We start from the raw sequence: 57,671 nt of genomic DNA, 5'->3' as shown, positions 1-57,671 counted from the left end.
TCTTACCGTTTTTATTTCTTCCTTATTTCTTTATTGAATTGGAAAAGCTGAAGCTTCTGTACTTAATAGACGCATTCTTTTGTTCAGGGATTTTTATATTATATACGGGTACAAGAAAAAAATATATTTTCGGCATATATCTGCTGTTTCCTTTGCTTTTAACAATACCAACAAATAAAGTTGAGAATTTCGTAAAGCAATCACAACTTGCAAAATTTGAGAATGCGGATAAAAAAACACAGGTTAAAGCTGTGCTGGATCAGGATTCTTCTCTTTATCGCTTTGATGACCTTCATTATGCTTTACGTACATGTAATCAGGTTCTGGATAGCAGAATGTATAAAACATCTCTGTATTCTTCAAACCGAAATCAGGACTATTCCTATTTTACGGATAAGGTGATGGGAATGCCGGGACCAAGCACGAATAATGCAACCATCACCGCAGAAAAAAATTCTTTCTTTCAGTCAATGATGTCTGTTAAGTATCTTTATGGAAAGGGTACTGTTCCATTGCATTACAACATCCTGTCCGGTGATAAAAACGGCTATGTAGCTGTTAATGAGAATGTATTGCCGATGGGATACGCAACATCAGAATTGTTATCCAAACAGCAATTTCAAGAACTGAAATATCCTTATTCTATGGAAGCCGTATATAACAATGCGGTTATTGAAAGAGCTGAAGTGAAAGAGTGGAAGAGCAGTCTACAGGAAGTGCAACTTTCATATAAGCTTTTGCACATGGATGATTCTGTTACTGTGAAGAAAGTTGAAAATGGCTATCAACTGACAGTAAGTAAAAAAAGCACGATAAACTTACGATTGGATCAAAGCATTGACGAGCAGTTGCTTATTTTGGATCTTCCGATTACTGAAATTCAAAAACCGTCGAGAACAGTTGTTGGTATCGAAATTAACGGCATTGTGAACAAGCGAGGTTCAAACAGTGATTTATATGGAAACAATAGAAATAATTTTCGTTATGTTCTGGATAGAAACAAGCCATGGAGAGATATCACTTTAAAATTGGAGAAAGGGGCTTACACAATTCAAAATCCCAAGGCATACCTTATGGATGACAATGTCTTAACAGAGCGAAATAAGAGCATAGATGCATTAAAAGGTGAGCGTATGTCAGGTAATAATGTATTAAAGGGAGAAATAGACGTTAGAGATGACGGTTATTTTGTAACCTCTATTCCATTTGATAAGGGATTTACTGTGCGTTTGGATAACAAAGAAATAGCATATGAAAAAGTAAATACAGCATTCGTTGGATTTCCGATAAAGAAAGGACATCATAGTGTAGAAATAACATATCAAATGCCAGGGAAAAGCGCTGGAATTATGATCAGCATACTCTCTTTGCTGATAGCTATAGCACTTTATCTGAAACGGAAAGTATCCATGCAGCGTTTGAAACATAAGAAATAGAAGAAGAAACAGGTCAGTGACAAAACACAGATCTGTTTTTCATATATAAAGAAATCTTAAAAAATCCTCGTCCTATTCGAAAAGTTCTGTATACTTATAGGTAAGAGGTGATACATATGGAACAGTCCCGTATTCTTGTTGTAGATGATGATAAGGAAATCCGTGAAATTATCCGTGTTCTGCTTACGCAGGAAGGGTATGATGTTTCAGAAGCGAGAAACGGTAGAGAAGCATTGGAGTATATGAACGAACATATTGATTTATACATTTTGGATATCATGATGCCCTACATGGATGGATATGAGCTGTGTGAAAAGATTCGTAAACAAAGTAATGCACCAATTTTGTTTCTAACAGCGAAAGGTACACAGAAAGATAAAGCGCAGGGCTTCTTTAAGGGGGCGGATGATTATCTTGCCAAACCGTTTTCCTATTCAGAATTATTGGTGCGTGTAAAAGCGATGCTGCGCCGCTTTATGGTCTATCAGGGAAAGCAGGCGGAAATAGAGAAGCGTTATCGTATCCTTCAAATCAGGGATATTCGCATTGAAGAACGCGATGAGGCAGTATATGTAAAAGGAGAGAAGATCGCAATGACAGATCTGGAATATCAGCTTTTACATTTCATGGCTACACACAGGAACCAGACATTTTCTGCAGAGGAATTATTCGTATCTGTATGGAACGAGCCTTATTTCACATCTGCAAATAATACCCTCATGGTGCATATCCGAAACGTCAGAAAGAAGATAGAAGAGGATGCCAAAAATCCGAAATATATTAAGACGATATGGGGAAAGGGGTATCGCTTTGAATAAGAGAAAAAATGGCTGGTTTTTAAAAACATATGTCCTATTGACCGTTGCGGCTATCACCTTTTTCACTGTGTATGCATTTCGTTATGATGTATTGGACTTTTTATATAAAAAAGGCTATGTAGAATTTGAAACCAAGGAAAGCATGGAAAAGAAGCTAAAGCCTGTTATAGAAGAGAAATATATTTATCCTGAAAATATAAATGATGTCACAAATAAGCTAAACGAATTGTTTCCGGACTATGATTATCATATATGGTCAACTATTTATGGCGAAAAAAAGAAAGTTCATGTATATGAGACAGGATATGATTATATCGAGGAAACACAGCATTACAGGGAAACAATAGATATAACGTTTGCTAGAGGGATTTTAAGTGTACAAATTCATCCAAAGATAACGAGCTATTTAAATGCTTATCGATTATTTTGTCTAGTTAATGCAATTATAATCTCTTTCATTATGATAATACTATACAGGTATGAACAAAAAAATAGTAAACTAAAAACGGTTTTATATCACTTATGGAACCAACCTAAGCTACAACGGTTGCATAAATTATCAACAGAACTTCTCCTCGTTAGTATAGGAACAATTCTATTTGTTTCCTTTATGCTTGTATTCTTATATATAGGTCGTGATGTTCCTATTGCATTTATGAGAGAACTACAATTATATGAACATGCACTGGATGAGCAAGCAGCTGTCATCCAGGAGAAATTACGTAATATAGATATAAGTAAGGGAAATAACACAGAAATTGAAAAAATATTAAAAAATAATCTCCCTGATACAACGTTTTCGTTCATTGAAGTTATTCCTAATAAAAAAGATAAAATATATGAATATTCATATATGAATGAGATGTATGAGAATAATGATTTATACATTTTAAACCATACGTATGCATTAATTGCTGATATTAACTATACTTATATAATGGAGAATGATCAGGGCTTTGTTCAATTAAGTATAAACTATTATCCCTATTTGAATTATACTTTTCCCTATTTGATAGTATCTGTCATTCTTTCGTTTTCTTACCTCCTAATATTTCTTCAACTGTTTATGAGAAACAAAATCAAAGCTATTCAACTAATACAAAAGGATACTTCTATTTTGGCAGGCGGAGATTGGAGCCATACCTTCCAGTATTATGGAAGTGATGAAATAGGTCAGCTGAGTGACGAATTGCGTAGTATGCAGAAGAGCTTTTATAACAACATGCAAAATGAAAAAATCGCGATGAAAGCAAATCAGGAATTGATTACAACACTATCTCATGATTTGCGTACACCTTTAACCTCTTTACTTGGCTATCTGGAACTGATACGTTATCGGGAAGGCAGTGTGGAAATGAAAAGAGAATATCTTGATCGCTCTCTGTTAAAGGTAGAACAGATTCGCAGTCTTTCCGATAAAATGTTTGAGTATTTTCTGGTGTTTGAAAAAGAAGAATCTCTGAATCTGGAAGTACAGCCGCTTTCCAATTTATTGAATTATATTAGAGAAAATATTGAATTTATGCAGCAGGATGATATGAATATCACCTATACACTGGAGGATGAACACTATCAGATTGCATGTAATATTGAAATGCTGCAAAGAGCAATGGACAATTTATTCTCCAATATGCATAAATATGCAGATCACAGTGCTACAGCCATTGTGCGTGGAATTTGCGAAGGCAATCAATACCAGTTATACATGAGTAATCAGATTCGCATAGATGATGAAAAAGTAGAAAGTAACAGAATTGGATTGAAAAGTGTAGAAAAAATAATAATGATGCATAATGGAACAGTGAATATTGATGTAAAAGAGAATACCTTTACCGTTGTATTAGAGCTGCCATTGGTTATTGCAGAATGAATCGCAGAATCATGGGAACAATGAAACTAATGCATAAGATATGCAGTTTTTAAGAAACCTTAAGATAAAGCTGATAGCAAACAAAAATCATGAATGTTAAAATAAAGAAGAAGTTTGGCTTTTTTTTGCTATAAATGTTCAGTTATATAATCAGTTCTGATTACTTTACTACTAAATGCTGATGAAAGACTGGAAAATAGAAGGGAAATGGCGTATTCTTATAAATAGCGTATATAAGCTAAGCAGGTATGAAAGAGGTATTTTATGGATGAGAAGAAGAAAAATATAATAGAACTGCTAAACTACGTTGTTGTTGGTGGTTTAACAACTCTTGTGAATTTTGTTGTGTATTTCTTTTGTACACATATACAGCTTCATTATTTGATAGCAAATGTTATAGCATGGATATTTGCAGTGCTGTTCGCCTATATAGCGAATAGAAAATATGTGTTCAAGAGTGAAGGAAATGATCAGAAAGCTGAATTTATACAATTTGTGTCTCTGCGTGCTGTAACACTTGTTGTGGAAAGTCTTCTGCTGTTTGTCTGTATTCAGTTAGCAGCAATGAATGAAAATATAGCGAAGATTTTTGTCAGCATTGTTACGGTTATAGGCAATTACGTATTTTGTAAATTTATGATTTTCAAACCAAAAACGCAGGAATAGTGAAACGAGGGATGTATTATGAAATTGTCGCTGGTAGTGCCTTGTTATAACGAGGCTGATAATGTAGAATTATTTTATGAAAAGGTCGAAAATACTTTTCGGGATGAAGCCTTTAATTATGAGTATATATTCATCAATGACGGTAGTCGTGATCAAACTTATGTTAAGCTAAAAGAGCTTGTAAAGACACATCCGGACGCTCATATTAACATCATAAACTTTTCACGTAACTTTGGAAAGGAAAGTGCAATGTATGCAGGGATGAAAGAGTCTGTTGGTGATTATACCGTTATTATAGATGCTGATCTTCAGCAGGATCCGGCCTATGTTCTTCGCATGATGCAGATCCTTGATGAGGATGACAATCTGGACAGTGTTGCAGCCTTCCAGGAGAAACGTAGGGAAGGAAAAATTTTACGAGGCTTCAAATCAGCATTTTATCATATGATAAATCGTGTTTCACAAGTGGAATTTGTTGATGGAGCTAGTGATTTTCGTTTACTGAGCCGTCCTATGGTTGATGCCATTTTGTCATTGCCTGAAAATAATCGTTTTTCAAAAGGTATTTTTTCCTGGGTCGGATTTCATACATATTATATGGCTTATGATGTTCAGGATCGTGTAAATGGACAGTCCAGCTGGTCCTTCTGGAAGCTGTTTAAATATGCAATCGAAGGCTTTGTATCATTTACGACGATGCCGCTGCGTATAGCGACGGTATTCGGTATCACTTTTTCAGGACTGGCATTTCTATATTTAATAGTGGTATTGATACAGAAATTGATTATGGGAATCACAATACCAGGCTATGCGACAACTATTTGTCTGATTTTGCTGATTGGTGGTATTCAACTGTTTTGTCTTGGAATCATGGGTGAGTATCTTGCCAGAACGTATATGGAGACAAAGCGAAGACCAATCTATGTACAGAGAAACAAAATTGATTATAAAGAACGAACAAAGTAGTATAGGCAGATATGCTTGTGCTACTTTTTTTGCTGTGTATATTTACTAATCGAGCAAATATAAAGAAATCTTAAGAAATAAGTGCTGCAACAAACCTTTATGATATTCTACAAGTATGAACAGGTGGTTTAAGAAAGGGAAAGAAAATGAAAAAGAAAAAGTGATTACAGCGGCTTTGAGCGCTATCGTCTTGGGGACAGTTCTTATGTCCTCCTCTGTATTTGCCAATGTAGATCGATGGGGTTATAAATTTGATATTCCTGCATATAAAAGCAACGGGAGAATAGATAAACCACGTTATAGAAGTACAACTAAACCAGATACACCTTGGGATGTTTGTTTAGAAGGCAGTGGGGAAGGAAATAAGACATATACTAATTTCTGGCTTGAAGTATATAATGGAGATAATGTTTCGACATGGCGATCAGTACAGCAAGGTGCTGGTGTTTACAGAACTGCAGCTTATAGTGATGCTAACCAGAAAAATGTTTATTTAACTGCTGAAAATAACAACAACAATGCTTCAATTTACACTGTTCAGGGATATTGGGATGAAGAAGAATAAGTAATTAAAAGATATGTTTTAATCGAATCACCTGTTCTATATGAAAGTGAGGAACTGATATGAAATACTATTTATATCGTTTAAAATATAATCGCAATTATAAAATCGTATTTATCCTTCTGTTTATTTTTATGACCTATGATGCAGTTTTATTACATAAGCAGATGCCAACTTTTGATCCGAATATGGGTACATTTCTTGCAGGTGCAGGGATGGGACATTATATGGAGAAATTGATTTTATGGCTGTTACCTGCTTATCTGATACTGGGGGCAGCTAGCTGGTTTTTAACGGATGAAAAAAACAGATATTCTACAATCTTAATGACGAGGTTTGAAAAGAAAAAGTATTTACAGAACTATTTACTGCATGTTTTCATTTCTGTATTTCTGTTATTCTTTCTGAATTTTGTTTTGAATTATATTGTTGTACATATTGTAAATTATGGTGGTACTTATAACGCATATATTGGTAGTGAGGACTTCGCAAAAGAAATGATGCGCTTGAGTACAGACCTTCGGATACAGATACAGAATCCAATTATATGTAACTTTATATATATGATAACGACCGCAACTTTATTTGGGATTTTTGCAGTATTCATGAGCTGCTTAAGCCTCTATTTCAATAAAATTGCTTATGTGTTCTTACTAAGCTTTGCGATATGGTTAATCTTTTGTATCGGAGGATATTCAATCTTACTGGCTTGTCAACCATTTAACGAATATCCTTTGATATTTCAGGCAAAGCTGTATGGAATAACTGTGCTTGGTCTGCTGTCAGTGAGTGTCATGTTGTATGTGTATAGGATGAAAAAAGATGAGATGTAAGAGAAAACATCTATTATTTGCAATCATACTAGTGATTGTATTTGGGCTTATTATGTATCATACGTTTATGCATATATCAGTTTGTAAGAATAATGAAGAGGTATTCAGACAGCAGGTTGGAAGTATACTTTCCTTTTATGAGTATCAGCTATATACAATGTTTTTGCTCCCTATGTATCTGGTATTCTTTATTTCTATGAGTGAACAGGTTTTACAACGTATTGTTCGTTCGAGAAATAAAAAAATAGTGGCATTGAAAGAAATAGGAGTTAACATCTTTTGTGCATTACTATTTGTTTCTATTATATATGCAATAGGAACGCTGTATCCCTTGCTTTATGGGGTTATGAGTGGAAGGTTCTTTATAGCTTACAGTATACAGACAATTTTCATGTTTCTGCTATTTGTGGTGATGGGAAACTTTGTACTCATTCTTAAAGTATTTACTTCTAATCAGATATTTCAGATTGGATTGCCATTTGTACTGGTTATGGTCAACCATATGTATCGTAAGCAGATATACAACGTGTTCAGAGAAATCAATATTGCTGTGAGTAATTATGCAGAAGATATAGCAATAAATTTAGGAATGGTGAGTGCTGTAGTGTTCACGTTATTGCTGGCAAGCGTTATCATAAAGCTTTATGTATGTTCAGAAGAGGAATATTGGCATGCGAACTAAAATAACAAGACCGCTCATTTATCTGGTGGTAATTATTATATTAGTATATCTGTATCAGGTAATTATATTTGATGATATAAGAGATACGTCCTTCTTTTATTATCTATATGGTTTAAACGAAGGTGTCTTTATTGACTTATTACTACGATGGTATTCCTGTATTTGTTTATTATTTGCATATATGTTTCATCACTACAAAAATTATGTATCTGTACAAAAGGCGAATTATATGATTCGTTATAAAAACAAAATAAGATATAATCTGATGATATTGTCACGAGGAATGCTGAAGTCTGCTGTATGCTGGATTACGATTGTTCTGCTTATGGGAGTGTTTAAGTTCTCGTTAACTGAAATCCATGTAGGTGAATATGATTTGCTTTTACTCTTACTCAGTACGCTTATCATTATGACATTAACTACACTTATGATATTGCTGGATGCCATTCTGGATTCAGTATATGCCTTTATCATTGTAAATGGTTTTCTACTTATCTGTATAGAAATATCGGGGATGCAGGAGCTTCCTGTCATGCAATATCTCGGATTTCCAGGGTTTTTGATGGGGATACGTTATGATCAGAACCAAATACTCATGGGTTTACTTGCAGTTTGTGTAATAGAAGTGATTCTGATTGCGATTTATATTCGCATAACAAAAAAGAAAGATATGATGAGGTGAGAAAGATGATTGAAATCAGCAGTGTAACAAAAACTTTAAAGAAACAAAAAGTCCTTGATAATGTTACGGTCACATTTGAAAAGGGAAAGATATACGGTCTTCGTGGGAAAAATGGAGCAGGAAAGACGATGCTACTTCGTGCAATCTCCGGATTGATTAACATTGATGAAGGACAGATTATAATAGATGGGAAGCGACTGCATAAGGATATGGATTTTCCGGATAGTCTGGGAATACTGATCGAAAACAGTAACTTACTGGAAGAGCTCACAGCTATGAAAAATCTAACACTGCTTTCAAAAATTAAGAAAAAAGTAGGGCCGATTGAAATTCGAAATGCAATCGATCGTGTAGGACTAAATCCGGATGATAAAAAAACAGTTCGCAAGTTTTCTTTAGGTATGAAGCAGAGGCTTGCAATCGCACAGGCTGTTTTTGAAGCTCCAGATATAGTATTACTTGATGAACCTACGAATGCAATTGATGAAGATGGAGTGGAAATTGTAAAAAAAATACTGCTGGAAGAAAAAGCGAGGGGAGCAGTCATTGTTATCGCAAGTCATGATTTAGAAGAATTGCAGGAAATTGCAGATGAAATCTATATGATGAAAAATGGTAGATTGTATGATGAAAAAAAATAAGCAATGGCTTGTATTTACTGTTTTGTTCATAGGACTGATTTTAATTGTGGGCTTTCGCTATTTCAAGACAACAGGAGACATATATGTAAAAAGGAATGGGAAGGACAATCCTGCAGTGAAGATTATCATGACAGGGGGAAATGACTATATTGCAGGACAAGGTGAATTTCATACAGGATTCTTCGATATAGAAGCAGTTAAGCCTGTTCATACAAATTCGTTTAAGCTTGGAGCTAATCAGAAAATACTGAATAAGGCATATCGCAACGGTAATGAAATTCATGTAGAAGAAGGGGATACCATTATGTTGACTCCATCTCAATTTAAACCTTTGCAGTTCAGGAATAAGATTGCTGTATTGGAGAATACAATTGGACAGTTTCATTGTGGGACAGAAATTGAAGCTGGAACCTATGAATTTACGATTGAGGTTGAAAACGATAATATGGAGTTCTTTTTTCAGGTTGAGAGTGAAGAAAAAAGGGAAATTAAAGATTCAGCCCAAATCAATCATAAGCAGCGTGCAAAGCTTATCATAGAAGAAGGTGATTATCTGTCGATCAGTGGTATTGATTATGATACAGGCGATTTCAAAGTGAAAATCAGGAAATTAGTATAGTGAAATTATGCATTATACAGAAGGGAGGAAATAGAGTGAAAAATAAAAGGGGACTCCTGTTTATTATTATATTTATAGGATTGACCGCAATACTAGCATCCCGTTATTTCAAAATAACAGAGGATATATACGAAAAAAGAAATAAAGAAGACAATCCTGCAGAGAAGATTATCATGACAGGGGGAAAAGAGTATGTTGCAGGACATGGTGATTTTCATACAGGGTTTTATGATATTCAGGTGGATAAGCCGACAGATACAAATGCCTTTAAACTTGGAAAGAATCAGTCTGAATTAAATAAATCAATTAGAAATGAGAATAGAATCTATGTGGAAGAAGGAGATACTGTCACTCTTACACCATCACGATTTGAACCTTTGATTTTTAAAAATAATATTGCAGTATTAGAAAACACAATAGGCGAATTTCAGTGTGGTACAGAAATTGAACCAGGCACTTATGAATTTACAATCGAGGTTGCAAATAAAAATATGGAGTTTTTCTTTCAGGTTACGAATGAGAAGACCAATAATAACAGTTCGGAGCAGATCAATTATCAGCAGAGCGCGAGGCTTACAATTGAAAAAGATGATTATTTATCAATAAGTGGACTAGATATCGACACCGGAAATTTCAAAATAATTATAAGGAAATTAACTGAATAGTCTAAAATTTATAACAGCTTAAAAAGGAGGACGTACCATGGAAAAGAAACACAAGCTAGTAGCTGTTGTGCTTGGCATAGCAGCAGTATGCACGATTGGAATTATCGCTATACAGTATAGCAACAAGGAAGAACATGTATCCTTGCAAGGGAGTGCATTATCCAGCCCGACAGACAGAGTTGTAATTGCAGGGGACAAAGAATATGTTGTCGGTGAGGCTGGCTTTGAACCTGGATATTATGATGTTTCTACAAAGGAGCCGGTTAAGACGAACGCATTTAAACTTGGGGTTAATCAAACAATTTTGAATACCAGATATTACAATCGCAACAAGATATCATTATCACAGGGTAGTTCTGTGATAATGACGCGCTCTAAATTCGAACCATTGATATTTCATGATGATATCGCTGTATTGAACAATACGACGGGAGCATTTCGGTGTGGAGAAGAATTTGAAGCGGGCACATACGAAGTTAGTGTCGAAGGCAAGCATAAAAACGCTGAGATATTTTTCCAGGTTGAGGTAAATAGTGTAAGATGGGAAGCTAGGGATAAGGCACAGGTAAAAAATAAAAAGAGTGCGATTCTCAAAATTCAGAAAAACGAGTATTTGAATATCGTAAATTTTTATCCTGAATATGGCGATTTTAAGATATATATCAAAAAAGTTGAATAAGTATTCTGATGTAATAGGTGTATATCTTTCACATCATTCCCTAATTAAATATGTAAAACCATGTATTCCTTACGCTTTCTTTGCAAAGAATCTTAGAATAAGAAAGAAGCTCAATGCTGCGTTGAGCTTCTTTATATGGTATGTTGCTGAGGAAACATCTCTTTTCGTTTTAGCTGATGCAGTATTGTGTGTACCTCATGTTCACATGATTGAGCATCTTCCCTATCGCAAATAAAATGATTTTCAAAAACATGAATCATTTCATGAATCACAGTTTCCTGCAGCTGTTCACAGGAGCAGCGGTTATTCAAAATGATGTAGTAATAAAATCCGTCATAATAACAGAAGCCTCTGATTTTTGATCCGAGGTTCTTTTCAATTCTTAAAATAATGTTATGTTCAGCACAGAAGTCTTCAAAATTAAAGCAGCTCCCCACGAAAATCCCTCCTTCATACCTTAATCCAATCCACGCTCCTTGCGTATTCCATTGATGATTGTTAACACCATTTCCAAATCATTGGGTGCAAGATCTCTGGTTTTATCAAACAGCAAAGCAAGCGTCTGATTATCATAAATCTCTTTATACAATTCCAGTAGCTCCTGGTCCTTTTGAAAATACAGCAGGTTCTGTGCGTGATTGCCATACATGCTGTTGTCCTTGCTGTCACTCCCCCAATCCATCAATTCTGCTGGTGTCGTATCAAGCGCATAAGCAATCTGTTCCAGCCGATCGACTGGAATTTTTTCTGTTTCACCAACTGCATATCGCTGCAGTGCCGACTTCGGTATCCCGGTACGACGAGACAATTCCCCATAGGACATGCTTTTTTCACTCAGTCGGGACAGGATTTTATCAGAGCATCTGGACATTGTATCACCTCTTTCTTTTATTATAACGCATTGTCCCAATTTTGCAACCATTTATGAAAAGCTATGTCCCAAAAATGGATTGACAGAATGCTGTCACGCGAGTAATATGAAAATATATCCCAGAAATGGGACGGCAAGGAGGATACTATGGGAAAAGCTGAAATGGAATTAAAAGAACGGTATGTAGTAAACAAATTTACGGAATACCCTTACCACCAATGGATGCTGGAAGAGATTCAAAAGGAGCTTACGGAGATCAATAGGGAGCTGTCTGAAAAGCAATATACGGATGTGACACCCTGGAAGAAAGAGCTGATCTATCGTGAAACAGAGCTGATTAAAGAATTGAACATACATATACAGCAGATGAATCAGGTCGAGCAATGGCTGGAGCAGCTGGGGGAGAATCAGCAGAATATTATGAGAATCTATGCGATGGAGTACGGCTGTAAGAATGGCTGCTATTGTGCCAGAGCAACAAACAATACGGAATCCAATGTGTATAAAACAGCAAAGCGCGTGATTCATAAAATCGCCTTGAAATTATGATTGTCCGTTCACGGACAGAGCGCTGCCGGTATGATATAGGTGTGGAAAGGAACACCGGTGATTTCATCCACTGAGGTTCTGCAGCATGCGGCAGGACTTCACAGAAGGGAGGGATAGCGATTGCTGCTAGGTGATATCAAACAGCATCTGCAGACGATTACGGAATGTCCGGACTGGAGCATTGGCTGTATCCACAGTGATCAGCCCAAAAGCATTGCGGTTCTTGGCAAACAGGGAGTACTGCAGGCTGCCCAGAGCTATGAACAGAGCTATGCCAGCAAAACGATTGAGCTTGTCATTCGATGGAATGAGGAAGCAGAGGCAGAACAGACTGCACAGCAGCTTTATGATTTCTTTCTTGCACAGCCGGATACGATCGGCACATGGAATATCGTGCAGTGTGCGCTTCCATATGACACCCCTGTCAATATGCAGCCGCTGCCTGACAATGGTATGGAATACCATATTGAAGTAATGATTACATACAGAAAAGGAGAATAACAACTATGGCAAACGTAACAACAGGAGTTTATCCGGTATATCAGATGGAATTTAAAATCGGAACAAAGGGACTGGCATCCGCAGAAGCAGATATGGTGCCAGTAAAGGATTTGGAATCCTTCTCCATCGCAATGGAGGGAGGAACAGAGAATTGGACATCCATGGATAGCAGCGGATGGGCACATTCCCTGATGACTGCAAAGAAAATGACAGTGAGTGTTAAGGGAAAACGTTCTATCGGTGATGCCGGCAACGATTATGTGGCAGCCTCTCTTTATAAGGATGCCGCTGAGTGCAAAACCAAGGCCTCTATTGCATTCCCTGATGGAGCAGCTTTAAGCTTTGACTGCGTACTGGATGTTAAAACCTTTGGCGGTGACAGCACGAACGTGACTCCACTGGAATTTGACATGATAGCAGATGGAAAACCGCTGTATACCCCGGCACCGGTACAGGAGTAATCCATGGCCAGAAAATATGATCTGGTAGAACGCCTGAAAGCGAAGAATGAACGCCCATTTCTGGTGCTGGATGAACAGCATGTGTACAGCATCAATACCAGTAAGACCAACGCACTTGCAATTATGGCCTTGATGGATAAAAGAAAAGCAGAGAATGCGACAGATCTTACTATGATTGACGATGTTATCCGTATGAGTCTGGGGGAGGATGCACTGCTGTATCTGAATACACAGGAAATCAGTATTGCGGCTCTTCAGGAAATCATGAAGACAATTATGGCTGCCATGGCGGACATGTCGCTTGAGGAAAGCGAACAACAGGCTAAAAAAAAGTAAATGACAGAGTCTGGTATGACCTGTTTGAAGACTGGGAGCTGATAGAAGCCTCCTTCGCAATGCAATATCCGGGAAAGGACCTGTATGATGATTCGATGGACTGGAAAGAGTTTATCACACTGCTTGCAGGACTGCGGAAAGAAACACCACTGGGGCAGATGATTGCCATACGCAGTGAGGAAGACCCGCAGATTTTGAAGCAATTTAGTGCTGAACAGAATCAGTTACGCACACAATGGCGGACATATTGCATGAAACAGCATCCGGAGAATGTATGCGAGGGAGACCAATTAGAAATGCTTTCAGAATTACAGGCCGTACTGGAAGCTGCATTTCAGTAACAGCACTCCTTCTACGAGTGCTGTTTTTAGAAAGGAGGTTCATGATGGGCAAAAAGGAAAAAAATGCCGCTGCGGTACAGGTAGATATTGATATCAGTGCCGTGATGAAAACATTGGAAGAAGGGCTGGCCAAGCTGACCTCTTCCATACAGATCAAGACAGCAGACATGCTGAATACCGTGTTCACGAATATGAAAAGCTCTATTTCAAAGAACATATCCAGTGTGCAGCAAAGCATCTCTGGATCTTTAAAGGATATGAACAGCGGTATACAAAGCTCGTTTGGAAAGGTGGGAGATACCCTACAGACAGTACAAGCAAAGGTAACTACTCAGATATCAGAAAGCATTTCCTCTTTGAAGGAAACGGCAGAGGGTGTAGTAAACAAAACCAAGGAGGCTATACAGTCTATCGGAAACAGCAAAAAGGGATTGACTTCCGGATCATCCGTTGAGGAAGGCGATGGAGAAGCGGGAGGAGAAGATGGCGCAGGCGGTATAAAGGAGCTGCTGCAAATACCGGACATCGTCTCATCAATAAACGATCAGTTTAACTCGCTGTCCTCTCTGGTGCTGGAAATGGCACCGCAGCTGGGACCGGTTTTACAGCCGTTTGTAGACACCATATCGGCAGGCTTACAGGGAGCAACTGATTTTCTTGAAAATATGAAGGGCTGGTATGATACCTTCATCCAGATTCAGGAGCTGGTACCGGGGCTGATGGAAAATATGGATAAGCTGTTTACCATTCTTTTGAATAATCCGTTTGGTATGTTTTTGCTTGCGGCAGCTGCCGTCGTGGCAGTGTTCGCCCTGCTATATCAGACAAATGAAGAATTTAGAAACAGCATCAATCAGCTGACAGGAGACTTCATTGATTCCCTGTCTCCCGGAATTGAATTGATTAAGGCAGCCTTTGACAATTTATGGAACAATGCACTGCTGCCGTTAAAGGATGCATTTCTTGAATTTTGCGATATGGTGATCAAGCCGCTTTCTGATGTTCTCTGTGATGTATTCGCAATTGCTGTCAAGACAGTGTACGATATTCTAACATCCCTGTGGAACAATGTGCTGGTACCACTTGCCACATTCCTGCTGGATACCTTCACCAAGGTGATCCAAAGCGCTATTGAAGTCTGGAATTCATGGAAGCCGTATATACAGATGATCATGGATATATTTATGAATCTTTGGAACAGTGTATTAAAGCCATTGGTCAGCTATCTGGCTGATGTATTTGCCAGCCGACTGAATAGTATCTTTACCAGCGTAAAATCCATTATCGGAAACATCCGTGGAATCTTATCAGGTTTGATTGATTTTGTGACCGGTGTTTTCACAGGAAACTGGAGAAAGGCATGGCAGGGCGTATGCGATATTTTCAAAAATGTATTTGGTGGATTGATGAACATATTGAAAACACCGTTGAATGCCGCAATTGATTTGATCAATAAGGGAATCGACGGAATCAATTCGATAGGATTCGATATTCCGGATATTTTAGGAGGCGGTCATGTCGGACTGAGTGTACCACATATTCCACGTCTTGCGACAGGTGGTATACTGCGGCAGCCGACACTTGCCCTGGTTGGAGAAGGCGGTGCGGAGGCAGTTATGCCATTGGAGCGCAATACCGGATGGATTACACAGCTTGCACAGCGGTTGCATACGGAGGCAAATGGCAATGGACAAAATGATGCCCTGCTAAAGGAAATCCTGTATGCAATTCGTTCGTTGAACCTGAACATTGATGGTAAAAAAGCGGTTGGCCTCTTCGCCGCTTCCAAAAAAGAACTGGCTATGTTGAAATGAGGTGATGGATATGAATATTGAATATATCGTTAAACTGGATGGGCGCATCCTTCCTCATGTGACCGCATGTACATCAGGAATAAATGATCTTGTCAGTGATAAATCCGGAAGAATAACTGCATCCGGGAAGATGGTTCGTTATATGATTGATCGGATTCCGTCTTTGAAGCTGGAGTTCGCAGTTATGCCGCAGGAGGAGATGCAGCCGCTGCTGGAATCCCTTGCAAAGCCGTCCTTCGAGGTAGAGTGGTTTGTCCCCGAGCTTGGTGTTTATAAGAAACAGCAATTCTATTGCGGCGAGCATGTGCCGAAGATTAAGAGTACCAGTCCGCTTCTTTATGATGCGATGAGTATTGAGCTGATCCCGTATGAGGGCAGCAAAGGATGGTGAGGATATGATTCAGGTTAGTGAGGCATTTCTGCAAGCCACCAGCGATGATGTGATACATCCGACATCTTATATCGTGCTTGGTGATGAATGTATTGTTCCTGTCTCTTATCAGCTGCAGGATGCTGTTTATGATGAGGATTCCCAGAGCTTTCTGGGGACCTTCATCTCCCGTTATGGTGAAATGGTTCTATTTGCAGAGCATGAGCTGTCATTACAGGATGAGAAATTCCAGCTGTATACCGGGTTTCAGCTGGCAGATGGCAGGGTGGAATACGCAGCACAGGGAACATTCTATATTTACGAGGTTCAGGAGGAGCTGCACGACATTCAGAAAACAATACGGTTTGCGGATGCAAGGATCCTCTTTAATAAACCACTGCAGCGGGAGATACCATATCCACTAAGTGTAAAGCAGCTGCTGGAGAAAATATGTGATCAGGTACAGATACCTTGTATGGACATCACTGGACTGCCGAATGCAGACTTCATCATTGATAAAGAGGTGTATTGGGGAGAGGAAGCAACCTGTGCCGATGTGGTTAAGGCGATTGCGCAGGCTACAGCCGGATTTGCACTCATCGATACGAATGGAACACTCTGTATAAAGTGGTTCTCGGATTCTGTATCTTCATGGAATGCAGATACCTATTTTACACTGGAAAGTCATGATGTATTTGGTCCAGTCAATTCTATTGTACTGGGGAGGCAGCCGCAGAATGATAATATTTTTCTTCGGGATGAGGAAAGTGTGGAAACGCATGGTTTATGTGAATTTCAAATCAATGACAATCCGATTCTTGATCTCGACCGCAAGACGACGATTCAGCCGATTTTCGAGCGTCTTAACGGCTTTACCTATGCACCAATCCATATGGAAGGGAAAGGGAATCCGGCTTTGGAAAGAGGTGACCGCCTGCAGGTTACGCTGCTTGACGGTACATGTCTGGAATCGTATGTCTTTCAGCATGAGCTGGTATTTGACGGTGCCTTGATATCTACGGTGGAAACACCGGCTCTTACGAAGACGCAAATCGATTATAGCGCAGCAGATTCTATCGAAAAGCGAATTCTGCAGACGGAGCTGAAGGTGGATAAGGTCAAGGGCGAAATCACTTCACAGATACAGGATACGGTGACGAAGGTGGAAAAAATCGAAGCCAGCCGACGGTATGAGGTAAAGGTGCACTCCACCAAGGGGACCGCCTTTCGCAACGGAGATATTGATACCGTGCTTTCCGTACAAATTCTTTCATGGGATGAAGATATCACAGCTGTGGTATCGGATGCGGCAGTCAGATGGAGCCGGATTTCCTCCGATACGCTGGGTGATGAATCCTGGTCACGTACAGGAAAAAGCATACAGCTAACAGCTTCTGATTTTACAGACTCTGCAATTTTTACTTGTGAATGGAACGGAATCCGTGTGCCGATTTCTCTTGTGAATGTTTATGACGGGCAAAACGGAGCACCGGGTAAGGATGGAAATGATGGAAGAACCACCTATTTTCATGTGAAGTATGCACCAGTTGAGCATCCAAGCGATGAGCAGCTGACAGAAACACCGTCTGCCTATATCGGTACCTATGTGGACTATCTGCCTGCCGATAGTACGATGGCAGGTGCATATACATGGGCCAGATTTCAAGGGACGGATGGTATTCCAGGAACCAATGGTGCAGATGGAAAAACCTCTTATCTACATATCCGCTATTCCGATGACGGAGGACGGACCTTTACGGCAGAGGATGGAAAAACACCGGGTGTCTACATAGGACAATATACGGACTTTACACAGGCTGACAGTTTGGATGTGACACTCTACAGCTGGGCAAAGGTCAAGGGAGACAATGATATCATTTCCTCTCCCACGTCACCAGAGCGGACCGACTGTATGTGGCTGGATACCTCTGCGATGCGGAGTGTGTTAAAAAAATATAATTCTGATACATCGCAATGGGAGGTTGTAAATGACTTTTCAGCGGAAATTTCTGCAGCGGAGGAAACGATTTTAAATATATCCAATACATCTCTTAGCGAGACCAAGAAAGAAATTAGAACGATGGTGGAAACTGGATATCTTACAAAAACTGAAGCAGGTGAATTGGAACAAAGCATTACGAAATCTATTATTGAACAGCAAAGTGATACTGTAACAATACGTTTTAATGAATCAAAGGAACTGGTAGAAAAATTAGAGGGAGTAGTACAGACAAACAAGGAAGAAATAGAAAAATTCATTCGCTTTATCAAGGGACGTATTGAAATCGGTGAAAGTGATTCTGCCTTTTCACTTGAAATTACGAATGAAAAGATAGCATTCCTTGACAGAGGATCTGAAATTGCATATATATCCAATTCACAGCTGGTTATAACCGACGCAAATATTCAAAACAGTTTATCCGTTGGCAAATTTCATTTCGTACCTCGCAGTAATGGAAACATGTCAATCAAATATATACCATAGGAGGTGTAAAAAATGTCATCATTAGTTTTAACTCTGACAGAGAGTAATGTAAGTGTCACGAATAACACGTCTGATGTTAGTGTTGCGGTTACTGTGAAATTCACAGATGGATGGTGGGCGGCCGCAGATGCGGGTAGCAGTATGACTGTTACCTGTAACGGTACCAGTAAGACCTTAAAATTTGGTGCCTATAATATCGGGGTCAATGGCTCAAAAAATCTGGGCTCCGTGAAATTTACAGGTATCAAGCATAACGCAGACGGAAGCAAGAGCGTCAGTGCCAGTGCGTCCTGGACCGTTCCGTTCTCCGGAGGCTACAAGGTCAGCGGGTCTGCCTCGAAGACACTTACCAAGATTCCAAGAGCTTCATCCATAAGCTCGATCAGCGGGAGTACGCTGGGCTCAGCGATTACCGTCAACATAACACGCCTTAGTAGTGATTTCACACATAAAGTAACTTATAAGCTAGGTTCGATTACACGCACCTACACAGGGCAGACAACATCCTGTACCTTTACACCACCGCTTAGTGATGCTGCTCAGATACCGAAAGCAACATCCGCCTCAGCAAGCATAAGTGTACAGACATACTCAGGAAGCACAGCAGTGGGCTCTGCTGTAACAAAATCCTTTTCATTAAATGTGCCTGCATCAGTTGTGCCAAGCATCAACATCCCAAGTATTAGCAGGGTAGATCATGAGGTTCCATCATCATGGGGAATTTATGTAAAAGGAATATCCGGAGCAAATATAAGTATTAGCGGTGCAGGGATCCATGGAAGTACCATATCAACCTATGAAATCAGTGGCAGCTATTCAGCAAAGAGCAGCAGCTTGTCGATTGAAAAATTGAATCAGCCGGGAACCAATACATTTACAGGTACAGTAACAGACAGCCGCGGTAGAAAGGCAAGTGCAACGACATCTATTACTGTTTTAGATTACACACCTCCTACCGTTTCACTGAAAGTAGAACGCTGTAACGCCGATGGTACCTCCAATACGGAAGGCGCCTATGTGAAAGCTATCGCAGTTTATTCAATTTCATCATTGAATGGTAAAAATAGCATTAAGAGTAAAAAAATACAAATTCAATCCTATACAAACACAGCGTTTACAAGCGGAAGTGCTGTTATTATGGGAGGTGCATTGTCACCGGATCTCTCTTATATAGCAACTATTACGATTGAAGATGCTTTAGGTAAAATAGCAGAAACACAGACTACAGTACCTACTGGGGCAGTTACTTTGGACTTCAAAAGCGGAGGGAAAGGGATTGCTTTTGGTAAGGTAGCAGAGTCTGAAAGTATAGTGGACAGTGCCTGGTCCATTCGTACAGCAGGTTCCTTATTCACAGCTGGAAAAACATCAGTCAGTGATAAAAAATCAGGTATTGTTTTATCGTCAGGTACTATGAGTCTTTGTGCTAATTCTCCCTATATTGATTTTTATTATCAGAATGCAACGTCAAAAACTTCTACCATAAAGGAAGCATCCAGCGGGCATTTATCTGTGAATGGTGCTGAGCTTTACTCTAATTCTATAAAATGTTCAAACTGGTTTCGCAGCAGCGGAACAACTGGCTGGTATAGCGAAACATATGGCGGTGGAATTTATATGAAAGATACAACATGGGTCAGAGTTTATAACGGAAAAGGCTTTTATTGCGAAGGAGCACTACAGGCTGCTGGTAAAATGACGGCGAATGGCGGGCTGTCGGTGGCAGGAACTATCAATGGATCTGCATTTAAATGCGGTTATGTATCAATTACTCCAGTAGCGAATACACCAACTAAAATACATATCAGTACGTCATTCAGTGGAACACCAAGAATTTGTGTTACTGCCAATTCTACCGTGATTGGTACAACTGTAAAGGGAGCATCTATAGCGAATCAGAACAGTACGGGATTTGACATTTATATCAATCGTTCAAATACAACGGCAACGAGTGTAAACTGGATTGCCGTAGTGGGATAAGGAGGCTTTATGGAAAAAACAATACAATCCTATATGCAGAGCATCGACGGAAGAAAAGGTTATATGTGTGTGGATAAAGATAAAAACTGCATTGCGTTTTCATATGATCCGATTGCGATGGAAGGGTATGAAACGGTCTGTGTAAATTGTCAGAATGAAATTGATGCAGACAGAGCTTATGGATATTTGATTGATAAAGGGAACCAGCTCATTTGGTCGGATGAGAAATGGGAACAATATATGCAGGATGTCATAGAGCCGAATTCAATACGCGAACGCAGAGAAGAGGAGTGCTTTGCAATTATCAATCGTGGAGATACATGGTATCGTCTGCATGTGAATACAGTGCAGCGAGAGGAAGAGCTTAGGCGCTGGTATCAGGCGTGGCTGGAAGCGCCACTTACGCGTTGTATACCAGAGAAGCCGGCATGGATCGAATGAACTGCAGCTTGATAGGAGGAAATGGGATGAACGATTTTTCTATAATGCTAGTTAAAGATTTACAGCTGGTGATACTGTGCTTTGCTGTTCTTATGCTGGCCATGGGAGCCAACATTGTATTAAGTCTTTATTACCATATCGAAATAACCAAAGAAGCTTTTGATAAACGAAAAATATGCTATACAGCAAAAAAAGCATTGATGTTAATGCTTGGCACGATTTTAATGGTTATTGCTATTGACAGTGCAGGGACTTTGTTAGCTCCCTATTTACCGGATGTATTCGGGAAAATGCAGGATACCGTAACGATGGCGATGATTATTTCTACGATTGGTGTTGCGGTATGCCGGTATATAAAGGATGCATATAGGTCATTCTTAGATATCCTAAAAGCAACGATACCGATGGAGGACAATGAAGTTGATGCAAAAGATAAGTAAGGCATATAGCTTATTATAAAAAGGAGAATCATATGACATTCAAGAAGAGAACCAGCCTGTCCAATCTGGCAGACAGCAGCTGGATGCAATGGGCAATACAAAGAACCGGCGTCCCAATGCCAAACTGCGTTACCTATGCGACTGCCAGAATCAGTGAAATTCTGAATCGAAAGGAATACCTCGATGATCCCCGTGTCAGTGGTGCGCAGGAGCTGTGGAATAACTATTCCAAAGGCTTTCGGCATGCGGACTATGCAGAGCCGGGAGCACTGATGATATGGAAATCGGGACAATACGGTCATGTGGCCGTATGTGAAGACCTGCTGGATATCCACACCATTGCCTGGAGCCAGTCCAACTACGGCGGGGCAATGTTTGAATATGTGAAAGGAAATCCGAACGGCTATAAGGGAATGCAGTTTCTTGGATACCTGCTTCATGAGAAGCTTACACCGCCATTACAGGAAAAGCCGGAAGCATCACAGACACAGATCCAGCCAGGGCAAAAGGTCAATGTGAAGGCAGCCGCAAAATATTATTCCAGCGGAGAGCGCATTCCTGAGTGGGTGAAGAAGCAGACCTATACGGTGCAGCAGATAAACGGAAACCGGGTATTGCTGAAAGAAATCCTTTCCTGGGTTTCATCCTCGGACCTACAGCCCTCCAACACCTCCGCTTTACGTGTACAGGTGGGAAGCAAGGTCCGCATCAAAAAGAACACAAAGAGGTATGCGAGCGGAGAACAGATTCCCGCCTGGGTTAAAAATCAAAAGTATACCATTCAGCAAATCAAGGACAGCCGTGTACTGCTGAAGGAAATACAGAGCTGGGTCTTTCTAAAGGACATTGAGTAGCCTTTTCCGTATGGGAATAAGGAATTGTATACATTTTTACAAATGATAAATCAATCGAAACACAACGTTTAAATAAAGAATAAATGGAAAGAATATCAGAGAAATGCTCGGATATTCTTTTCTTTTAAAATTTTCATAAATCGTGGAAGCGGTATCCTTTCCTCCTGTTTGTCACAAAAGAGAAGAAAGACCATAAAATAGCAGGAGAAGGGAGGCTTTGCGCACTTTACGTACAGTTTTTGTATTTGTAATTACGTGTAAAATAATGTAAAATAAAAGGCGAGCTGGAAGGAGTAGTTAAAGTTATGGCTAACGAATTTAAGAACAAAAATGAGTTCAAGGAAGAGTTTCAAAGAAGAATTATAGAGCGCTACGGTCGTTCGTTTGAACAGGCCCACATCACTGAAAAATATATGATTCTGGGGGAAATGGTTCGTGACTATGCAAGCATTCACTGGAACGCCAGTAAGAATGTCATAGCCGAAAAACAGGAAAAGCAGATGTATTATTTTTCCATGGAATTTCTTATGGGAAGACTGCTGACTAACAATCTGATGAATCTGGGAATCTATGAAATCGCTAAGGAGGGTCTTGCAGAGCTTGGGCTGGATATCAACGAGCTGGAGGATCTGGAAAGCGATGCAGGTCTGGGAAATGGAGGCTTGGGACGTCTGGCAGCCTGTTTCCTCGATTCACTTGCCAGCCTGAACCTGGCAGGACATGGAAACTGTATTCGCTATGAGTATGGTCTCTTTAAACAGAAAATCGTAAACAACGAACAGGTGGAGGTACCTGACCAGTGGCTGTCTTTAGGCAATGTCTGGGAAGTGCGGAAACCAAAGCATGCAGTCAATGTCAACTTTGGCGGACATGTGGACATGTGGATGGGAGAAGACGGCAAGGCAATCGTTAACCATGTGCCTTCCTTGATTGTACGTGCCGTGCCTTATGATATGCCGATTGTCGGACAGAACACCAACCTGACAAATACACTTCGTCTGTGGAGCGCAGAGGTGGCGGATGATGCCTGTGATGCGAGCAGTCTGAATGAATATGTGAATGAGGTGCGTGAGATTTGCCGTAACGTTTATCCGGATGATTCTACCGAGCATGGCAAGATTCTGCGTTTGAAGCAGCAGTATTTCTTCGTAGCTGCAGGATTGAATAATATTATTGAATCCCATATGTCTACCTACCATACACTGGATAACTTTTCAGAAAAGGTTGCGATTCAGCTGAACGATACCCATCCGGTACTTTGTATTCCGGAGCTGATGCGTATTCTGATGGATGATTACAAATACGACTGGGATCAGGCTTGGGATATCACAAAGAATACCATGGCATATACAAATCATACTGTCCTGAGCGAAGCTCTGGAAAAATGGCCGATTCAGTACGTACAGGATTTGCTGCCACGTGTGTTTATGATCATCGAGGAAATCGATCGTCGCTTTAAATATGAAGTAAGTCATGATATGAGCAGATCCGATCTGATGAATGAGTGCTGTGTGTTAAAGGATGGACAGGTTCACATGGCAAATCTGGCAATCATCGGTTCACACAGTGTCAACGGTGTGGCTGCACTGCATACGAAAATATTGAAGGAAGATGTTATGAAGAACTTCAATGACATCTATCCGAATAAATTCAACAACAAAACAAATGGTATCACGCACAGAAGATGGCTGCTGTACTCCAACCCGCAGCTGAGCAATCTGCTGGAAAAAACGATCGGCTCTGCATTCAAGACCAACCCGGAGCGACTGCAGGATCTGATGAAGTACGTAGATGATAAGGATCTGCAGAAGGAATTTATGGATGTGAAGATGGAGCGTAAGAAAATCCTTGCGGCTTATATTAAGGATACACTGCACATTGATATCGATGTCAATTCCATTTTCGATGTACAGGCAAAGCGTCTGCATGCCTATAAGCGTCAGCTGCTGAATGTCATGAACATTATCGATTTGTACTTCCGTATGAAGCAGGATCCATCCTTCCGTATTTATCCGAGAACCTTTATCTTTGCGGCAAAGGCGGCACCTAGCTATACGTTTGCCAAAGAGGTTATCAAGCTGATTCACTATGTAGCCGACAAGGTAAATAACGACTCGGATGTCTCTCCATATATGAAGGTTGTCTTCCTTCCGAACTATGGGGTAAGCATTGCGGAAATTCTGATGAATGCTGCTGATGTTTCCGAACAGATTTCCACAGCAGGTAAAGAGGCAAGCGGTACCGGAAACATGAAATTTATGATGAACGGCGCAATTACGCTGGGAACTATGGATGGTGCCAATGTGGAAATTGTGGAAAGAGTCGGCTATGACCATGCGGAAATCTTTGGATTACGCGCCGATGATGTCGCTCTTGTGAAGCATGAGAATTCCTATGATGTATGGCGAAAATACAATGAGAATGCCAACATTCAGAAGGTGGTAAACAGCTTTGTCGATTCTACCTTCTCCAATGATCCGAAGGACTTCAAACAGATTTATAACGAGCTGATGTTCAAAAATGATGAATATCTGCTGCTGGCGGATTTTGAAGCGTACTCTCACGCACAGAAAAATATCGAAGACCGTTATCGCGATAAAGAGGGATGGGCAAAAACCTGTCTGATCAATATCGCACAGTCCGGTTATTTCTCAAGTGATCGTACCATCAAACAGTACGCGGAGGAAATCTGGAATATTGAACCTGTAAATATGAAATAAACGGAAGCTTAGAAAGGACTGAATATTCAGTTCTTTTTTCCTTTCATGACTTCTAGACTTGAAAAATATCTGGTTCGCTTATACAATGAAGAATAGAAATGAGGGATGATATGAAGAAACAGCTGAAGCATTATCTACAGGAGCATATAGAGGAATATAAATATCTTGTACATGATTTATATGAACACCCGGAAATCGGAAATCAGGAATTTCGGTCCATGCGTGTCCTGTGTAAGCTGCTGCAAAAAGAGGGATTTGAAGTAACGGAGGAATACGTGGTACCTACCGGTTTTCTGGCAGTGTGGAAAAGCGAAAAGCCGGGGCCTGTCATAGCCTATATGTGTGAATATGATGCTTTGCCGGAGGTCGGACATGGCTGTGGTCACAATCTGATAGCGGGAATGTCGCTGGCAGCCGGCTGTGCATTAAAAAGCATACTGTCAGCGATTGGAGGAGAGGTGCGCGTTATTGGTACGCCGGCAGAAGAAAACTTCGGAGGGAAGGTTTCCATGGCTGCTGCACATGTGTTTGATGATGTGGATGCAGCGTTGATGCTGCACCCGGACACAAAGAATTCTCTGGGGGGAAGAACGCTTGCCATCTATCCGCTGCGTTTTGAATTTTTTGGGCAGAATGCGCATGCCTGTACACCGCAGAACGGGAAAAGTGCGCTGGATGCGGCAGTCATGAGCTATCTGTCGATCAATCTGCTGCGGCAGTTCGCAGAACCGAATACATTTATCCATGGTGTGATTGCGCATGGAGGGGAAGCCGCAAACGTCATACCTGCGTATGCGAGTCTGGAATATTATTTCCGCGGGGAAACGATGGAGTATGTAAAAGAGCTTTGTGAAAAAGCAAAAGCCTGTGTAGAAGGTGCCTGTACGATGAGCGGATGTACCAATCGTATCACCACCTATGAATGTCCGTATGATGATTGTGTTATCAACTATACCCTTGCGGATATGCTGCAGGATGAGTACGAGGATCTCGGCTATGTATGGGAAGGTGTGGATGAGGTTGCACAGGGGAGCAGTGACGTGGGGAGTGTCAGCTATTGCTGTCCAACACTGCAGGGCTATATCAAAATTGCAGACAGCTGTGTAAATGGACATTCCCGTGAAATGGCCGCTGCCACGATATCACAGGAGGGCAGCCGGGCTCTGCTCGACGGAGCATTTGCATTAGCTGATATCGGAAGACGTTTGATCATGGAGCCTGATACCCTAAAGAAGGCTTGGAAGGAATTTAACTCCACCGTGAAAGAATCCTGAAGGTTGACTTATCGCCAGCTAAAAGCTTAAAGGGCAAGAAACCGTGCTGCAGGGGGGGAAGGCCCTCATAAAAAAGCTGGGAGACGCTTCTCCCTCCTTTGCACGTACAAGGATAGGAAGCATACAAAATACAGCGTTTGGTTCATACGGAAAACAGTATCTGTACAAAGGGTGGTATACGAAGGTTACCATGCTGTGCATAGATGCTTTTTGCATTTATAATAACGGCAGGTTAAACCAGCTTGTTTTCTTTCAATAGAAAAGAATACCTTCTATTTTTACAACCATCTTACAGGAAATGAAGGCATCGTTTATTCTTTATTGTGCTGCCGATCGTCCTGCTTCCCTGAAAGCTGAAATTGTAATCCGAATGATTCCATAGCCATTAAAATCATATCCCCTAACCTGAACCGATGAGCAAAAGAACAGCACCTGTTTTACCTTTCTGGTGATAAACATGGAAAACTCTGGTATAATAATACATGGTGATAAGTATGCGACAGGAAAAGTATTACGAGGCGTATCTGGATGACTACGACAAGGTCATTGTATTTATGTCTAGAAACAGCTACGAGGGAGTCAGTAATAAATTCTATCTGAAGGATGATCAGGGACATCTCTTTGATCTGCACATTCAGTCTATTGAAACAACACAAAATAATTACAATAAATATACATTGGCATTATACGATCCGATTGAAATCGGTGTGGAATACCAGGTAATGCATCAGCACGCACGGGGTGTGGTGCTGGAATACAGTGGTATCGTCAAGACAGAGCGTTTTGATGAACAGTTTTTTTATGCCGGAAATGATCTTGGGTACACCTATGACAGAGATCAGACTGCATTTGCCTTATGGGCACCGACAGCCAGCAGAGTCAAATTGGAGGTCTGCAAGAACAACCGTCTGTATACGTATGAAATGAAACGGACAGACAAGGGGGTATACCGCTATACCATATTGGAAAATCTGGAGAATGCGACCTATGTTTACCTTGTCCGGGTAAACGGTGTCTGGCGGGAAAGCATTGATCCGTATGGAACCGCTTCGATTGAAAATTCACGCAGAAGTGCGGTTGTCGATTTGGATAAAATCCGCGTGCAGGACGTACCCCTGCCGAAAATGACCAGTGCCTGTGATGCCATTATCTATGAAACAAGCGTGCGCGATTTCACGATGCAGAAGGGAATCGGTGTCACAATGCCTGGAAAATTTCGTGGGTTTGTAGAGGAAAACGAAATGACAAAGCAGCAATGCAGCGGATTTTCTTATCTGAAGACATTGGGAATCACACACATTCAGCTGATGCCGATAACGGATTTTGGCTCTGTGGATGAAAACTATCCACTGCTGCATTATAACTGGGGCTATGATCCGGTGCAGTATCGTGTTCTGGAGGGCAGTTTCAGTACCGACCCAAGCAATCCATACGGACGAATGTTTGGATTGACAAAGCTTGTGGAGGACTGCCATAAACAGGGAATCCGCGTCAATCTGGATGTGGTATTCAATCATGTATACGATAAGGATACGCACGCCTTTGAAAATACCGTGCCGAATTACTATTTTCAAATGAATGAAAACGGTGATTTCTCAAATGGTACCTATTGCGGTAATGATGTGGATTCCAGCAGGAAAATGTGTCATAAATATATCGTGGATGCCTGTACCTATCTGGTGAGAACCTATCATATTGACGGCTTTCGTTTTGATCTGATGGGAATCCTGGATGTGGCAACCATCAATGCGGTATATGAGGCCTGCACGGCACTCAATCCGGATTTCATGGTCTATGGCGAGGGCTGGGATATGCCGAGCTTTCTGGATTCCAGAAAACGTGCCAGTATTTCCAACAACGCACAGATGCCGTATGTCGCTCATTTCTCCGATCGCTTCCGGGATGTTGTCAAGGGACGTACCAATACCAATGAGGTCAGTGTCAAAGGCTATTGCACCGGGGCAGTTTATCTGCTTGATATCATGAAGAACTGTCTGAGCGGCAGCTGTACGAATATCGGAATGGAGCCGATGTTCACACATCCGAGAAACGCGGTCAATTATGTGGAATGCCATGACAATATGACATCCTGGGATAAGCTGAAGGAATGCTGCAAGGAAGACAGCAAGGAGGTACGCATTGCCCGTGCCAAAATGCTGATGGCAGCGGTTCTGCTTGCGCAGGGAATCCCTTTCATCCACTCCGGACAGGAATTTGCCCGCAGCAAGCACGGACTTCCGAACACCTATGAGGAAAGTGATGAAATAAATAAACTGGATTATCTGCGCAGAAACCAGTATCAGGATATGGTGAATATCACAAAGGATCTGATCCGTATCCGGAAGGAGCATCCGATTCTGCGTTATTCCATGAAAGAGGATGTGGAACAGCACGTGTCCTTTTCGGATATCGCCCAAAAGGTACTGCTGTATAAAATCAAGGACGAGCACGATGATATGGTGATTATCTTCAATCCAACAGGAGACTATTTCTCTTATGAATTTGAAGAGGCATATCCGCTGATTTATTATAACGGAGCATCTGAGGATATCCTGATTAAGAAGGTGAATATCGAGCCTTACAGTACGATTGTATTCAGTCGAAATGACTTTTTAAAATCCATTATCCGATAATTGGAATGCAGAATGCAAGGATTCTCGTTTGACTTTCAAAATAAACTTGGTATAATGGAACAGGATATTTTTACACGCTTGTGTAATTGACAGTATCGAAAACCCTGCATTCGCGAGGGAACACGAATACAGAAAAGGGGCGAGTCTTATGAAAATCGCAATCGTAACCGACAGCGGCAGCGGTCTGACAAAGCAGCAGGCCAGCGAATTAGGAATTTATTATCTGCCATTACAAATCATCATTCAGGACAAAATGTTTCTGGATGGAGAGAATATAACCGTAGAAGAAATATATGAATATCTGCGAAACGGCGAAATGCCGACAACCTCCATGCCTCCTATGGGACTTGTGGAGGAGCTGTTTACACAGCTGAAGGCAGAGGGCTATGAAGCGGTCATCGCAGTTCCGCTGAGTGGCGGCTTATCCTCTACCTCCAGTGTCATGCAGGCGGTAGCCAAGGAGCATAAGGTGAATCTGCATGTCATCGAATCGTATACAACCTGCAATATCCAGCGTTATCTGGCAGAAAGTGCCAGACAGCTGATAAAGCAGGGGCATGATCTGGAAACCATCGTGGAGCGTCTGCGTGCCAGTGCGGCAGATAGCGGAACGCTGATCATACCGGATGATCTGCAGCATCTGAAGCGTGGAGGCCGGCTGACACCGCTGGCAGCTGCACTTGGCGGACTGCTGAAAATCAAACCGATTTTGCGATTGGATCGTGAAAGTGAAGGCAAGGTGGATGTGTACGATAAGGTTCGTACCATGAGCAAGGCGCAATCCAAGGCGATTTCCACATTTCAGGAGCGTGGGTTAAATGAAGCCTATACGCTTACCGTTCTTCACAGCGGCGCGCCAAAGGAAGGCGAGAAGCTGAAAGCCATGATGGAAGAGGCATTTCCCGGACTGGATTTATACTATGGTCTGATTGGTGCAGTTATCAGTGCACATACCGGTGTAGGCTGTCTGGGGATTCAGTATATCCGCAAGGTAGAAATGTAAAAGGTGCCGCTGTGCACCTTTTGTCTTATGCAGGCGGAAAGTGTCGAACCGAAAGGGTCACAGTTTTTTTTGAAGAGAAAATAAGGTATAATAAGAACAACAGGAGGCTGAATCATATGAAAATAGCATTTGTGACAGACAGTGGGACCGGAAAATCCGTAGGGGAGCTTGCGAAGGAAGGAATTTACAGCGTACCTCTGCAGGTCAGCTGTGACAATAAAAATTATCAGGATTTGGAGGAACTGAGCATTGATGAAATTTATGCTCTGATGAGAGATGGAAAAATGCTTTCCACCTCCCTGCCTTCTCTGGGGAAAATTGAAGAGCTGTTTCAAGGTCTGAAGCAGCAGGGCTACGAACAGATATTCGCTGTGCCGATCTGCAGCGGACTGAGCGGGACAATCAATGCCATGGAGATGATTGCACAGCAGCAGGGCATTGCGTTTGACTACGTTGATTGTCATGTAACAGCTGTCGTGCAGGAATACATGATCAAGCTGGCAAAGCAGCTGCATGAGACGGGAAAAAGCATCGATCAAATCAAGGAAGTGCTGCTGCGCATCGTGCATACAACCAATACCATACTGTTGCCAAGCGATTTGCAGCATCTGAAACGCGGCGGACGTCTGACACCGCTGGCAGCCACATTGGGCGGCTTGCTGAAAATCAAACCGATTCTGAAAATTAATGAGGAAACAAGTGGGAAAATTGATGTGCTCGACAAGGTGCGCACGATGCACAAGGCGATGGATCGCGTAATTGAAATCATGAAGAGTGAGCATGTGGATGATTCCTATCTGATCACCGTTGCCCATGCGGATGATGAGGCTGAAGCGCTTGTTTACATGGAGAAGCTGAAGCAGGCATTTCCCAATGCAGCACACCAGATCATCAAGCTGGTAAGCGTGGTAGGTGTTCACACGGGACGCGGCTGTCAGGCGGTTCAGTATTTTAAACAGATCAAGGAATAAGAAAGAAATCCTGGATAAAGCATTCTGTGAGGAATCGTATAAAACGATTCCTGCATAGGCATTGAAAATTTCTGTCATAATCAAAACGCACAAAGCACAGAACAATCATATAACGTGAATGCTCTGTGCTTTTTTTATGAGAACACCCCAGCAGGGCCGGGGTGTTTGTTTTATGTAAGAGTGTCATTAAAAACAGACATATGTTAGCTGGTTCTTACTCTATTTTGGACAAATAAAATTAAGAGAATTCAAAATCTGTTGTATTCTTCAATAGAACTGAAATCTTTTTATACAACTATCCTATAGTAAGAAAGAGCCTGTTAGCTGCCCACGCCTTTTCAATGCTCTTCCTTTTTCAAAAGGCTGTAGTCCCATCCGATCTGGCTGTGTAAGCGGATGGTATTGAAATCAGGGAACAGCTTTAGCTGCCGTGATGGTGTCCTTTTCTCATCTGCTTTCCATGGCATCCCTCCGGTACTGCCGAAGGATCATAGCGCTCCAAAATGGAATACAGCTGCTTCATGCTTAGCTTTTGCAGCTCCTTTACGCCTTTGCTTGTATCATGCAGAAGAATTTCATCAATTACACGATATTTCCCGGCAGACATATGATGCTGCTGAGCTTCCTGATGTGTAGCATCATCCAGATGGGAACAATGAAACTGATTTTGCGGCATCGCTTCCTTCAGCTGCTGATTGATCTGCTGCTCCAAAGCAAAAGATACGCTGCTGTTTTCAGAATACACACTGACCTCCAGAAAGCCAGATTTCATATATGTGGAAAACCGTTCATTTTCCAGCAGCATCCGAAGTGCCGCATCCAGCTGCATTCCCTCCAGCTGCAGCTCACTCAGAATGTTATCCGCATCCTTATTGTATGCAGTAACGCTCACCACTCGCTTCTGTTCATCCAGCTTCCATTCCATACTTGGATTGATATCCAGTGTTACATAGCTGTATACGGCCGGAACAGGGGCAGGAGCAGGGGAGGCTTCCATCAGCTTCCATGGCTGAAAACGAATAACCAGAAGACAGGTGACACAAAGTATCAGAACCGCTGGTAAACCGGATCTTTTCTTTCTGCTCCTTTGCTTCATGACGTTGTGAAGGGTTTTCTGTTTGATTTCATCACTGGCATGAATGCCGTCAAACTCATCGAAAATCATCAAGCTCACCTCCCAATTTTTCACGCAGCGCTTCCCTGCCTCTTTTCAGCCAGGTATGTATCGTATTTTCATTCTTGCCTTTGATTTCAGATATTTCCCGAACCTTATAGCCTTCATAATAAAACAGATACAGGACATCCCGGTAATGTGGAGGAAGCTGATTCAATGTATCCAGCAGGAAATAGGTGTCATCCCGAAGATCCGCACAGGCCTCCACTTCTGTCTGCAAATCCACACGTTTATGGAACCATCCGCGAAACCTCTCTCTGCATGCATTCATCGTTACCTTCAACAGCCATGCCTTCTCATGCTCACGGTCGCGAAACGGATCGCTCTGTGCATACTTCAGAAAAACTGTTTGAAACACATCCTCTGCATCTGCACGCTGCTTCATATGCAGAACACAGATTTTCTGAACCATATCCGCATATAGCTCTATGGCATTTTGTATTTCCTCTTCACTCTTCATACCGTTATCATCCCTCTATGCCTTCATTATACAGGAAATCCTGTAAAAGTGTGTACTTCTATCTTCTGTGATGCCCACTTCCGCTGCCGTGATGTGCTCCCTGATTATGACGTTCACTGTGATGATTTCCCTGCATACCGTTATTGCAGCTTTCATTATGCAGATGGTTTCCATCACAGTTTGCATTGTGCTGATGCGTTCCATCGCAATTCTCATGATATGGACAAGGGGCTGTGGCAGTATTTGTACTTTGCTGTGCAGTTGCTACCGGTTGTACAGAATCTGGCTGCTGAGTGCCTCCCGTATATGCTGTGTTTTCTGCTGTTTCTGTTTTAACAGCTGCTTGTACTGTTGAATTAGAAGCTGGTGTTACCACCGCATTCTGCCTCTGTGTGGCCTCTGCCTGTCGCTTGGCTGCCGCATCTCTGGCCGCCTGCTGTTCCTGCAGTGTACGCAGGCAGTCATCTGCCGCCATATGCATGTGGGAATGGTTTCCTCCGCACAGATACGCTGTATCCTGTGCATGAATCTGTGTACCAACGCCTGCCGCCAGTCCTAATGTCAGCAGTGCTGCTATAATAGCTTTCTTTTTCATTTTGTTTCCTCCTTAGGGTTTCCATCTATAACATGCAGCAGCCCTTAAAAACCTTTCAAAGAAATTAAATTTTTTTCCAAACTTTGAAATTCCTACAAAAAAGATGCGAAATCTTAGGCTTTTTCGGGAATACTAATGTATAATAATATGGTAAGTTTGGAGGTAATGATTATGAATCATGACTATATAGATATCAAGGGTGCAAGAGAAAACAATCTGAAAAACATCGATATCCGTATTCCCAGAGATAAATTTGTTATTATGACCGGTGTATCCGGCTCCGGTAAGACATCTCTGGCATTTGATACGGTCTATGCAGAGGGACAGCGGCGGTACGTGGAATCACTGAGTGCCTATGCACGCCAGTTCCTTGGCAACAGTGAGAAACCGGATGTGGATTCCATTGAGGGACTTTCCCCATCCATTTCCATCGATCAGAAAACGACCAGCAACAATCCGCGTTCCACTGTCGGAACGGTAACGGAAATCTATGACTATTTGAGACTTCTGTATGCAAGAGTAGGAATTCCCTACTGTCCGACACACAATGAACCGATCACATCCCAGACGATTAAGCAGATGGTGGACCGTATCATGGAAATTGAGGATAAGACACGCCTGACCATCTTATCTCCAATCGAGCATGGGAAAAAGGGTACCCACAAGGATTTGTTTGAGCATCTGCGCAAGGAAGGCTATATTCGTGTCCGCATAGACGGAGAAATGAAGCTTCTGGAGGATGTGGAGGCTTTGGAGAAAAATAAAAAGCACAATATCGATGTGGTTGTAGACCGCATTGTAAAGGGGAATGATCGTTCCCGACTTCACGATTCACTGGAAACTGCGCTGAAACTGAGTGATGGACTGGCAGTCGTTACATATAATGAAGAGGAGATTCTTTTTTCCAGCAATTATTCCTGTAAATACTGCGGTTTTAACATTCCGAAGCTGGAACCGCGGCTGTTTTCCTTTAATGCGCCATTTGGTGCCTGTGACCACTGTAAGGGTCTTGGCATCACGCAGAAGGTGGATGTGGATTATCTGATACCTGACCGCAGTAAATCCATACGACAGGGCGGTATCATTTACTATAAGAATATCGTCGGAACAGAGAATCTGGAATGGCAGCGATTCAAGGCATTGATCGACTATTATAAGATTGATGTTGATAAACCGATCAAGGATCTGAAGAAAAGCGAACTGGATATTCTGCTGTATGGCTCCAAGGATCTCATTTCCTATCGTCTGGCAAGCCGCAGCGGGAATGTCATGAAGAAGACGGAGTTTATTGAGGGTGTATGTACCCTGATTGAACGCCGTTATATGGAAACCAGCTCCACAATGTCCAGAGAATGGTATGCGACCTTCCTTGCAGAGGCACCATGCCCAGTCTGTAAAGGACGCCGCTTGAATGATCAGGCATTAAGTGTTCGCGTAGGCGGCATCAATATTTATGAATGGACAACCATGTCGGTTAAGCAGGCAATCGAATTTATGAAGCAGCTGGAGCTGACACAGCAGCAGAAGGATATCGCAAAGCTAATTCTCAAGGAAATCGCAGATCGTCTGGGCTTTTTGAGCAATGTCGGTCTGGGGTATCTGACCCTGGATCGTCTGGCAGGCTCTTTGTCCGGAGGAGAAGCCCAGCGAATCCGTCTGGCAACGCAAATCGGTTCCCGTTTAAGCGGCGTTTTGTATGTACTGGATGAGCCGAGTATCGGTCTGCATCAGCGTGATAACGACCGTCTGATCGACACCCTGAAAAATATGCGGGATCTTGGCAACTCACTGATTGTTGTAGAGCATGATGAGGATACGATGCGTGCCAGTGATTATGTCATTGATATCGGCCCGGGTGCCGGAATTCATGGCGGCAATGTTGTCGCAGCCGGTACACCGGAGGAAGTCATGGCAAATGAAAATTCCTTAACCGGTCAGTATCTGAGCGGGAAACGCAAAATCGAAATACCGGCGAAACGACGTAAGGGAAACGGCAAGAAGCTGGAGATTGTCGGTGCCAGCGAAAATAATCTGAAAAATGTCAGTGTGAAAATCCCTCTGGGAACACTCACTGTTGTAACCGGTGTGAGCGGAAGTGGAAAATCTTCTCTGGTTAATGAGGTATTGAGCAAGGGCGTCATGCATGCACTTGGAAGAACCAGAATCCGCCCCGGTAAGCATAAGAAAATCAAGGGTATTGAAAACATCGACAAGCTGATTGATATTTCACAGGATCCGATCGGAAGAACACCGCGGAGTAACCCTGCGACCTATACCGGCGTGTTTGATGATATCCGTGACCTGTATACACAGACCCCGGAAGCAAAGATGCGCGGGTATGAAAAGGGACGCTTCTCCTTTAATGTAAAGGGTGGGCGCTGTGAAGCCTGTCAGGGAGATGGCATCCTGCGTATATCCATGCACTTTTTGCCGGATGTCTATGTCCCATGTGAGGAGTGCGGCGGCAAGCGCTACAATGAAGAAACCCTGCAGGTAACCTACAAGGGGAAAAATATTTATGATGTTTTAGAGATGAGCGTGGAGGAAGCGATTGACTTTTTCTCCAATATGCATAAAATTAAACATAAGCTGCAGACGCTGAAGGATGTCGGTCTTGGCTACATCAAGCTGGGACAAAGCGCAACCTCCTTGTCCGGCGGGGAAGCACAGCGTGTCAAGCTGGCAAGCGAGCTGCAGAGAAAAGCAACCGGTAAAACCCTGTTTATACTGGATGAGCCGACAACCGGTCTGCATACCCATGATGTGAAAAAGCTTCTGGAGGTATTGCAGCGGATTGTGGAAAACGGTGATACGGTCATCGTCATCGAACACAATCTGGATGTTATCAAAAGTGCGGATTATATTATTGATATCGGTCCGGAGGGCGGCGATGAAGGCGGTACGATCATTGCGAGCGGAACGCCGGAACAAATCATCAAGGTGGAAAACAGCTATACCGGTCAGTATCTGAAAAAGGTACTGGAGAAAGGATAATGCATATGGAAGAACAAAATATCGTAAAAGTCAGAACGCTTGTTGAAAACTTTGACTTCATACAGATAACCGGAGACGATGCGTCTTTGGAACGTCCCATTGTCATTGCGGATACCAACCGCCCCGGTCTGGAGCTGGCAGGTTATTTTGAAAATTCCCAGCAGAAGCGGCTGGTTATCCTCGGAGATAAGGAGATTGCCTATATTGCGACAATGAGTGTGCAGAAACAGCGGAAATCCTTTGACTTTATTACCAACGAACAGACACCGGCCATCATTGTGACCAAGGGACACAAATGTCCGGATGTATTAAAGCGCTATGCGAAGCGTAAAAACTTTCCTATCTTTTTGTCCAGCTCTCCGACCTATCGTCTGATTGTCGATATCGTGGCATTTCTGGATGAGCAGCTGGCAACCAGTATGTGTATCCACGGAGGACTGCTTTCCATCTATGGAAAAGGTGTGCTGATCCGCGGAGAAAGCGGTATGGGAAAAAGCGAAATTGCATTGGAGCTGATCAAGCGGGGTCACCTGCTGGTGGCGGATGATCGTGTGGACTGTTATCGTATCCATAACAAAATTGTGGGAAAGGCTCCGGAGCTGTTACGGGAAATGCTGGAAATCCGTGGAATCGGTGTCATCAATGTATCCAGAATGTTCGGTGTCAGCTCTGTCCTGCCAAAAGCAGAAATCAATTTCCAGGTCAATCTGGAGCCGTGGAAAGCGGATCAGGATTATGACCGCGTAGGAATTGAAGAAAAAAAGCATGAGAATATTCTGGGCATCGACATACCGAAAATCGTTGTACCAGTGCGTGAAGGCCGTTCTATGGCAGTCATTATTGAATCTGCGGTGACGAATTATATGTTATCCGTAATGGGGATGGACAGCGCCAAGGAATTTGAGCAGCGTGTCCTTGACTATATCGAAAAGAACAAGAATGAACAATAGGAGGCTTTTATGACATTTTTTCCCGATATGAAAACCGTATTGACGATAGGATCCTTACAGGTCACCTGGTACGCCGTGCTGATTCTGTCCGGTGCCTTTCTGGCATATTTTCTATCTCTTCGTCAGTTTAAGAAATGGGGGTATAAGGAAGAGGTATTTGAAAACTTCTTTCTGATGATGCTGCCAATCGCTATCATCGGTGCCCGTTTGTATTATGTTATCTTTGAATGGAACAATCTGTATGCGGCAGACCCGATCCGTATCTTCTATATATGGGAGGGCGGTCTGGCGATTCACGGTGGTGTGATTGCCGGAACGATTTTCGGCTGGTTCTACTTCCGCCGCTATCAGTATAACGGACTTCGTATTCTGGATGTAGTATTTCCGAATATGATGCTAGCCCAGGCAATCGGACGCTGGGGAAACTTCATGAATCAGGAGGCCTATGGCGGTGTGGTAAATGCCAGCTTCTATGATCATTTTCCATCCTTCATCCGTGACCATATGTATATTGACGGGGCGTTCCGTCAGCCGACCTTCCTATATGAAAGCGTCGGAAATCTGATTGGTTTCGTATTGATCACCGTTGTTTATAAAAAACACGGCAGAAAAAAACGCGGGGATCTGGCATTTACCTATCTGGCATGGTATGGCATGATCCGTTTCTTTATTGAAGGGATGCGTACCGATTCGCTGATGCTGGGAGGACTTCGCGTCGCACAGCTGATATCCTTGTTCGGTGCCCTGATCGGAATTCTCGGTATTCTCGGTGTCTGGGATAAGGTGTTTAAAAATATTTATCCATTTAAAAAGCACAAGCCGGCGGTAATCTTTGATCTGGATGGTACACTGGTGGATACCAAGGAGCTGATTTACAAGTCCTTTGAACATACCTTTGCACAGTTCAAGCCTGACTACACACTGAGCGAAGAGGAAAAGCAGTCCTTTCTGGGACCAACGCTGAAGCAGTCCTTCTTGCGTTATTTCAAGGAGGAACAGGTGGATGAGATCATTGCCTGTTATCGTGCTTACAATCATGAGCATCATGATGAATTTGTCAAGCCGATTCCCCATGTAAAGGAAACTCTGGAGTATTTAAAGGCAAACGATTATCCGCTTGCCGTCATGTCCAACAAGCTGCAGGATATTGTCCGCATGGGACTGAAGCAGTTTGATCTGGAATCGTATTTTGAGATTATCCTGGGCGGTGCAGACGTTGAGCGGCCAAAGCCCGATCCGATTGGTATTCTGACTGCCTGTGAACAGCTGCATGTCCCGCACGATGATGTCGTATATGTAGGGGATGCACCTACGGATATAGAGGCATGTAAGAATATGGGAGCCTTCTCGGTTGCCTTTGTCTATGAAGAATCACGGGCACAAGAGATGCAGTTGTGCAAACCCTGTGCTATCATTAGAGACATGTCTGATCTGATTACGATCATAAAGGAGGATCACGAATGGAGCGACGTTACGATTTAATTATCATTGGTGCCGGACCTGCCGGCATGAGTGCAGCAATATATGGAAGCAGAGCCGGCTTGAAAACAGCAATGCTGGAAATGGGTGCTCCCGGAGGAAAGCTGATTAAGACTGCAGAAATCAGCAACTGGCCGGGAATTATTGAAACAAATGGTGCCAAGCTGGCAAGCGATATGTTTGAGCATTCTACATCCTTTGGTGCGGAATACCTGTATGGCAATGTCATCCGTGTGGAGGATGGCGCATATAAAAAAATCATCTGCGAGGATGGAACGGAGTATGAAGCAAAGGCTGTCATTGTGGCAACCGGAACACAGGAGCGTATGATGAATGTGCCGGGAGAGCTGGAAAATGTCGGACGCGGTGTATCCTATTGTGCAGTATGCGACGGTGCATTTTTCCGCGATCAGGAGGTTGTGGTCATCGGCGGCGGCAACTCTGCGCTGGAAGAAGCAAATTATCTGACACAGTTTGCCAGCAAGGTGAATATCATAATACGACGGGATGTATTCCGTGCAGACAGCATTGTTCAAAATGCAATCAAGGATAATCCGAAAATCACGGTGGTGACAAAGCATGTTCCGGTGCGTGTTGTCGATGACGGCATGCGCGTTACCGGGCTTGTCGTACGAAATGTGGATACGAATGTGGAAACAGAAATTAAAACACATGGCATATTCCCATATATCGGACTGGATCCGGCTACCTCCTTTTTAGAGGGACTGGGTATCCTTGATGAGCGCGGCTACATGATCGTGGATGAAAACTGTGAAACAAAGGCAAAGGGCATCTATGGTGCCGGAGACGTCATTGCGAAAAAACTGCGCCAGGTTGTTACGGCAACCAACGACGGAGCCATTGCGGCACAGCATGCATTTCATGAGATAAAGGGGATCTGATTATGGCAAAATACGTTTGCGATATTTGTAACTGGGAATACGATGAGGCAGCAGGGCTGCCGGATCAGGGAATTGCCCCAGGTACAAAGTGGGAAAACCTTCCAGAGGATTTCAAATGTCCTCTGTGCGGTGCACCAAAGGAAATGTTCACGCAGCTGTAAAAGGAATAGGACAAGGAAGACAGGATATTTAAAAGCCTGTCTTTTCTTCTGCTTTGCCTGCTTTTAAGCAATCTATCCTCAGATCCATAAGGGCATAATGAACATCAGACGTGCTTCATAATTACGTGCAGGATAAAGCTACCTCTTATGGCAGCAGGTTTCTGAATGAAGGAATACATACAGCAAACAAAGAATTTATTATGGAAAAGGAAAGAAACGCAATAGAAGACATTGCTAATAAGGGAAAGAGCTGTAAGAAATATAAAGAAAGCTTCAAATATGTAATCAGTTATCTAACAGACATACGAGATGTGCTAAAATAAAAGAAAGGATGCAGAAGCTGAAAGGTGAGAGAAGATGAAAAGGATAACGGTACTTGGAATCATACTATGTATGCTGTTTCATGTTTTATCACCTATTCATGCAACAGCTTCTGCGGATACAGAATTTGACCGCTTTCTCAGCTTTGTAGAGGAACATCCACAGGGCGGTATATTTGAAATGCAGGGGGATATGATAATTCATGCGGATATCATTACAAAGAAAAATGTCACCATACATACCAATGGCTATCAGGTAAGAATTGAGGATAACATTGCCGGTGATTCCAATATCAATATAAATAATCTCAATAACGATGCTGCATGGGAATTTGTCGATGAAGAAAAAACACTGACAATAGAGGGCAGCGGAAAAAACAGGCCGTTGGTATATATGGATACCGGGGTTAGTGCATATGGTCTGTATATTCATAGTACAGCGGGAACCGCTCTGGAAATTGCTGATGGAGAAGGATTGTATGCAAAATATGTGGAAAAAAAGAACTATATCCGAGCAGAGGGGGATGGTGCAATCGGAGTATTCAATAAAAATCCGTATCAGGAAAATTATTATTCCGCAAGTATGGTAGATGTCGATATCTATACCAACGGAGCCAACAGCATCGGCGTGCTTGCAGACTGGTTTCAAATTGAATATTCACGTATTGAGGTAAATGGCACCGGTTCAAAGGCGATTCAGATACCGGACGGCTATTATGTCGGCAATGAGGTTATTATCATTGAAAACAATCAGCCTCCGGAAAACATATGGAGGTTAGACACTCCCATGCCGACAAAGGAAATTGCAGCTCTGCAGACTCATACGGTGGATGATCTTCCGCTTCCCAAAAGGGTGGAGGTAACGGCTGTATCAAAAACCGGGGAGGAAAAAAGCTTTCAGATATCGCTGCACTATGATGCAACAGCGTTTGAGCGGGGAATGCTGACACACAAGCCGTTTTATTTGTATGGTATCGCGGATCAAAGCAGCTGTGAACGAATCGATATCAGCGAACATGCCTTTCCTTTTTATATTATTCCAGATAGTGAACCTGCTTTTGATATGTCGCTGTATATGATTCGCAATGACACCGATTACTATTTTCATATCCCGCGGGCATATAATGCCAAAGCGATCAATCTGTATACAAGTAAGGATGGAATACATTGGACATTTCAGCGTGACAGCATCAGCAGCATGTCACAGTATGCACCCGGAAGCATTGCGTTGCCACCATATATTGTTATTTATATGCTGCAGGTTATGGAACCCTTCACCTATGTCAGGACTGAAATCATCGGCGGATATTATGATGGACGAAGCTATATGGTAAAGGTACACGATACAGCTGGAAATCCGATTCCGGATGCTTCTGATCAGGATAAAAACGATGGCGGAGGAGAAGGAAACGATGGACAGGGTGGTGGTAGAGGAGAGTCCTCCTATGTGCCCAATACCCCAAATGATGAAGAAGAAGCGCTGCCTCCGGCTGTTGGACAGAATGCTTCTCAGATAACAGAAGCTATAAAAAAAGAACAGAAGAAAAGAAGGCGGGAAATTCACGTAGAAAATAAAAATAAGAAGCAGGACGTGGAAAAGGCGGTAACCATAGAAGCTCATGAAGCTCTTGCTGGATTTGATGCAGGGGAGAATAAGATAACAGGGCAGGCACAGAAGGCTGTGCTGCAGGCTTTTCTTACAATCGATTCCAATGCCTTGAAAAATCTGGTTTCCAAGGAACAGTATGAAGCAATTTCTCAATCCAGAGATATCATGGAAGAGGTATGGGAAAGCAGTGCTTTCTTCCTGCGAATCTTGCAGAGGCTGTTTCAAGAAACCTCATAGCTTACGCTTGTAAAAAAAAGAGGAAGGACTATCCGCTGTTTTACATATGAAAAAAGTACACCAGGGTGATGCCACAGCTCTTACGAATGGATGGTGAAAGGAAATTCAAAATGATTGTGTTTGAATTTCCTTTTTCATAAGCACCTGAATATTAGTAAAAACCATGCCATGGTGTACGCTTTCTTTTATTCTATGATTTGAACGCTATCTTTTTCGATTAGCTGTGGTTTCAGACAGATATCCTGTTTTCGATGTGCAGGATCACGAAGCTGAGCAAGTAATTCATTGCATGCAGTTTTTGCAAGCAGCTCGACGTCCTGATCTACACTTGTGATTTCAGTACCCAGTGTAAACCGGTTTAATGTATTATCATAGCTGACAATGGATATATCCTGCGGTATGCGGACATGATGCTCCTGAAAGTAACGCATAACACCCAGCGTCATCATGTCATTACAGATAAAGGCAGCGGAAACATCCATCTTCATCAGCTGTTCTGCACAGGCATATCCACCCTGAAACCGGTAATTTCCATCGAGAATATAATCCTCGCGAACCTCCAACTGGAACTGCTGCATAGCTTTGCGATAGCCTGCAACACGGCTCGCCCCAGTTTTGCTCGCGGAAGAAATTCCGATGCATGCGATTTTTTTGTGGCCGCTTTTCACAAGCTTTTCAATGGCCATATAAGCACCTGATTCGTTATCAAAATAAACCTTGCTGCAATCCAGATCGGGATACATACGGTCGATCATAACATAAGGGATAGAGAGGGATGCCAGCTTTTCGCGTATTGTTTCATTTTGAAAGGATTCATTGCTGACGGTGATACCAAGACCGTCGACACCTCTTGAAACAAGAAGATCAATCAGCATGCTGTCATCCGCCGCATGATCATTGGAATTTACGATCATGAGTGCGTATCCCAGCTCCCGGAGGTATTCCTCCATCCGTTTGCATAATGCGGAGAAGAACAGGTTTTCAATATCCGGGATGATGAGGCCCAGGATATTTGATTTTCTGGTGACCAGACTTCTTGCGGTCTGATTGACCTTGTAATTATACTGCTTCGCAATGTCCTTGATCGTGTCGCGTGTCTCCTGTGCTACACGGCATGGACGATCGTTCAACACCAGCGATACCGTACTGACACTGACGTCCGCTTTTTTTGCGATGTCCTTAATGGTCACTTTCATATGCTCCTCCTGCTTTGTAATTTTAAAAAGGTAATTACCCTTCCTGATAATTACCTTTATTTTATCATAATCCTGTAGGGTTTGCTGATGATTTTACAGGAACATGATCATAGATAAAACAAACATGGTAACAACACCGGCAATCATAGGAACAGAGGTGCGCTTAACAATATCCAGTGGATTGGCTTTAATCGTACCGGCAACAATGACAACAACAGCCGCTACAGGGGATACTGCACGCATCAGATTACCACACAGTCCCATTGGGATGGATACGGCAATGGCAGAAATTCCGGCAGCCTCCGCTAGTGGTACCATCAATGGCACCATGGCATAGAACAATGCTGTCCCACTTCCGCTCAGCAGTACAATCAGAATCGTCAATCCCATCAGAATCAATGGCAGTACAAAGCCCATTCCTGATCCCTGAACACCCAGCATGGCTGTCTGTAATGCATTGATCAGACCAATGGAATTCAGACCTAATACAAATACACTAGCTGCAACCAGCAGTGCAACGATTGGCATGGAATTTCCCATTCCCTTGAAGAAATCTTCTGTTTGCTTCAATACCTTTCCACTATCCCTTGTACGAATGATTTCACATACGATAGCAATCAGGAAGGAAAGCAGAGAAGCCACCTCAACACTGATATCAACATTGCTTCCGGTTACGCTGCGAAGAATATAAACAACAATCAGGAGCAGGATTGGGAAGATTGGAAGCAGTGTATAAACAAAGCGATACAATCCGCCTTCCGGAATAGCCTTAACCTCATGAACCTCAACATTTTCTTCCAGCTTAACTGTGTTTTTCTTGTCCATAAACTTCTGCCAGAAAAAGTGTACAACAGCCATAACGATCAGTGTCGGTACGGAAATCATAGCATGGTACTGTATAACATAATCGGTAACACTCATGCCTGCAAATGCCGGATATTTTGCTAGCTCTGTTGCTACGGCAACATTGTCACCGCCAAGAGGTGTTGGCATAACTGTTGCTGTTGTAGCAATGACTGCCGCAGCAGTCAGCGGAGACATGCCGGCCTGACGTAAAACAGGATACAGTGTCGCAAGCAGGATGATCGCAAGGTTGGAAGCACTTGGTATTACCAGAGACAGTACATTTCCAATCAGGAATACAAGCGGAACAAGGATATATACCGATTTGATTTTCTTGATTGGCTTCGTAAGGGTATGAACGGTAACCTCATTTGCACCGATGCTCGTCATATATGCAGAATAGCCGCCCAGAATCAGAATGATGAAGCCGGCTGCCGGAAGCGTACTCTTGAATTGATCAATAACAGCCTTCAGCGGATCCAGTACAGTAAGACCGGTTGATTCAAATTCCTTGATTGCGATTGGATTCCCCATGGCGATTGCGATGTACATCAACACAATACCCATGGCAAACAGTGTGATTTTAATATCCATTTTCTTGATCAGCATGATAACGACAATAATAACGGCGATCAGTGCGGATCCATACATCATGATATCATTCATATGTGTTCTCTCCTTTTATATTTTACATTCTATCTACACTTTTTAATGGCTTCTTTGAACCATGTACGGAATGCAGCTCCGTCGATATCCAGACAAACTGTGGCATTTGGCTCTTTCCCTAAATAGCCCTTCAGATCAACCAGCGTACAGCCGGCCGTCATCGTGCCATGCAGCTCCACATCCAGATACGTTTCCACCGCCTCAAACAGCTCCGGCTTCAACAGATAGGCAATCGCGGTTGCATCATACATTTTCAGCCCGGTGTGAAAGCTTCCCCCGCGGTATTTCTTAAACAGGCAGTATGCCATTTCCCCGGTTTTGTTCATCGTGCGAATTTCTTCACTGTCTTCCGGTAATACCAGAGCCTTTAATCCGACATCCAGCCCAACCATAGTCAGCTTTACACCGCTGTGGAATACCATATGTGCGGCTTCCGGATCCAATGCGATGTTGAACTCCGCCATAACACCCTTGTTGCCGCGACTAGCACTACCTCCCATGAGGACGATTTCACGGATATTCTGCTTCACCTCAGGGTAGGTCTTCAACAGCAGCGCGATATTGGTCAGGGGTGCAATCGGAACCAGAGTTACCGGCTCGCTGCTGTTCATGATGACATTGCGCATAGCATCAACGGCATTTTCCTTTAAGGGCTGCTGTGTCGGCTCTTCAAAATCAAAGCCCTCCATACCGCTTTTTCCGTGTACGCTGCTGGCGTCCTCAAATTCACGAATCAGTGGACGATCAGCACCTACAGCTACCGCAACATCCTCACGCTCGAAGTATTTCAACAGGCGCAGCGCGTTGTAGGTTACTTTATCCAGACCGACATTACCTGCAACGGTTGAAATCAGACGGACATCCAGCTCCTCTGAGAATAATGCAATGGCAATGGCAAGTGCGTCATCAATACCCGGATCGGTATCAATGATGATCGGACGTTTCTTCATATCAGTTTTCCTCCTTGAAGTAGTTCTCTACTTCCGTTTTATATGGGATGGATGTCTGTGCACCTCTGCGTGTTACGGTGAGTGCCGCAACTCTGGTCGCAAATTCCATGGCTTCCTTCATATCCACATCCCTTGACAGGCAGCTGCAGAGTGCTCCGATAAAGGAATCTCCGGCTCCTGTAGTGTCAACGGTTTCCACCTTTTGCGCCGGTACAAACAGATATCGACCAAAGGCGTTGCACATACTGCCGTGTGTTCCAAGCGTGATAAGCGCATCCACACCTCTTGCTTCAAAGCTGTGCATGGCTTCCATGCAGGACTCCTCATCACTTGGATAAATCCCTGTCAACAGCTCGCATTCACTCTGATTTACAACAATCAGATCCAGATGCTCATACACATCACTGTCCAGAACACGGGCAGGTGCGGGATTTAAAATCGTGTACATGCCAGCCTGCTTTGCCTGCTGCAATGCTGTTCTTACCAGGGGGTAATCATTTTCCAGCTGTGTCAGGAAGATATCGTCCTTTTGCGCCAGCTTCTGCAGCATTTCCACGAAGGCCGCTTCCGGCAGCGTATGGTTGGCACCATTTCCTAGAATAATACGGTTATCTCCATGGCTTCGGATAATCATTGCAACGCCACTGGTTTCATGCGCATCACGGAAAACGCCTTCGGTATGAACACCATAACCCTGTAGTGCCTCCAGCAGCTGTTCTCCAAACACATCATTTCCGATATTGGCAATCATATGCGTTTCGGCTCCCAGCTTGGCAGCAGCTACCGCCTGGTTGCCCCCCTTACCACCCGGATTAACAAAGAAATCAGATCCGTTGATGGTCTCCCCGTTCTTTGGAAGATCGACACACTGTATGGTCAGATCCATGTTTAAACTACCTAATACAATCACTTTTTTCATTTTCTCACCTCACAGGGATCATAAAATTTCACCATCCCCGGCCCCATTCCATCGCATGGACGTTCCAGAAAGCCATGCTTTTTATAGAAGGGAACACAGTTTGGTGTGGACATGAGACCGATGTAGGCCCCCTCACAGGCTGCACCTGCAAGATACTCCTGCAGCTTCTGCATCAGAAGATTTCCTATCCGGTTCTTCTGATATTCAGGATCCACCACCACATCCTTGATAAAGAAGGCAATCCTGCCGTCTCCGACGATGCGGGCAATGCCGATGGGACGCTTATCATCAAATACCACAACGGAGTACAGGGAATTGGCAATCGCCGTTTCCACATCCTCTTTCCTGTATTCTTTGAAATCCACTTTCTTACACAAGTCAATGTAGATGGATGCGGTAAGCGCATTATCCTTACAAAGGAACCTCATGTCTTTCATCTCCTTGATAAAACGTTTTATCACGTTTACGAGGGTATAATATCACGGAGTGAAAGCGTTGTCAACAATTTTGATAAAACGTTTTACCATATTGTTATGGCAACATTAAAACGCTTACATGACAACTTGTGGTAAACGCTTTCGGTGCAAGCTTGAAACTACACAAGCAAACAGGAGAACAGCTTTGCTTATGGCTGTTTTACGCTCCCCTGCAATACGCTAAGAAAACCTTTGTAAGCCTGCGGCAGGAAACAGCTCCTGCAGGACAGGCAAAAGACGGGCAGACAGACAAAGCACTACGTGAACGAAAATCGGATATATGTATGTATCTGCTTTTCTCATATGTGCAGAAAGAAAGCACCACATTCTTATATTTTTGTTTAAAAACTGGCGCACACCTGTATGCTGTGGTAAACTTATGATATGAGGTGGTAGCAATGAACGAACAGAACGTAGTATTGATAACAGGAATGTCAGGAGCCGGTAAAACGACAGCCATGGGTATTCTGGAGGATATGGGGTATCACTGCATTGATAATTTCCCCGTGCAGCTGCTGGAATCTCTGGGAAAGATCATCAACGCCAAGCCGGATCCGCGCTACAGCAATATCGCTCTGGCAACGACTGCGATTGATTATCCGAAATTTCTGCAGTATTTTGAGAATATAGATGTAAATGTACGTGTGGTTTTTCTGGACGCATCCAATGAAAAACTGCTGCTGCGCTATAAATTCACAAGACGCCATCACCCGATGATGATGTTCTCCAAAGCGAATACACTGGAGGAGGCCATTGAAGTGGAACGTGATATGTTCAACGCGCTGAATGAGCGTGCGGTTCTTCATATCGACACAACCATGATGGATCAGCATGGCTTGAAAAGTGTGCTGATGGAAAAGCTGTCACTCAACAGCAAGCAGGTCTTCTCGATTTCCTTTGTATCCTTTGGCTTTAAGCATGGTGTACCGATGGATGTAGACCTCGTTTTTGATGTCAGATTTCTGCCAAATCCATATTATATAGAGGAGCTGCGTGAACAGACTGGCGATGATGCTCCGGTCTATGATTATGTCATGAGCTTTGATCAGACGAAGGAATTTATCCGTCATCTGAAAAGCTTTCTGGACTATGTATTCATCCAGTATAAAAATGAAAAGAAAAATCATTTAACCGTGGGAATCGGCTGTACCGGAGGGCACCACCGAAGCGTGTCTGTCACCAACTGGCTGTATTCTCACTATCGGGACCAGTATCATTGCTATAAATCACACAGAGATAAGAAAGTAGGCTGACCGAATGAAAAATGTAGTCGTAATCGGCGGAGGGACTGGTTTATCTGTTATGCTGCGTGGTATGAAGCAGATTGAGAATATCAATCTGACAGCCATTGTCACGGTAGCGGATGACGGGGGAAGCACCGGGCGGATCCGACGTCAGTTTCATATTCCTGCCATGGGGGACGTACGTAATGTCATGTGCGCTATGGCGGAGGAGGAGAGTATCTTTACGTCTCTTATGAACTATCGATTTGACGGAGAATGTGATGATGTCGGCGGACACAATCTGGGAAATCTGATCCTGACCGCTATGACAAAAACAACCGGAAGCTTTATGGAAGCCATCCGTACATTCTCAAAGTTTCTCAACGTAAAGGGACAGATCATTCCTAGCTCACTGCAGGTCATCACCCTGTATGCCGTGATGGAGGATGGAACGATTGTGCGTGGAGAAAGCAATATTCCAAACTTCAACAACCGGATAGAAAAGGTGTTCTATCAGCAGCGTGTGGAGCCGACAAGAGAAGCTCTGCAGGCAATACATGAGGCAGATGTCATCGTATACGGTATCGGAAGTCTGTATACCAGTATTATGCCGAATCTGATCGTTGACGGCGTTGTGGAGCAGCTGCGCAGCAATCCGGTAAAAAAGATTTACTTCTGCAATGCCATGACCCAGCCGGGAGAAACGGATGATTTCACACTGGAGGACCATGTTGCGGCAATACAGAAGCACTCCTTTCCGGAGGCGGTGGATATCGTAATCACGCACAACAACCGTGCCCAGCGTCATATTCTTGAAAAATATAAGGATATGGGAAGTGAACCTGTACGGGTTGCACAGGAGGAGCATTCCTATCAAATTTTATATCGGGATGTGTTGAACTTCGATGATGATCTGATTCGCCATGATTCAAATAAAATTCGGGATGTTCTCGGAGAAATTATAAACAGTAAGGATGAATAGAAATGTCGTTTACAACAGAAGTAAAATCGCAGATTGCGGCCAATGAGCTGCATCCCTGCTGCATGAAAGCGGAGCTGACAGCTGTCTTGCAGATGTGCTCTACGATGAATTTTACATCGGAAGGTATGCATCTGACGGTAAAGACGGAAAATGCCAATACTGCCAAGCGCGTATTTCGCTTTTTGAAGGAGCTGTATCAGGTGGATACACAGCTTTCTGTCATAAAAAAGATGAAGCTGAAGAAAAACAATATCTATGTAATCCGTGTGAAAAACAAGGCGATGGAAATTCTTCGTGATTTGGAAATTATGACAGAGCGCGGACTTCAAAATCATCCCTCCAGCAAGATGGTACGCAAGGAATGCTGTGCAAGAGCATATCTGGCGGGTGCGTTTCTGGCCGGAGGGTCAGTGAATTCTCCAAGCAAATCCAATTACCATCTGGAAATCAGTACCCAGAATGTGGATTTGGCAAAATTCATATGGAAGCTGATGCAGCGCTTTGATCTTCCTGCCAAACAGATCCGGCGTCGGAATCAGGAGGTTGTCTATCTGAAGGCCAGTGATAAAATCAGTGACTTTCTGCGCTGTGTAGGTGCCAGTGATGCGGTATTTACCTTTGAGGACAGTCGGATTCAGCGAGATTTCATGAACTCTTTAACACGGTTGGACAACTGTGAGCTGGCAAATGAAATGAAAAGCATAACGGCCGGAAAAAAACAGCTGGAGGATATCCAGTGGATTGAGACCTATCGTACGCTGGACAGCCTTCCGGAAAAGCTTCAGCATGTCGCATATGCCAGAAAGCAGCTGCCGGAAGCCAGCCTGAATGAGCTGTGTGAATATTGTGCGGAGGAATTCAATGAAACGATATCCAAATCCGGCATGAAGCATCGGCTCGCAAAGCTGCGGGAACTGGCAGATCAGTACCGCAAGGAATAAAATCGAATAGAAAGTGCAGACTATAAAGGGTGATCTTATGAAATTAAGACTATTTATGATGTTTGCACTTTTTCCTTTCCTGCATGCGACGAGCTACTCCGCAAAGCTGGTTAGCTGCACGCAGGATCAGATTGTGTTGAAAAGTCAGGACAGTGAATTCAGAGTATCTCTGTTCAATACGAAAATAACAAAGGAAGAGGGCTGGCAGGAAACCTGTGAGCTGCTGGAGGATGCGAAATCCATCCGCTTTGAAATTGATCCTTCCAGCAAGATCGAAGAGCCGGTTCCCGTATATCTGTTTGCCGATGATAAGCTGGTACAGGAGGAGCTGATGAAGCAGGGGCACGCCTATCCCATGATCCGCAATCCGGAATATACGTATGAAAAGCGTCTGGAAAGTGCCTATGATGCTACACAGACGATGGCAAAGCCTGCCGAAGTAAAAACCAAAAGCCATCCGGCACTTGTCGGTCCGCTGTATTTCGGTGCTGCTGTGCTGCTCTGGCTGCTCATGCTGCTGTATATGCTGCACAGACGCAAAAAGAAGCAGCGGCCTGTGGAAAAAGAACAGACAGAGGCCGAAGCAGGGTAAGTTTTTACGCTTTTACATTCACAGATGTGCGGTTTTATATTATAATGAGAGAAGAAAGCGAGGAAATCGTACATGGATGTTATCATTTATCTACTCTTTATCTGCCTGGTCATTTACATTGTGATAACACTGCTGCCGGTGATATTGCCAATCGTCGCAATCCTTGTGATTGCGTTATCCATACTTATCTGGTATGCCAAGCGAAAGGTCCGCAGGCATATGGAGGAATATGAAACTGAATGGAATCAGCAGCAGGAGGATTACACAACCGGCAACACTTCCAATCTGGATTCCGATGATGTCATTGATGTGGAATTCACAGAACGGGATGATGAGTAACGTATGCTGAGAGATGCAGGGAAGCAGGACAAGGCAGAAATATATGAATTATGGAAGCAGTCGTATCCAAACCAAAACCGCAATTATCTGAATTTTTATTTTAAAAATATATTCGACAAGGGACGCTGTATTGCTCTGGAACAGGATCAGCGCATTATCTCCAGTCTGCAGCTCAATGAGCATATCCTTCGTTTACGCGACAAGCAGCTGAAAATCAGCTACATACTCGGTGTATCCACTTTGCCTGATTACCGCAGGAGAGGACATATGCGCAGACTGATGGAATCGGCGCTTGATGAGGCGGGACATAATCATCTGGTAACACTGATTCGCGGCTTCTACCCAAAGCTGTATGAGCAGTTCGGATTTGAGACCGTGTATGAGAGAAAGCTGTATACGGTTCCCAGAGAATGTCTGCATAAGGTTTCTTTGACAAACATTTCCTATGCGGCCGAGCCGCAGGAGCTGTTACAGGCCTATCAGAATTTTACGAAGCACTTTGATGGCTGCTACGTGCGTGATCGGGAATATTATGTATTACTGCTGAATGAAATTGTGGTTACACAGAAGCAGATGGTGGTATATCGGAACCGACAGGGTGAGGTTTGTGGCTATCTGATTTTCCATAAGAAAAAACAGGAGATTCATGTGGAAGAAGCAGTCTATCTGGAATCTGTCGTATTGATGCGTTTGCTGAAGGCGGCAATCGGCAAGGAGCAGGAAATTCTTGTAGAGGTATCCCAGAGTGAGAAGCTGGAAAAAATATTTCCCCTGCTAATTCCTAAGAAACAGCCGTTCATCATGGCCAGAATCAATAACCCGGAGCTTTTCAACAAGCTTTACAATCTGGAGGTGAAATCCGCTGCCGAGGCCTTTGCTTCTGCACTGCGGCCGCTTTGGATTCATGAATATTATTAAGGATATGCAGCGTGCATATCTTTTTTTGTGAGAATTAGCATGCTGTAGGATGCATAGTTATATGAGGATGATACGATATTGATATCTGCTTGAAAAAGAAGCTATTACGTTAATAAGAAAAGGATATGCATGAAAAAGAAGACGGCAAAGGAGGAGAAGAAAAAGGAGGTTAAAAATTGATAAGAAAAGGATATCCATAAGAGGATATCCGATACTTACTTATTTCTTATCTGTCAGCGAAGGATTGGCCTTCTTATAAAACAAAGCGCGTACCTGAAACAGGGAAACACCAATCGCAAGAATGCCCAATGCAATACACATGGCTTTCATCATATCATCATAACCGCCCTCTGAGAACGGAAGCAGAATGATCAGGATACCAAACAGCAGATAGGCTGCAATCTTCATATAAATCTTCTTCGTTTCCTCACTTGCGGCCGTCAATAAACGTGGCGGGCGTTCCTTTGGCTTAAAATTCGGTATCTGTGACTGTTTTTTCAGGAACAAACGGAATTTTATCTCCATCAGTGCGTAAGCCGCAACACCGATGACGATGGAAAGCAGAGCTCCCAAATCAAAGGAGTAGGCCAGAATACCGCCGATCAGACCTACGATGAAACGGGAACTATACGTTTTGTATTTTGGAATATCGTTCAGAATGTAACCGACATGATCGAAAACATTATAATACACATAGCGGTTGTGATCATCCTTATAGATATGCATGCCGGCAAGCTCTTCACCATTCATGCCTTTTTTCTTCTTATTTACAGCTTTATTAGCCATGTTATCACCTCTAGTCTACATTATATATGGAAACGCTTTTTTCGTCTAGCAAAACAAGAATATAAATTAGCAATAATTTTGTACAAATTAACAACATTTTGCGCACCTCGTTGTTTTTTTATAAACGCTGAGCTATAATGAAATCGTAATGAAAAGGATTTCAAATCCAGAAAAGGAGTGAATGAACATGATCTTTGGAAAAGACACAAAAGAATGGGAAAGTTTAAAAGGAATTTACACGGCAACAGAAATTAACCAGCAGCCGAACACCTGGAAAAAAACCATCAAACAGGTAGAGGAACACAAGGAAGAAATCAAGGCATTTATTGAAAACGTAACAAAGCACGATGACTACGATATCATCCTGACCGGTGCAGGTACCAGTGAATTCGTAGGAAACGCCATTTTCACATACGTGAGCAAGAGAACAAACTATAAAACAAAATCATATGCTACAACAGATATCGTATCAGCTCCGGAAAATTATCTGTCTCAGACAAAACCGACACTGCTGATTTCTTATGGACGCAGTGGAAACTCACCGGAATCTGTAGGTGCAGTTGATGTAGCGGATGAGGTATGCGGTAAGAACCTGTATCACCTGTTCATTACCTGCAATCACGAGGGTGCTCTTTCAAAGGCAGCAGAAAAAAGAGAGAATGCATATGCAATCAATCTGACTCCTGAAACACATGATCAAAGCTTCGCAATGACTTCCAGCTTCTCTAACATGATGCTGGCTACCCTGCTGTGCTTCAGTCTGGACAATCTGGATGAAGTAAAGGCAGAGCTGGAGGATGTTATCAAGGCTGCAGAAAGAATGCTTGCCAACAACTGGGAATTCTTCAAGGATGCCGTTGGTGCATATGACTTCAACCGTATCGTTTACCTTGGTGCAAACTGCCTGAAGGGAATCGCACAGGAATCTCAGCTGAAAATTTTGGAGCTGACTGCCGGACGCGTTGCGACAATGTATGATTCTCCAATGGGATTCCGTCATGGACCAAAATCCATTATCAATGATGATACACTGACCATCGTTTATCTGAGTGATGATGCATATACGCGTCAGTATGAAGTGGACCTGATTAAGGAAATGAGCCCGCAGCGTAAAGGCAACAAGCTGATGGCAATCATGAATAAGCGTGACGAGGAGGTTGCAGGTCTGGTTGATTTTGCATTCTCATTCGATCTGGAGAACGAGCATGAAAACGCATTCCTGGGATTTGATTACATCGTTGCTGCTCAGGTACTTGCATTATTCAAATCTTTATCATATGATATAACTCCGGATAACCCATGTCCTACGGGAGAGGTTAACCGTGTTGTAAAAGGTGTAATTCTGCACCCTTACACAAAAAGATAAGAACGGAGGATACAAATATGATCGGACTAATCGTAACCGGACACGGTAATTTTGCATCCGGACTGACCAGCTCCTTGAAGCTGATTGCCGGAGAACCTAAGAATTATGTAGCAGTAGACTTTCTGGAAAGCTATTCTGTAGATGATCTGGAACGTGAATTAACAAAGGCACTGGACGAACTGAAGGACTGCGAAGGCGTTCTGGTTCTGTCTGACCTTGGTGGAGGCTCTCCATTCAAGACTGCAGTTATGGTAGGATACCCAAGAGGTAATGTTGAGGTTGTTGCCGGAACAAATCTGCCGATGCTGATTGAAGTCAACATGGGACGTCAGTTTGTGGAAGAACTGGGAATGCTGACAGAAATGGCGATGAACACTGGAAAAGATCAGGTTGTTCGTTATGAATTTAAGCCTGTTCAGCAGGAAGAACCAACAGACGGAATCTAAGAGGAAGCTGATTCATGATTGATTGGCATACCATACTCTGGTGCTGCATTACCCTTGGTTTCCTTCTCATCTGCTTTCTGATCATCTATTATATCGTAAGCGCGCGAATGATGAAAAAGAAAAGAGAGGAACTGAAGGATCAGCTCAACCGTATGAAGCCGGGGAAGGATATCCTGTTCGCAGGCGGTATCAGGGGAAAAATAATCCGTGCAAAGGAAGAGTACCTCGATGTTGAAGTGGCAAAGGGGATTGAAATAACAATTTCCAGACTTGCTGTCAACCAGGTGCTGGATAAAAGAAGCTCTTCAAAAACAAAATAATAAGAAAAGTACACAGTTTGAGAGTGAATTGTGTACTTTTTTCTATACATTCTGTAATTCGAGGAAGGATGCTTTCCTATATTTATATAGCTGTTCCTTCCTTGCTCCATAGTCAGTATTAGAATTCTATGAGTTAGTCATAGTTATAGGGAAGAAAGGAATAGACGGTTTCGACTTTGTTTATCCTTTCTGCTTGCGGCCTTCATTTCTGAAAACACAGCAAGTAAGCAGCCGGTGTTATAATCAGAAGAAAACAGTACCATCCATGCTTGAATATTATATCCCCTGTAAGAAAACAGGTATATGGATAGCTTTATGCAAGCAGATAACGAAAAAAGGAAGCTTAAAATCAATAATTTTGGTGTATTGACTTCATTCTTCCTTTTTGCCATTTGCGTATTCTGAGACAGAGTAGAATCAGATAAAGAATTTATGCTTTATGCAGCCTCTTAGGCGTATCACGCATTTCGCAGGCTTTAACTAATTGTAAATAGTCTTCGCATAATCTGTTGGCGTAATACCGAACTGCTGCTTGAATTTCCTTGAGAAATAATGGATGGAGGTGAACCCCATCATACTGGCGATTTCACTGATCGTATAGACACTCTCTTTGATGAGCAGCTTGCTTTTGTTAAGCTTCAGATCGCTGATATACTGTTTTGGTGCAACACCGAGGTTGTTTTTAAAGAGCGTTTGCAGGCTGGAGCGTGATATTGAAAATTTCAGACAGATTTCTTCTATGGTAATCTGTTCATAGATACTGTCATTGATAAAAATCACAATTTCATTCAACAGCTCATTTTCAAAACGCTGCTGCATCGGAGTTGATGCGACCGGAGAACTGGAGAGGAAGTCATATTGCAGAATTTTAATAAGCAGCTCCTTCATATAACAAAGCATCAATTCACTGTCATAGAGCATATCGTTACTGGAGACCTTGATAAAATTGTTTAAAGCATTGTGTATATCACGGTGTGCATTGTAGACACGGTTCGTGACAAGATAGGATTCCGGTATTTCCATATCAAACATGATGGTCAGATAGGAACATGATTTTGCATGACCGGTTTTTTGTGTATGATACTGCCCGGGGGCGTATAAAATAAGATCTAATTCATCCAGCTTATATGTTTCACCGTCGACCGTCGTTTCCAGTTCACCGTTGTCGATAAAGGTCAGCTCCCAGTAATTGTGTTTTTCACCGGGAAAGGTATAGCTGGCATTGCGGACCTGATAATAGTAAGCGAGAATTTCTTTCACCTCGAAGGTCGGTACAATGGGTTCATAGACGATCGGGTTATGATCATATGTTGACATTTGCCTTTTCTTTGCTTTGAAATCCATTTCTACTTCCAGCTTTGCACTGGAGGATATGCATAAAAAATTGAATTTGACACCTTTTCGTATCTTAATATGCCGATGTACTACAAATCGTTCATAGCTTCTGGCAGTATCATCCTTTGTAACTACCAGCATAACGATTCCACTTTGCACACGAACGTAGATATCACTGTTATAGAACATGAAATTATCGAAGCTTTTATCTTTCAGCTTGACGATCGTACGGCTTAGCTTCGGTGTTTGACGCTTTGTGAGCTCATTGACGATTTCACCATATTTATTGAAAATAAAACTTGTTGTTTTATTAAACAAAGCAATCACCCTCTCATTACTATTAGTATATCAAATTCAGTTTTGTTAGAAAAGCAAAAAGGTAGAAAATCAAACAGCTATGAAATCGTTGAAAATCGACCGTATTTATGTAAGTGTTTTCATAAAATAGAAATGGTAATAAAAAAAGATGAATTTTAAATATTTATCACACAATTAACAAAAATCATGGGAATATGTAAAATTTTGATGCCGGTATGTATATTTCTGATAGTTTGCATTATTTACCTGTGAAATCTCTGGAAAATTACTAAAAAGTGCAAAATCACTGATAAAAAGTGTAAAGAATTATGCTATATTTTGACATAGAATCTAAGTGAACTGAAAGGGTTTACTTATCGAATCCACCTCATCAAGGTTCGATAAATTAGTTCATGTCTAATGGTAGAAGGGAGAGAGCAAAATGCCAGATATCGTATTAACAAGAATTGATAACCGTTTGATTCACGGACAGGTTGCAACACAGTGGTGTGGAGTTGTAGGAGCAAATCTTCTGTTAGTAGCCAATGATTCAGTGTCTACAGATGAATTCCGTCAGGGATTGATGAACATGGCTGCACCAGCTTATGCGCAGACACGTTTCTTCTCAATTCAGAAGACAATTGACATTATTGGAAAAGCAAGTCCAGCACAGCACATTGCAATAATCTGTGAAACTCCACAGGATGTACTGAGATTAGTAGAAGGTGGAGTACCAATCAAGAAAGTCAATATCGGAAACATGCACATGGCAGATGGTAAACGTCAGGTAGCCACTTCTGTTGCTGTGGATGATAACGATGTTGCAACGTTTCAAAAACTGAAGGACTTGGGCGTAGAGCTGGAAATTAAACGTGTTCCAGATACACCTTCAGAAAACGTCGATAAATTATTCAAATAACAATTTGCTTACAATTATCTTTAATAATCTGAAAGGAGAAACAACATGGATGTAAATATTATTCAGGCTTTACTGGTATTCGTTGTTGCCTTCATTATGGGTATTGACCAGTT

At 42.5% G+C, this 57,671-nt stretch carries 57 protein-coding genes (1 of these 57 running past the window's edge); 46 read left to right on the top strand and 11 right to left on the bottom strand.

Features of this window, described 5'->3' with window-relative positions; genetic code table 11:
- The 13 genes from NE665_RS02530 to NE665_RS02470 form a co-directional block, all read left to right on the top strand.
- On the top strand, positions 1-1,436 hold the 3' portion of the coding sequence (locus NE665_RS02530; RefSeq protein WP_117442158.1) for a YfhO family protein. The gene continues 1,111 nt to the left of window position 1, outside the view; the window shows 1,436 of its 2,547 coding nt (coding positions 1,112-2,547); its start codon lies off the left edge, out of view; its stop codon occupies positions 1,434-1,436.
- 116 nt (positions 1,437-1,552) lie between these two features.
- Positions 1,553-2,254, top strand: coding sequence for a response regulator transcription factor (locus NE665_RS02525; RefSeq protein WP_117442159.1), 702 nt, complete (start codon positions 1,553-1,555; stop codon positions 2,252-2,254).
- Positions 2,247-4,124, top strand: coding sequence for a HAMP domain-containing sensor histidine kinase (locus tag NE665_RS02520; RefSeq protein ID WP_117442160.1), 1,878 nt, complete (start codon positions 2,247-2,249; stop codon positions 4,122-4,124). The genes NE665_RS02525 and NE665_RS02520 overlap by 8 nt, the downstream gene beginning before the upstream one ends.
- A 264-nt stretch (positions 4,125-4,388) precedes the next feature.
- On the top strand, positions 4,389-4,790 hold the full coding sequence (locus tag NE665_RS02515; RefSeq protein ID WP_002606029.1) for a GtrA family protein: 402 nt from the start codon (positions 4,389-4,391) through the stop codon (positions 4,788-4,790).
- A gap of 18 nt (positions 4,791-4,808) precedes the next feature.
- Positions 4,809-5,756, top strand: coding sequence for a glycosyltransferase family 2 protein (locus NE665_RS02510; RefSeq protein WP_117442161.1), 948 nt, complete (start codon positions 4,809-4,811; stop codon positions 5,754-5,756).
- A gap of 115 nt (positions 5,757-5,871) precedes the next feature.
- Entirely contained in the window at positions 5,872-6,321 is a 450-nt protein-coding gene (locus NE665_RS02505; RefSeq protein WP_117442162.1) for a DUF2712 domain-containing protein, read from the top strand.
- A gap of 59 nt (positions 6,322-6,380) precedes the next feature.
- Positions 6,381-7,151, top strand: a complete 771-nt coding sequence (locus tag NE665_RS02500) for a hypothetical protein (protein ID WP_117442163.1) — start codon at positions 6,381-6,383, stop codon at positions 7,149-7,151.
- Positions 7,141-7,833 (top strand): hypothetical protein, encoded by a 693-nt coding sequence (locus NE665_RS02495; RefSeq protein ID WP_117442164.1) that lies wholly within the window; start codon positions 7,141-7,143, stop codon positions 7,831-7,833. The genes NE665_RS02500 and NE665_RS02495 overlap by 11 nt, the downstream gene beginning before the upstream one ends.
- Entirely contained in the window at positions 7,823-8,515 is a 693-nt protein-coding gene (locus NE665_RS02490) for a hypothetical protein (protein WP_117442165.1), read from the top strand. The genes NE665_RS02495 and NE665_RS02490 overlap by 11 nt, the downstream gene beginning before the upstream one ends.
- Before the next feature lie 5 nt (positions 8,516-8,520).
- On the top strand, positions 8,521-9,156 hold the full coding sequence (locus NE665_RS02485; protein WP_117442166.1) for an ATP-binding cassette domain-containing protein: 636 nt from the start codon (positions 8,521-8,523) through the stop codon (positions 9,154-9,156).
- Positions 9,140-9,775 (top strand): hypothetical protein, encoded by a 636-nt coding sequence (locus NE665_RS02480; RefSeq protein WP_147324003.1) that lies wholly within the window; start codon positions 9,140-9,142, stop codon positions 9,773-9,775. Before NE665_RS02485 ends, NE665_RS02480 begins: the two co-directional genes overlap by 17 nt.
- 35 nt (positions 9,776-9,810) lie before the next feature.
- Positions 9,811-10,440, top strand: coding sequence for a hypothetical protein (locus tag NE665_RS02475; RefSeq protein ID WP_147324004.1), 630 nt, complete (start codon positions 9,811-9,813; stop codon positions 10,438-10,440).
- A 37-nt stretch (positions 10,441-10,477) separates the two neighbouring features.
- Positions 10,478-11,119, top strand: coding sequence for a hypothetical protein (locus NE665_RS02470; protein WP_117442169.1), 642 nt, complete (start codon positions 10,478-10,480; stop codon positions 11,117-11,119).
- Between the two features lie 457 nt (positions 11,120-11,576).
- On the opposite strand, the gene NE665_RS02465 is transcribed toward NE665_RS02470, so the two are convergent.
- Positions 11,577-11,990, bottom strand: coding sequence for a helix-turn-helix transcriptional regulator (locus NE665_RS02465; protein WP_178760179.1), 414 nt, complete (start codon positions 11,988-11,990; stop codon positions 11,577-11,579).
- A 147-nt stretch (positions 11,991-12,137) separates the two neighbouring features.
- On the opposite strand from NE665_RS02465, the gene NE665_RS02460 reads away from it, so the two are divergent.
- The 17 genes from NE665_RS02460 to NE665_RS02380 all read left to right on the top strand — a co-directional run bounded on the left by NE665_RS02460 (position 12,138) and on the right by NE665_RS02380 (position 31,163).
- The gene (locus NE665_RS02460; protein WP_117442172.1) at positions 12,138-12,539 is read left to right on the top strand and encodes a hypothetical protein; all 402 of its coding nucleotides are present in this window, start codon (positions 12,138-12,140) and stop codon (positions 12,537-12,539) included.
- 120 nt (positions 12,540-12,659) lie between these two features.
- Positions 12,660-13,040 carry a hypothetical protein gene (locus NE665_RS02455; protein WP_117442173.1) on the top strand — a complete coding sequence of 127 codons (381 nt, stop codon included), beginning with the start codon at positions 12,660-12,662 and terminating at the stop codon, positions 13,038-13,040.
- Positions 13,041-13,045: 5 nt separating this feature from the next.
- Positions 13,046-13,501, top strand: a complete 456-nt coding sequence (locus NE665_RS02450; protein WP_009274026.1) for a hypothetical protein — start codon at positions 13,046-13,048, stop codon at positions 13,499-13,501.
- A 3-nt stretch (positions 13,502-13,504) separates the two neighbouring features.
- Entirely contained in the window at positions 13,505-13,837 is a 333-nt protein-coding gene (locus tag NE665_RS02445) for a hypothetical protein (RefSeq protein ID WP_117442174.1), read from the top strand.
- A gap of 20 nt (positions 13,838-13,857) precedes the next feature.
- Positions 13,858-14,178: a Gp15 family bacteriophage protein gene (locus NE665_RS02440; RefSeq protein ID WP_117442175.1), complete on the top strand. Its 321-nt coding sequence runs from the start codon at positions 13,858-13,860 to the stop codon at positions 14,176-14,178.
- A 44-nt stretch (positions 14,179-14,222) separates the two neighbouring features.
- On the top strand, positions 14,223-15,992 hold the full coding sequence (locus tag NE665_RS02435) for a hypothetical protein (RefSeq protein WP_178760178.1): 1,770 nt from the start codon (positions 14,223-14,225) through the stop codon (positions 15,990-15,992).
- 10 nt (positions 15,993-16,002) lie between these two features.
- Positions 16,003-16,383, top strand: coding sequence for a hypothetical protein (locus tag NE665_RS02430; protein ID WP_009274021.1), 381 nt, complete (start codon positions 16,003-16,005; stop codon positions 16,381-16,383).
- On the top strand, positions 16,361-18,847 hold the full coding sequence (locus NE665_RS02425; protein ID WP_117442177.1) for a hypothetical protein: 2,487 nt from the start codon (positions 16,361-16,363) through the stop codon (positions 18,845-18,847). Before NE665_RS02430 ends, NE665_RS02425 begins: the two co-directional genes overlap by 23 nt.
- Before the next feature lie 12 nt (positions 18,848-18,859).
- On the top strand, positions 18,860-20,827 hold the full coding sequence (locus NE665_RS02420; protein WP_117442178.1) for a DUF859 family phage minor structural protein: 1,968 nt from the start codon (positions 18,860-18,862) through the stop codon (positions 20,825-20,827).
- A 9-nt stretch (positions 20,828-20,836) separates the two neighbouring features.
- A complete protein-coding gene (locus tag NE665_RS02415) occupies positions 20,837-21,268 on the top strand; it encodes a hypothetical protein (protein ID WP_117442179.1) in 432 nt (143 codons plus the stop codon).
- A 26-nt stretch (positions 21,269-21,294) separates the two neighbouring features.
- A complete protein-coding gene (locus tag NE665_RS02410; RefSeq protein WP_117442180.1) occupies positions 21,295-21,708 on the top strand; it encodes a hypothetical protein in 414 nt (137 codons plus the stop codon).
- Positions 21,709-21,740: 32 nt separating this feature from the next.
- Positions 21,741-22,562, top strand: a complete 822-nt coding sequence (locus tag NE665_RS02405) for a CHAP domain-containing protein (RefSeq protein WP_117442181.1) — start codon at positions 21,741-21,743, stop codon at positions 22,560-22,562.
- A gap of 305 nt (positions 22,563-22,867) precedes the next feature.
- Positions 22,868-25,282 carry a glycogen/starch/alpha-glucan phosphorylase gene (locus tag NE665_RS02400; protein WP_117442182.1) on the top strand — a complete coding sequence of 805 codons (2,415 nt, stop codon included), beginning with the start codon at positions 22,868-22,870 and terminating at the stop codon, positions 25,280-25,282.
- Positions 25,283-25,392: 110 nt separating this feature from the next.
- Entirely contained in the window at positions 25,393-26,556 is a 1,164-nt protein-coding gene (locus tag NE665_RS02395; protein WP_117442183.1) for a M20 family metallopeptidase, read from the top strand.
- Between the two features lie 494 nt (positions 26,557-27,050).
- The gene (pulA, locus tag NE665_RS02390) at positions 27,051-29,189 is read left to right on the top strand and encodes a type I pullulanase (protein WP_117442184.1); all 2,139 of its coding nucleotides are present in this window, start codon (positions 27,051-27,053) and stop codon (positions 29,187-29,189) included.
- Positions 29,190-29,337: 148 nt separating this feature from the next.
- Positions 29,338-30,192: a DegV family protein gene (locus NE665_RS02385; RefSeq protein ID WP_117442185.1), complete on the top strand. Its 855-nt coding sequence runs from the start codon at positions 29,338-29,340 to the stop codon at positions 30,190-30,192.
- 116 nt (positions 30,193-30,308) lie between these two features.
- On the top strand, positions 30,309-31,163 hold the full coding sequence (locus tag NE665_RS02380) for a DegV family protein (RefSeq protein WP_117442186.1): 855 nt from the start codon (positions 30,309-30,311) through the stop codon (positions 31,161-31,163).
- A gap of 421 nt (positions 31,164-31,584) precedes the next feature.
- Here the strand turns inward: NE665_RS02380 and NE665_RS02375 are convergent, their stop codons facing one another.
- Genes NE665_RS02375 through NE665_RS02365 form a run of 3 tightly spaced genes read right to left on the bottom strand, consistent with a single transcriptional unit; the run spans position 31,585 to position 33,392 of the window.
- A complete protein-coding gene (locus tag NE665_RS02375; protein ID WP_117442187.1) occupies positions 31,585-32,328 on the bottom strand; it encodes a hypothetical protein in 744 nt (247 codons plus the stop codon).
- The gene (locus NE665_RS02370) at positions 32,315-32,797 is read right to left on the bottom strand and encodes a sigma-70 family RNA polymerase sigma factor (protein WP_117442188.1); all 483 of its coding nucleotides are present in this window, start codon (positions 32,795-32,797) and stop codon (positions 32,315-32,317) included. Before NE665_RS02370 ends, NE665_RS02375 begins: the two co-directional genes overlap by 14 nt.
- Before the next feature lie 58 nt (positions 32,798-32,855).
- Positions 32,856-33,392 (bottom strand): hypothetical protein, encoded by a 537-nt coding sequence (locus tag NE665_RS02365; RefSeq protein ID WP_117442189.1) that lies wholly within the window; start codon positions 33,390-33,392, stop codon positions 32,856-32,858.
- Between the two features lie 171 nt (positions 33,393-33,563).
- Between NE665_RS02365 and uvrA the strand changes: the two genes are divergently transcribed.
- The 6 genes from uvrA (at position 33,564) to NE665_RS02335 (ending at position 42,044) form a co-directional block, all read left to right on the top strand.
- Positions 33,564-36,386 (top strand): excinuclease ABC subunit UvrA, encoded by a 2,823-nt coding sequence (gene uvrA, locus NE665_RS02360; protein WP_117442190.1) that lies wholly within the window; start codon positions 33,564-33,566, stop codon positions 36,384-36,386.
- Between the two features lie 5 nt (positions 36,387-36,391).
- Positions 36,392-37,336 (top strand): HPr(Ser) kinase/phosphatase, encoded by a 945-nt coding sequence (gene hprK / locus NE665_RS02355; protein WP_117442249.1) that lies wholly within the window; start codon positions 36,392-36,394, stop codon positions 37,334-37,336.
- Positions 37,337-37,345: 9 nt separating this feature from the next.
- On the top strand, positions 37,346-38,818 hold the full coding sequence (lgt, locus tag NE665_RS02350; RefSeq protein ID WP_117442191.1) for a prolipoprotein diacylglyceryl transferase: 1,473 nt from the start codon (positions 37,346-37,348) through the stop codon (positions 38,816-38,818).
- A complete protein-coding gene (gene trxB / locus NE665_RS02345; protein WP_117442192.1) occupies positions 38,797-39,717 on the top strand; it encodes a thioredoxin-disulfide reductase in 921 nt (306 codons plus the stop codon). Before lgt ends, trxB begins: the two co-directional genes overlap by 22 nt.
- A 2-nt stretch (positions 39,718-39,719) precedes the next feature.
- Positions 39,720-39,878, top strand: coding sequence for a rubredoxin (locus tag NE665_RS02340; RefSeq protein ID WP_117442193.1), 159 nt, complete (start codon positions 39,720-39,722; stop codon positions 39,876-39,878).
- Positions 39,879-40,235: 357 nt separating this feature from the next.
- A complete protein-coding gene (locus NE665_RS02335; protein ID WP_233104505.1) occupies positions 40,236-42,044 on the top strand; it encodes a hypothetical protein in 1,809 nt (602 codons plus the stop codon).
- Positions 42,045-42,229: 185 nt separating this feature from the next.
- Here NE665_RS02335 and NE665_RS02330 read toward each other — a convergent pair whose 3' ends face one another.
- From NE665_RS02330 to NE665_RS02310, 5 genes are all read right to left on the bottom strand, one after another.
- A complete protein-coding gene (locus NE665_RS02330; protein WP_117442195.1) occupies positions 42,230-43,240 on the bottom strand; it encodes a LacI family DNA-binding transcriptional regulator in 1,011 nt (336 codons plus the stop codon).
- Between the two features lie 93 nt (positions 43,241-43,333).
- A complete protein-coding gene (gene dcuC, locus NE665_RS02325; protein WP_117442196.1) occupies positions 43,334-44,749 on the bottom strand; it encodes a C4-dicarboxylate transporter DcuC in 1,416 nt (471 codons plus the stop codon).
- A gap of 29 nt (positions 44,750-44,778) precedes the next feature.
- The gene (gene rihC, locus NE665_RS02320; RefSeq protein WP_117442197.1) at positions 44,779-45,699 is read right to left on the bottom strand and encodes a ribonucleoside hydrolase RihC; all 921 of its coding nucleotides are present in this window, start codon (positions 45,697-45,699) and stop codon (positions 44,779-44,781) included.
- 1 nt (position 45,700) lies between these two features.
- Positions 45,701-46,618, bottom strand: a complete 918-nt coding sequence (gene rbsK, locus NE665_RS02315) for a ribokinase (RefSeq protein WP_117442198.1) — start codon at positions 46,616-46,618, stop codon at positions 45,701-45,703.
- Positions 46,615-47,046: a GNAT family N-acetyltransferase gene (locus NE665_RS02310; RefSeq protein ID WP_233104504.1), complete on the bottom strand. Its 432-nt coding sequence runs from the start codon at positions 47,044-47,046 to the stop codon at positions 46,615-46,617. Before NE665_RS02310 ends, rbsK begins: the two co-directional genes overlap by 4 nt.
- A 446-nt stretch (positions 47,047-47,492) precedes the next feature.
- On the opposite strand from NE665_RS02310, the gene rapZ reads away from it, so the two are divergent.
- From rapZ to NE665_RS02280, 6 genes are all read left to right on the top strand, one after another.
- A complete protein-coding gene (gene rapZ, locus NE665_RS02305) occupies positions 47,493-48,347 on the top strand; it encodes an RNase adapter RapZ (protein WP_117442201.1) in 855 nt (284 codons plus the stop codon).
- A 4-nt stretch (positions 48,348-48,351) separates the two neighbouring features.
- Positions 48,352-49,299: a gluconeogenesis factor YvcK family protein gene (locus tag NE665_RS02300; protein WP_117442202.1), complete on the top strand. Its 948-nt coding sequence runs from the start codon at positions 48,352-48,354 to the stop codon at positions 49,297-49,299.
- A 2-nt stretch (positions 49,300-49,301) separates the two neighbouring features.
- A complete protein-coding gene (gene whiA, locus NE665_RS02295) occupies positions 49,302-50,240 on the top strand; it encodes a DNA-binding protein WhiA (RefSeq protein ID WP_002606004.1) in 939 nt (312 codons plus the stop codon).
- A gap of 37 nt (positions 50,241-50,277) precedes the next feature.
- Positions 50,278-50,832: a nuclease gene (locus NE665_RS02290; RefSeq protein ID WP_117442203.1), complete on the top strand. Its 555-nt coding sequence runs from the start codon at positions 50,278-50,280 to the stop codon at positions 50,830-50,832.
- 72 nt (positions 50,833-50,904) lie between these two features.
- The gene (locus NE665_RS02285; protein ID WP_117442204.1) at positions 50,905-51,171 is read left to right on the top strand and encodes a hypothetical protein; all 267 of its coding nucleotides are present in this window, start codon (positions 50,905-50,907) and stop codon (positions 51,169-51,171) included.
- 3 nt (positions 51,172-51,174) lie between these two features.
- Positions 51,175-52,089 (top strand): GNAT family N-acetyltransferase, encoded by a 915-nt coding sequence (locus tag NE665_RS02280; protein WP_117442205.1) that lies wholly within the window; start codon positions 51,175-51,177, stop codon positions 52,087-52,089.
- 219 nt (positions 52,090-52,308) lie between these two features.
- Here the strand turns inward: NE665_RS02280 and NE665_RS02275 are convergent, their stop codons facing one another.
- Positions 52,309-52,875, bottom strand: a complete 567-nt coding sequence (locus NE665_RS02275) for a hypothetical protein (protein WP_117442206.1) — start codon at positions 52,873-52,875, stop codon at positions 52,309-52,311.
- Between the two features lie 187 nt (positions 52,876-53,062).
- Here NE665_RS02275 and NE665_RS02270 point away from each other — a divergent pair, with 187 nt between their 5' ends.
- The 3 genes from NE665_RS02270 to yajC are packed head-to-tail and all read left to right on the top strand — an operon-like array spanning position 53,063 to position 55,007.
- Positions 53,063-54,241, top strand: coding sequence for an SIS domain-containing protein (locus NE665_RS02270; protein ID WP_117442207.1), 1,179 nt, complete (start codon positions 53,063-53,065; stop codon positions 54,239-54,241).
- A 17-nt stretch (positions 54,242-54,258) separates the two neighbouring features.
- On the top strand, positions 54,259-54,687 hold the full coding sequence (agaF, locus tag NE665_RS02265; protein ID WP_002605998.1) for a PTS galactosamine/N-acetylgalactosamine transporter subunit IIA: 429 nt from the start codon (positions 54,259-54,261) through the stop codon (positions 54,685-54,687).
- Between the two features lie 14 nt (positions 54,688-54,701).
- Positions 54,702-55,007, top strand: coding sequence for a preprotein translocase subunit YajC (gene yajC, locus NE665_RS02260; protein ID WP_117442208.1), 306 nt, complete (start codon positions 54,702-54,704; stop codon positions 55,005-55,007).
- Between the two features lie 480 nt (positions 55,008-55,487).
- Here the strand turns inward: yajC and NE665_RS02255 are convergent, their stop codons facing one another.
- On the bottom strand, positions 55,488-56,660 hold the full coding sequence (locus NE665_RS02255) for an AraC family transcriptional regulator (protein WP_117442209.1): 1,173 nt from the start codon (positions 56,658-56,660) through the stop codon (positions 55,488-55,490).
- Positions 56,661-57,081: 421 nt separating this feature from the next.
- On the opposite strand from NE665_RS02255, the gene agaV reads away from it, so the two are divergent.
- Entirely contained in the window at positions 57,082-57,558 is a 477-nt protein-coding gene (gene agaV, locus NE665_RS02250) for a PTS N-acetylgalactosamine transporter subunit IIB (RefSeq protein WP_117442210.1), read from the top strand.
- The last annotated feature ends 113 nt before the right edge of the window (positions 57,559-57,671 follow it).

The organism is Clostridium sp. DFI.1.208, from assembly GCF_024463855.1.
Lineage (GTDB): Bacteria > Bacillota_I > Bacilli_A > Erysipelotrichales > Erysipelotrichaceae > Clostridium_AQ.
The sequence above is the reverse complement of the archived record's forward strand: the minus strand, read 5'-3'. Positions and strand labels throughout refer to the sequence as shown.

Coding starts and splice junctions, on each gene's coding strand:
- NE665_RS02525 (WP_117442159.1), top strand. CDS start 1,553: ATGGAACAGTCCCGTATTCTTGTTGTAGATGATGATAAGGAAATCCGT.
- NE665_RS02515 (WP_002606029.1), top strand. CDS start 4,389: ATGGATGAGAAGAAGAAAAATATAATAGAACTGCTAAACTACGTTGTT.
- NE665_RS02510 (WP_117442161.1), top strand. CDS start 4,809: ATGAAATTGTCGCTGGTAGTGCCTTGTTATAACGAGGCTGATAATGTA.
- NE665_RS02505 (WP_117442162.1), top strand. CDS start 5,872: ATGAACAGGTGGTTTAAGAAAGGGAAAGAAAATGAAAAAGAAAAAGTG.
- NE665_RS02500 (WP_117442163.1), top strand. CDS start 6,381: ATGAAATACTATTTATATCGTTTAAAATATAATCGCAATTATAAAATC.
- NE665_RS02495 (WP_117442164.1), top strand. CDS start 7,141: ATGAGATGTAAGAGAAAACATCTATTATTTGCAATCATACTAGTGATT.
- NE665_RS02490 (WP_117442165.1), top strand. CDS start 7,823: ATGCGAACTAAAATAACAAGACCGCTCATTTATCTGGTGGTAATTATT.
- NE665_RS02485 (WP_117442166.1), top strand. CDS start 8,521: ATGATTGAAATCAGCAGTGTAACAAAAACTTTAAAGAAACAAAAAGTC.
- NE665_RS02480 (WP_147324003.1), top strand. CDS start 9,140: ATGATGAAAAAAAATAAGCAATGGCTTGTATTTACTGTTTTGTTCATA.
- NE665_RS02470 (WP_117442169.1), top strand. CDS start 10,478: ATGGAAAAGAAACACAAGCTAGTAGCTGTTGTGCTTGGCATAGCAGCA.
- NE665_RS02465 (WP_178760179.1), bottom strand. CDS start 11,990: ATGTCCAGATGCTCTGATAAAATCCTGTCCCGACTGAGTGAAAAAAGC.
- NE665_RS02460 (WP_117442172.1), top strand. CDS start 12,138: ATGGGAAAAGCTGAAATGGAATTAAAAGAACGGTATGTAGTAAACAAA.
- NE665_RS02450 (WP_009274026.1), top strand. CDS start 13,046: ATGGCAAACGTAACAACAGGAGTTTATCCGGTATATCAGATGGAATTT.
- NE665_RS02445 (WP_117442174.1), top strand. CDS start 13,505: ATGGCCAGAAAATATGATCTGGTAGAACGCCTGAAAGCGAAGAATGAA.
- NE665_RS02435 (WP_178760178.1), top strand. CDS start 14,223: ATGGGCAAAAAGGAAAAAAATGCCGCTGCGGTACAGGTAGATATTGAT.
- NE665_RS02430 (WP_009274021.1), top strand. CDS start 16,003: ATGAATATTGAATATATCGTTAAACTGGATGGGCGCATCCTTCCTCAT.
- NE665_RS02425 (WP_117442177.1), top strand. CDS start 16,361: ATGAGGGCAGCAAAGGATGGTGAGGATATGATTCAGGTTAGTGAGGCA.
- NE665_RS02420 (WP_117442178.1), top strand. CDS start 18,860: ATGTCATCATTAGTTTTAACTCTGACAGAGAGTAATGTAAGTGTCACG.
- NE665_RS02415 (WP_117442179.1), top strand. CDS start 20,837: ATGGAAAAAACAATACAATCCTATATGCAGAGCATCGACGGAAGAAAA.
- NE665_RS02410 (WP_117442180.1), top strand. CDS start 21,295: ATGAACGATTTTTCTATAATGCTAGTTAAAGATTTACAGCTGGTGATA.
- NE665_RS02405 (WP_117442181.1), top strand. CDS start 21,741: ATGACATTCAAGAAGAGAACCAGCCTGTCCAATCTGGCAGACAGCAGC.
- NE665_RS02400 (WP_117442182.1), top strand. CDS start 22,868: ATGGCTAACGAATTTAAGAACAAAAATGAGTTCAAGGAAGAGTTTCAA.
- NE665_RS02395 (WP_117442183.1), top strand. CDS start 25,393: ATGAAGAAACAGCTGAAGCATTATCTACAGGAGCATATAGAGGAATAT.
- pulA (WP_117442184.1), top strand. CDS start 27,051: ATGCGACAGGAAAAGTATTACGAGGCGTATCTGGATGACTACGACAAG.
- NE665_RS02385 (WP_117442185.1), top strand. CDS start 29,338: ATGAAAATCGCAATCGTAACCGACAGCGGCAGCGGTCTGACAAAGCAG.
- NE665_RS02380 (WP_117442186.1), top strand. CDS start 30,309: ATGAAAATAGCATTTGTGACAGACAGTGGGACCGGAAAATCCGTAGGG.
- NE665_RS02375 (WP_117442187.1), bottom strand. CDS start 32,328: ATGATTTTCGATGAGTTTGACGGCATTCATGCCAGTGATGAAATCAAA.
- NE665_RS02370 (WP_117442188.1), bottom strand. CDS start 32,797: ATGAAGAGTGAAGAGGAAATACAAAATGCCATAGAGCTATATGCGGAT.
- NE665_RS02365 (WP_117442189.1), bottom strand. CDS start 33,392: ATGAAAAAGAAAGCTATTATAGCAGCACTGCTGACATTAGGACTGGCG.
- uvrA (WP_117442190.1), top strand. CDS start 33,564: ATGAATCATGACTATATAGATATCAAGGGTGCAAGAGAAAACAATCTG.
- hprK (WP_117442249.1), top strand. CDS start 36,392: ATGGAAGAACAAAATATCGTAAAAGTCAGAACGCTTGTTGAAAACTTT.
- lgt (WP_117442191.1), top strand. CDS start 37,346: ATGACATTTTTTCCCGATATGAAAACCGTATTGACGATAGGATCCTTA.
- trxB (WP_117442192.1), top strand. CDS start 38,797: ATGGAGCGACGTTACGATTTAATTATCATTGGTGCCGGACCTGCCGGC.
- NE665_RS02340 (WP_117442193.1), top strand. CDS start 39,720: ATGGCAAAATACGTTTGCGATATTTGTAACTGGGAATACGATGAGGCA.
- NE665_RS02335 (WP_233104505.1), top strand. CDS start 40,236: ATGAAAAGGATAACGGTACTTGGAATCATACTATGTATGCTGTTTCAT.
- NE665_RS02330 (WP_117442195.1), bottom strand. CDS start 43,240: ATGAAAGTGACCATTAAGGACATCGCAAAAAAAGCGGACGTCAGTGTC.
- dcuC (WP_117442196.1), bottom strand. CDS start 44,749: ATGAATGATATCATGATGTATGGATCCGCACTGATCGCCGTTATTATT.
- rihC (WP_117442197.1), bottom strand. CDS start 45,699: ATGAAGAAACGTCCGATCATCATTGATACCGATCCGGGTATTGATGAC.
- rbsK (WP_117442198.1), bottom strand. CDS start 46,618: ATGAAAAAAGTGATTGTATTAGGTAGTTTAAACATGGATCTGACCATA.
- NE665_RS02310 (WP_233104504.1), bottom strand. CDS start 47,046: ATGAGGTTCCTTTGTAAGGATAATGCGCTTACCGCATCCATCTACATT.
- rapZ (WP_117442201.1), top strand. CDS start 47,493: ATGAACGAACAGAACGTAGTATTGATAACAGGAATGTCAGGAGCCGGT.
- NE665_RS02300 (WP_117442202.1), top strand. CDS start 48,352: ATGAAAAATGTAGTCGTAATCGGCGGAGGGACTGGTTTATCTGTTATG.
- whiA (WP_002606004.1), top strand. CDS start 49,302: ATGTCGTTTACAACAGAAGTAAAATCGCAGATTGCGGCCAATGAGCTG.
- NE665_RS02290 (WP_117442203.1), top strand. CDS start 50,278: ATGAAATTAAGACTATTTATGATGTTTGCACTTTTTCCTTTCCTGCAT.
- NE665_RS02285 (WP_117442204.1), top strand. CDS start 50,905: ATGGATGTTATCATTTATCTACTCTTTATCTGCCTGGTCATTTACATT.
- NE665_RS02280 (WP_117442205.1), top strand. CDS start 51,175: ATGCTGAGAGATGCAGGGAAGCAGGACAAGGCAGAAATATATGAATTA.
- NE665_RS02275 (WP_117442206.1), bottom strand. CDS start 52,875: ATGGCTAATAAAGCTGTAAATAAGAAGAAAAAAGGCATGAATGGTGAA.
- NE665_RS02270 (WP_117442207.1), top strand. CDS start 53,063: ATGATCTTTGGAAAAGACACAAAAGAATGGGAAAGTTTAAAAGGAATT.
- agaF (WP_002605998.1), top strand. CDS start 54,259: ATGATCGGACTAATCGTAACCGGACACGGTAATTTTGCATCCGGACTG.
- yajC (WP_117442208.1), top strand. CDS start 54,702: ATGATTGATTGGCATACCATACTCTGGTGCTGCATTACCCTTGGTTTC.
- agaV (WP_117442210.1), top strand. CDS start 57,082: ATGCCAGATATCGTATTAACAAGAATTGATAACCGTTTGATTCACGGA.